Origin of the sequence: Rhizobium ruizarguesonis (assembly GCF_012349115.1) — a bacterium.
Taxonomy (GTDB): domain Bacteria; phylum Pseudomonadota; class Alphaproteobacteria; order Rhizobiales; family Rhizobiaceae; genus Rhizobium; species Rhizobium ruizarguesonis.
The window spans coordinates 1-55,976 of sequence record NZ_PQIG01000079.1 but is presented as its reverse complement, the minus strand read 5'-3'; the positions used below and the strand labels follow the sequence as shown (position 1 = coordinate 55,976).

At 62.5% G+C, this 55,976-nt stretch carries 54 protein-coding genes (1 of these 54 running past the window's edge); 34 read left to right on the top strand and 20 right to left on the bottom strand.

The features are described 5' to 3' along the window. The 3 genes from C3Y91_RS17820 to C3Y91_RS17810 all read left to right on the top strand — a co-directional run. Positions 1–2,737 carry the 3' portion of an efflux RND transporter permease subunit gene (locus C3Y91_RS17820; protein ID WP_018070865.1) on the top strand. It extends 314 nt beyond the left edge of the window, so only the last 2,737 of its 3,051 coding nucleotides appear in the window; the start codon falls outside the window, past its left edge; the stop codon is at positions 2,735–2,737. Position 2,738: 1 nt separating this feature from the next. Next, on the top strand, positions 2,739–4,028 hold the full coding sequence (locus C3Y91_RS17815) for an alpha/beta hydrolase (protein WP_168575644.1): 1,290 nt from the start codon (positions 2,739–2,741) through the stop codon (positions 4,026–4,028). A 67-nt stretch (positions 4,029–4,095) separates the two neighbouring features. After that, positions 4,096–4,734, top strand: a complete 639-nt coding sequence (locus C3Y91_RS17810) for a TetR family transcriptional regulator (protein WP_168575643.1) — start codon at positions 4,096–4,098, stop codon at positions 4,732–4,734. 18 nt (positions 4,735–4,752) lie between these two features. Here C3Y91_RS17810 and C3Y91_RS17805 read toward each other — a convergent pair whose 3' ends face one another. After that, positions 4,753–5,220, bottom strand: coding sequence for a cupin domain-containing protein (locus tag C3Y91_RS17805; RefSeq protein ID WP_024323938.1), 468 nt, complete (start codon positions 5,218–5,220; stop codon positions 4,753–4,755). A 444-nt stretch (positions 5,221–5,664) separates the two neighbouring features. Here C3Y91_RS17805 and C3Y91_RS17800 point away from each other — a divergent pair, with 444 nt between their 5' ends. Then, positions 5,665–6,483: a sugar phosphate isomerase/epimerase family protein gene (locus C3Y91_RS17800; protein ID WP_168575642.1), complete on the top strand. Its 819-nt coding sequence runs from the start codon at positions 5,665–5,667 to the stop codon at positions 6,481–6,483. Between the two features lie 312 nt (positions 6,484–6,795). Here the strand turns inward: C3Y91_RS17800 and C3Y91_RS17795 are convergent, their stop codons facing one another. Further along, positions 6,796–7,839 carry a zinc-dependent alcohol dehydrogenase family protein gene (locus C3Y91_RS17795; protein ID WP_168575641.1) on the bottom strand — a complete coding sequence of 348 codons (1,044 nt, stop codon included), beginning with the start codon at positions 7,837–7,839 and terminating at the stop codon, positions 6,796–6,798. A gap of 349 nt (positions 7,840–8,188) precedes the next feature. Between C3Y91_RS17795 and C3Y91_RS17790 the strand changes: the two genes are divergently transcribed. Further along, positions 8,189–9,076: a branched-chain amino acid aminotransferase gene (locus tag C3Y91_RS17790; RefSeq protein ID WP_130654998.1), complete on the top strand. Its 888-nt coding sequence runs from the start codon at positions 8,189–8,191 to the stop codon at positions 9,074–9,076. A gap of 153 nt (positions 9,077–9,229) precedes the next feature. Here the strand turns inward: C3Y91_RS17790 and speB are convergent, their stop codons facing one another. Beyond that, positions 9,230–10,276 (bottom strand): agmatinase, encoded by a 1,047-nt coding sequence (gene speB / locus C3Y91_RS17785; protein ID WP_168575640.1) that lies wholly within the window; start codon positions 10,274–10,276, stop codon positions 9,230–9,232. A gap of 136 nt (positions 10,277–10,412) precedes the next feature. Continuing rightward, complete coding sequence (locus C3Y91_RS17780; RefSeq protein ID WP_018070873.1) at positions 10,413–11,315, bottom strand: LysR family transcriptional regulator; 903 nt, start codon at positions 11,313–11,315, stop codon at positions 10,413–10,415. Between the two features lie 138 nt (positions 11,316–11,453). On the opposite strand from C3Y91_RS17780, the gene C3Y91_RS17775 reads away from it, so the two are divergent. The 4 genes from C3Y91_RS17775 (at position 11,454) to nadE (ending at position 16,774) form a co-directional block, all read left to right on the top strand. Continuing rightward, on the top strand, positions 11,454–12,710 hold the full coding sequence (locus tag C3Y91_RS17775) for an HlyD family secretion protein (RefSeq protein WP_168575639.1): 1,257 nt from the start codon (positions 11,454–11,456) through the stop codon (positions 12,708–12,710). A gap of 98 nt (positions 12,711–12,808) precedes the next feature. Further along, a complete protein-coding gene (locus C3Y91_RS17770; RefSeq protein ID WP_024323945.1) occupies positions 12,809–14,428 on the top strand; it encodes an MDR family MFS transporter in 1,620 nt (539 codons plus the stop codon). A gap of 30 nt (positions 14,429–14,458) precedes the next feature. Next, positions 14,459–15,664 carry an adenylate/guanylate cyclase domain-containing protein gene (locus C3Y91_RS17765; RefSeq protein WP_130674861.1) on the top strand — a complete coding sequence of 402 codons (1,206 nt, stop codon included), beginning with the start codon at positions 14,459–14,461 and terminating at the stop codon, positions 15,662–15,664. Positions 15,665–15,940: 276 nt separating this feature from the next. Next, a complete protein-coding gene (nadE, locus tag C3Y91_RS17760; protein ID WP_024323947.1) occupies positions 15,941–16,774 on the top strand; it encodes an NAD(+) synthase in 834 nt (277 codons plus the stop codon). Positions 16,775–16,810: 36 nt separating this feature from the next. Here the strand turns inward: nadE and gstA are convergent, their stop codons facing one another. After that, a complete protein-coding gene (gstA, locus tag C3Y91_RS17755; RefSeq protein WP_168575638.1) occupies positions 16,811–17,494 on the bottom strand; it encodes a glutathione transferase GstA in 684 nt (227 codons plus the stop codon). Positions 17,495–17,609: 115 nt separating this feature from the next. Here gstA and C3Y91_RS17750 point away from each other — a divergent pair, with 115 nt between their 5' ends. Next, the gene (locus C3Y91_RS17750) at positions 17,610–18,230 is read left to right on the top strand and encodes a TetR/AcrR family transcriptional regulator (RefSeq protein ID WP_024323949.1); all 621 of its coding nucleotides are present in this window, start codon (positions 17,610–17,612) and stop codon (positions 18,228–18,230) included. Here C3Y91_RS17750 and C3Y91_RS17745 read toward each other — a convergent pair. After that, positions 18,227–19,468 carry a multidrug efflux MFS transporter gene (locus tag C3Y91_RS17745; protein ID WP_168575637.1) on the bottom strand — a complete coding sequence of 414 codons (1,242 nt, stop codon included), beginning with the start codon at positions 19,466–19,468 and terminating at the stop codon, positions 18,227–18,229. The genes C3Y91_RS17750 and C3Y91_RS17745 overlap by 4 nt on opposite strands. Before the next feature lie 431 nt (positions 19,469–19,899). Here C3Y91_RS17745 and C3Y91_RS17740 point away from each other — a divergent pair, with 431 nt between their 5' ends. Then, the gene (locus C3Y91_RS17740) at positions 19,900–20,244 is read left to right on the top strand and encodes a nuclear transport factor 2 family protein (RefSeq protein WP_024323951.1); all 345 of its coding nucleotides are present in this window, start codon (positions 19,900–19,902) and stop codon (positions 20,242–20,244) included. A gap of 72 nt (positions 20,245–20,316) precedes the next feature. On the opposite strand, the gene C3Y91_RS17735 is transcribed toward C3Y91_RS17740, so the two are convergent. From C3Y91_RS17735 to C3Y91_RS17725, 3 genes are all read right to left on the bottom strand, one after another. Next, entirely contained in the window at positions 20,317–21,048 is a 732-nt protein-coding gene (locus C3Y91_RS17735; protein WP_018484352.1) for a sulfite exporter TauE/SafE family protein, read from the bottom strand. Between the two features lie 61 nt (positions 21,049–21,109). Further along, a complete protein-coding gene (locus tag C3Y91_RS17730) occupies positions 21,110–21,763 on the bottom strand; it encodes a class I SAM-dependent methyltransferase (RefSeq protein WP_018070884.1) in 654 nt (217 codons plus the stop codon). A gap of 108 nt (positions 21,764–21,871) precedes the next feature. Next, positions 21,872–22,198: a hypothetical protein gene (locus C3Y91_RS17725; RefSeq protein ID WP_024323952.1), complete on the bottom strand. Its 327-nt coding sequence runs from the start codon at positions 22,196–22,198 to the stop codon at positions 21,872–21,874. Between the two features lie 225 nt (positions 22,199–22,423). Between C3Y91_RS17725 and C3Y91_RS17720 the strand changes: the two genes are divergently transcribed. Together C3Y91_RS17720 and C3Y91_RS17715 are read left to right on the top strand one after the other, a co-directional pair. After that, positions 22,424–23,026 carry a superoxide dismutase gene (locus C3Y91_RS17720; RefSeq protein ID WP_003546549.1) on the top strand — a complete coding sequence of 201 codons (603 nt, stop codon included), beginning with the start codon at positions 22,424–22,426 and terminating at the stop codon, positions 23,024–23,026. A gap of 140 nt (positions 23,027–23,166) precedes the next feature. After that, positions 23,167–24,012: a metallophosphoesterase gene (locus tag C3Y91_RS17715; protein WP_168575636.1), complete on the top strand. Its 846-nt coding sequence runs from the start codon at positions 23,167–23,169 to the stop codon at positions 24,010–24,012. 410 nt (positions 24,013–24,422) lie between these two features. Here C3Y91_RS17715 and C3Y91_RS17710 read toward each other — a convergent pair whose 3' ends face one another. Beyond that, positions 24,423–25,115, bottom strand: coding sequence for a helix-turn-helix transcriptional regulator (locus C3Y91_RS17710; protein ID WP_130800664.1), 693 nt, complete (start codon positions 25,113–25,115; stop codon positions 24,423–24,425). Positions 25,116–25,243: 128 nt separating this feature from the next. On the opposite strand from C3Y91_RS17710, the gene C3Y91_RS17705 reads away from it, so the two are divergent. The 5 genes from C3Y91_RS17705 to C3Y91_RS17685 all read left to right on the top strand — a co-directional run bounded on the left by C3Y91_RS17705 (position 25,244) and on the right by C3Y91_RS17685 (position 28,716). Next, entirely contained in the window at positions 25,244–25,879 is a 636-nt protein-coding gene (locus tag C3Y91_RS17705) for a LysE family translocator (RefSeq protein ID WP_017963499.1), read from the top strand. Positions 25,880–26,010: 131 nt separating this feature from the next. After that, positions 26,011–26,451 carry a c-type cytochrome gene (locus C3Y91_RS17700; protein ID WP_018070889.1) on the top strand — a complete coding sequence of 147 codons (441 nt, stop codon included), beginning with the start codon at positions 26,011–26,013 and terminating at the stop codon, positions 26,449–26,451. A 161-nt stretch (positions 26,452–26,612) separates the two neighbouring features. Then, positions 26,613–27,527 (top strand): cytochrome c, encoded by a 915-nt coding sequence (locus tag C3Y91_RS17695; RefSeq protein ID WP_168575635.1) that lies wholly within the window; start codon positions 26,613–26,615, stop codon positions 27,525–27,527. 189 nt (positions 27,528–27,716) lie between these two features. Continuing rightward, on the top strand, positions 27,717–28,004 hold the full coding sequence (locus C3Y91_RS17690; RefSeq protein WP_168575634.1) for a hypothetical protein: 288 nt from the start codon (positions 27,717–27,719) through the stop codon (positions 28,002–28,004). Between the two features lie 31 nt (positions 28,005–28,035). Further along, positions 28,036–28,716, top strand: coding sequence for a cysteine hydrolase family protein (locus C3Y91_RS17685; RefSeq protein WP_210267744.1), 681 nt, complete (start codon positions 28,036–28,038; stop codon positions 28,714–28,716). 49 nt (positions 28,717–28,765) lie between these two features. Here the strand turns inward: C3Y91_RS17685 and C3Y91_RS17680 are convergent, their stop codons facing one another. Then, entirely contained in the window at positions 28,766–29,260 is a 495-nt protein-coding gene (locus C3Y91_RS17680; RefSeq protein ID WP_032982962.1) for a GNAT family N-acetyltransferase, read from the bottom strand. 269 nt (positions 29,261–29,529) lie between these two features. Here C3Y91_RS17680 and dmeR point away from each other — a divergent pair, with 269 nt between their 5' ends. From dmeR to bla, 3 genes are all read left to right on the top strand, one after another. Continuing rightward, positions 29,530–29,802 (top strand): Ni(II)/Co(II)-sensing transcriptional repressor DmeR, encoded by a 273-nt coding sequence (gene dmeR / locus C3Y91_RS17675; RefSeq protein ID WP_003546569.1) that lies wholly within the window; start codon positions 29,530–29,532, stop codon positions 29,800–29,802. Positions 29,803–29,925: 123 nt separating this feature from the next. Then, the gene (gene dmeF / locus C3Y91_RS17670) at positions 29,926–30,921 is read left to right on the top strand and encodes a CDF family Co(II)/Ni(II) efflux transporter DmeF (protein WP_130655008.1); all 996 of its coding nucleotides are present in this window, start codon (positions 29,926–29,928) and stop codon (positions 30,919–30,921) included. Positions 30,922–31,067: 146 nt separating this feature from the next. Then, on the top strand, positions 31,068–31,982 hold the full coding sequence (gene bla, locus C3Y91_RS17665) for a class A beta-lactamase (protein ID WP_130655009.1): 915 nt from the start codon (positions 31,068–31,070) through the stop codon (positions 31,980–31,982). 218 nt (positions 31,983–32,200) lie between these two features. Here the strand turns inward: bla and C3Y91_RS17660 are convergent, their stop codons facing one another. Both C3Y91_RS17660 and C3Y91_RS17655 read right to left on the bottom strand, forming a co-directional pair. Beyond that, positions 32,201–34,540, bottom strand: coding sequence for a glucose/quinate/shikimate family membrane-bound PQQ-dependent dehydrogenase (locus tag C3Y91_RS17660; RefSeq protein WP_075224822.1), 2,340 nt, complete (start codon positions 34,538–34,540; stop codon positions 32,201–32,203). A gap of 197 nt (positions 34,541–34,737) precedes the next feature. Continuing rightward, on the bottom strand, positions 34,738–36,240 hold the full coding sequence (locus C3Y91_RS17655) for a protein adenylyltransferase SelO (protein ID WP_130664325.1): 1,503 nt from the start codon (positions 36,238–36,240) through the stop codon (positions 34,738–34,740). Positions 36,241–36,486: 246 nt separating this feature from the next. On the opposite strand from C3Y91_RS17655, the gene C3Y91_RS17650 reads away from it, so the two are divergent. Further along, the gene (locus C3Y91_RS17650; protein WP_018070897.1) at positions 36,487–37,941 is read left to right on the top strand and encodes a DHA2 family efflux MFS transporter permease subunit; all 1,455 of its coding nucleotides are present in this window, start codon (positions 36,487–36,489) and stop codon (positions 37,939–37,941) included. Between the two features lie 46 nt (positions 37,942–37,987). On the opposite strand, the gene C3Y91_RS17645 is transcribed toward C3Y91_RS17650, so the two are convergent. Next, positions 37,988–38,935: a homocysteine S-methyltransferase family protein gene (locus C3Y91_RS17645; RefSeq protein ID WP_130661246.1), complete on the bottom strand. Its 948-nt coding sequence runs from the start codon at positions 38,933–38,935 to the stop codon at positions 37,988–37,990. Positions 38,936–39,153: 218 nt separating this feature from the next. On the opposite strand from C3Y91_RS17645, the gene C3Y91_RS17640 reads away from it, so the two are divergent. Continuing rightward, positions 39,154–39,783 carry a TetR/AcrR family transcriptional regulator gene (locus tag C3Y91_RS17640; RefSeq protein ID WP_024322814.1) on the top strand — a complete coding sequence of 210 codons (630 nt, stop codon included), beginning with the start codon at positions 39,154–39,156 and terminating at the stop codon, positions 39,781–39,783. A gap of 55 nt (positions 39,784–39,838) precedes the next feature. On the opposite strand, the gene C3Y91_RS17635 is transcribed toward C3Y91_RS17640, so the two are convergent. Next, positions 39,839–40,363, bottom strand: coding sequence for a DUF1697 domain-containing protein (locus C3Y91_RS17635; protein ID WP_024322815.1), 525 nt, complete (start codon positions 40,361–40,363; stop codon positions 39,839–39,841). A 229-nt stretch (positions 40,364–40,592) separates the two neighbouring features. Then, entirely contained in the window at positions 40,593–42,701 is a 2,109-nt protein-coding gene (locus C3Y91_RS17630; protein WP_130681401.1) for a S9 family peptidase, read from the bottom strand. 251 nt (positions 42,702–42,952) lie between these two features. On the opposite strand from C3Y91_RS17630, the gene C3Y91_RS17625 reads away from it, so the two are divergent. From C3Y91_RS17625 to C3Y91_RS17615, 3 genes are all read left to right on the top strand, one after another. Then, positions 42,953–43,342, top strand: coding sequence for a DUF930 domain-containing protein (locus C3Y91_RS17625; protein WP_018070902.1), 390 nt, complete (start codon positions 42,953–42,955; stop codon positions 43,340–43,342). A gap of 102 nt (positions 43,343–43,444) precedes the next feature. Continuing rightward, positions 43,445–44,236: a polysaccharide deacetylase family protein gene (locus C3Y91_RS17620; RefSeq protein WP_024322817.1), complete on the top strand. Its 792-nt coding sequence runs from the start codon at positions 43,445–43,447 to the stop codon at positions 44,234–44,236. An 85-nt stretch (positions 44,237–44,321) separates the two neighbouring features. Next, positions 44,322–44,876, top strand: coding sequence for a PH domain-containing protein (locus C3Y91_RS17615; protein WP_075224827.1), 555 nt, complete (start codon positions 44,322–44,324; stop codon positions 44,874–44,876). Positions 44,877–44,888: 12 nt separating this feature from the next. Here C3Y91_RS17615 and C3Y91_RS17610 read toward each other — a convergent pair whose 3' ends face one another. From C3Y91_RS17610 to C3Y91_RS17600, 3 genes are all read right to left on the bottom strand, one after another. Beyond that, positions 44,889–46,187: an NAD(P)/FAD-dependent oxidoreductase gene (locus C3Y91_RS17610; RefSeq protein ID WP_075224828.1), complete on the bottom strand. Its 1,299-nt coding sequence runs from the start codon at positions 46,185–46,187 to the stop codon at positions 44,889–44,891. 18 nt (positions 46,188–46,205) lie between these two features. Next, a complete protein-coding gene (locus C3Y91_RS17605; protein WP_018070905.1) occupies positions 46,206–47,372 on the bottom strand; it encodes an AI-2E family transporter in 1,167 nt (388 codons plus the stop codon). Between the two features lie 201 nt (positions 47,373–47,573). Continuing rightward, the gene (locus C3Y91_RS17600; protein WP_032989513.1) at positions 47,574–48,434 is read right to left on the bottom strand and encodes a VOC family protein; all 861 of its coding nucleotides are present in this window, start codon (positions 48,432–48,434) and stop codon (positions 47,574–47,576) included. A gap of 296 nt (positions 48,435–48,730) precedes the next feature. Between C3Y91_RS17600 and C3Y91_RS17595 the strand changes: the two genes are divergently transcribed. The 4 genes from C3Y91_RS17595 to C3Y91_RS17580 all read left to right on the top strand — a co-directional run bounded on the left by C3Y91_RS17595 (position 48,731) and on the right by C3Y91_RS17580 (position 51,463). Further along, the gene (locus C3Y91_RS17595; protein WP_018070907.1) at positions 48,731–49,150 is read left to right on the top strand and encodes a universal stress protein; all 420 of its coding nucleotides are present in this window, start codon (positions 48,731–48,733) and stop codon (positions 49,148–49,150) included. A gap of 115 nt (positions 49,151–49,265) precedes the next feature. After that, a complete protein-coding gene (gene trhA, locus C3Y91_RS17590; RefSeq protein WP_064245549.1) occupies positions 49,266–49,934 on the top strand; it encodes a PAQR family membrane homeostasis protein TrhA in 669 nt (222 codons plus the stop codon). Between the two features lie 66 nt (positions 49,935–50,000). Beyond that, positions 50,001–50,552, top strand: coding sequence for a GNAT family N-acetyltransferase (locus C3Y91_RS17585; protein ID WP_130681403.1), 552 nt, complete (start codon positions 50,001–50,003; stop codon positions 50,550–50,552). 209 nt (positions 50,553–50,761) lie between these two features. Beyond that, the gene (locus C3Y91_RS17580) at positions 50,762–51,463 is read left to right on the top strand and encodes a pentapeptide repeat-containing protein (RefSeq protein WP_130655019.1); all 702 of its coding nucleotides are present in this window, start codon (positions 50,762–50,764) and stop codon (positions 51,461–51,463) included. A gap of 278 nt (positions 51,464–51,741) precedes the next feature. Here C3Y91_RS17580 and msrB read toward each other — a convergent pair whose 3' ends face one another. After that, a complete protein-coding gene (gene msrB / locus C3Y91_RS17575) occupies positions 51,742–52,155 on the bottom strand; it encodes a peptide-methionine (R)-S-oxide reductase MsrB (RefSeq protein ID WP_017959622.1) in 414 nt (137 codons plus the stop codon). Positions 52,156–52,342: 187 nt separating this feature from the next. On the opposite strand from msrB, the gene C3Y91_RS17570 reads away from it, so the two are divergent. From C3Y91_RS17570 to C3Y91_RS17555, 4 genes are all read left to right on the top strand, one after another. Continuing rightward, positions 52,343–52,558, top strand: a complete 216-nt coding sequence (locus C3Y91_RS17570) for a hypothetical protein (protein ID WP_168575632.1) — start codon at positions 52,343–52,345, stop codon at positions 52,556–52,558. 188 nt (positions 52,559–52,746) lie between these two features. Continuing rightward, entirely contained in the window at positions 52,747–55,104 is a 2,358-nt protein-coding gene (locus tag C3Y91_RS17565; protein WP_024322823.1) for a putative monovalent cation/H+ antiporter subunit A, read from the top strand. Between the two features lie 5 nt (positions 55,105–55,109). Beyond that, on the top strand, positions 55,110–55,529 hold the full coding sequence (locus tag C3Y91_RS17560; RefSeq protein WP_024322824.1) for a Na(+)/H(+) antiporter subunit B: 420 nt from the start codon (positions 55,110–55,112) through the stop codon (positions 55,527–55,529). After that, a complete protein-coding gene (locus tag C3Y91_RS17555) occupies positions 55,529–55,906 on the top strand; it encodes a Na+/H+ antiporter subunit C (RefSeq protein ID WP_032989519.1) in 378 nt (125 codons plus the stop codon). The genes C3Y91_RS17560 and C3Y91_RS17555 overlap by 1 nt, the downstream gene beginning before the upstream one ends. Positions 55,907–55,976: the final 70 nt, after the last annotated feature.

Here is a 55,976-nt window from a genome sequence, read left to right as displayed (position 1 = left end):
GGACGTAAAGCCCACCTGGTCGCGCGTCCGCAACTTGATTGACGACATCAAGCACGAATTCCCCCAAGGCGTGGTCGGCCCCTTCTTCGATGACCAGTTCGGCGACGTCTATGGCAATATCTTTGCCTTCACGGCAGACGACCTCAGTCAGAGAGAACTGCGCGATTTCGCAGAGGGTGCCCGAACGCAGATCCTCAACATCCCCGACGTCGGCAAGGTCGACATCGTCGGCGCACAGGACGAGGTGATCTACCTCGAGTTCTCCACCCGCAAGATCGCCGCCCTCGGCATCGACCGTTCCGCCATCATTGCCACGCTCCAGGCGCAGAACGCAGTCACCCAGTCCGGCTTTGTCGAAACGGGGCCGGAGCGGGTCGCTTTGCGGGTCGGCGGGCGCTTTATTTCCGAAGACACCTTGCGCGGGATCAACCTTCGGGTAAACGACCGGTTCTTCCCGCTGACCGACGTCGCAACGATCACCCGTGGTTACGTCGACCCGCCGACGTCGCTCTTCCGCTTCAATGGAAAGCCGGCGATTGGACTGGCGATCGGCATGAAGACCGGCGGCAATGTGCTTGCCTTCGGCGAAGCGCTCGAAAAGACGATGACCCGGATCATTCAGGATCTGCCGGTCGGTGTCGCCGTCGAACAGGTCTCGGATCAGCCGAAAGTGGTTGAAGAGGCAGTCGGCGGCTTCACGAAAGCCCTGTTCGAGGCGGTCGCAATCGTGCTCGCAATCAGCTTCATCAGTCTGGGGATGAGGGCCGGCTTGGTGGTGGCAATCGCAATCCCGCTCGTTCTCGCCATAACCTTCATGGTCATGTTCTACACCGGCATATCGCTGCAGCGCATCTCGCTTGGAGCGCTGATCATCGCGCTCGGCCTCCTCGTCGACGACGCCATGATCGCCGTCGAGATGATGGTTGCACGGCTGGAAGCGGGCGACAATCTCACGAAGGCCGCCACCTACGTATACACATCGACGGCGTTTCCTATGTTGACCGGCACCCTGGTTACGGTCGCGGGCTTCATCCCCGTCGCTTTCAACAAGAGCAACGCGGGCGAGTTCACCTTCACCCTGTTCGTCGTCATCGCGGTTTCACTCGTCGTGTCGTGGGTGGTCGCCGTCGTGTTCACGCCGCTGATCGGCGTGACCATTCTACCGAAGACGATGAAGAAGCACGCCGAGCACAAGGGTCGGTTTGCCAAAGTTTTTTCCAGCCTTCTGCAATTCTGCCTGCGCTGGCGCTGGATGACGATCGTCGCAACGGTCCTTCTCTTCGCGGGATCGATCGCCGGCCTGTCGATGGTGCAGCAACAGTTCTTCCCGAGCTCCGATCGCCCGGAACTGATCGTCGACTGGAACCTGCCACAGAACAGCTCCATCGCCGAAACGAGCCGCCAGATGGGCCAGTTCGAGCGTGAGATGCTGGCCGGCAATCCTGGCGTCGAGCATTGGTCGACATATGTCGGGAGGGGTGCGCCGCGCTTCGTTCTTTCCTTCGACGTGCAGCCGGCCGACGTTTCCTTCGGCCAGACGGTCATTGTCACCAAAGGACTCGATGTCAGGGACAAGCTGAAGCAGCAGATGGAGACCTACCTTCGGAAGACGTTTCCGGGAACGGACGCCTACGTGAAGCTTCTGGACATCGGCCCTCCGGTTGGCAAGCCGATCCAGTACCGCGTGTCCGGCGAAAATCTGCAGACGGTGCGCGAGCTGGCACAGAAGCTGGGCTCGATCGTCGGCGCCCATCCATCCCTCAGGAACCTTGCCTTCAATTGGAACGAACCGGCCCGCGTCGTGAAAATCGACGTGCTGCAGGACAAGGCCCGACAGCTTGGCGTCTCGTCCCAGGACATCGCGATGGCGCTCAACACCGTCGTACAGGGGAATGCCGTGACGCAGGTCCGCGACGACATCTATCTGGTCGACGTCATCGGGCGTGCCGCGGAAAAGGAGCGCGGCTCGATCGACACCCTGCTTGACCTGCAACTGCAGAGCAGCAGCGGTCAATCCGTCCCGCTGTCATCGGTCGCAACCTTTCACTACGAGCTCGAACAGCCGACAATCTGGCGGCGTGACAGAATTCCGACCATCACGATCAAGGCCGGAATCGGCGATGCGACGCAGCCGGCGACCGTCGTGAAGGCGCTCTCCGACAAGGTTTCGGCATTTGAAAAGACACTACCGGCCGGGTATTCGGTCAAGATCGGCGGCGCGGTCGAGGAAAGCGCCAAGTCGCAAGGTCCGATTGCGAAGGTGGCGCCGGCTATGTTCGTCATCATGGCGACGCTCTTGATGATCCAGCTTCAGAGCTTCCACAGGCTATTCCTGGTCTTCTCGGTGGCTCCGCTGGCGCTCATCGGCGTCGTCGTGGCGCTGCTCGCCAGCAACTCGCCGCTCGGGTTCGTCGCACTGCTGGGCGTGCTCGCGCTGGTCGGAATCCTCATCCGCAACTCCGTGATCCTGATCGTGCAGATCGAGGAGCTGCGTGCAGAGGGAATGTCGGCATGGAAGGCGGTGGTGGAGGCGACCGAACACCGCATGCGACCGATCATGCTTACTGCCGCGGCGGCGACGCTGGCCCTGATCCCGATCTCGCATGAGATTTTCTGGGGTCCGATGGCTTACGCGATGATGGGTGGGATCGTCGTCGGAACGGCGCTGACACTTCTCTTCTTGCCGGCGCTCTACATCGCCTGGTTCCGGATTCCTCGCGAAGTCGAGCAGCACTGAGATGACCACATCCCTCTCACTCCCTGGGCACATTGCCCAGGGTCTCACCGGCTTTGGATTTGGGTTCGTCAAGGCGATCGCTGCCCGCGTGGGCCGCGCCGTCCCGGTCCTTGTGGCCCTGTCACTCGTTGCATCGGGTTGCGCCAACCGGGTGCAGGATGTTCTGCAGCCTCTCGCCGTGGCCCCGGCCGGCACGAGCCGGGTCACCATGCTCGTCGCCACAACACGCAAGCCTTCGGAGGATCCCGGCAAACTCTTTTCCGGCGACCGCGGGACGGCGATTTCCCTTAACAGCGTCGACGTATCCATCCCGCCCGATCGGGACCGCAAGATCGGGGAGGTGCAGTGGCCGTCCCGCATGCCGCCCAACCCGCAAAAGGAGTTTGCAGTCACGCAGGTTGCTAAGGTGCAATCCGAGGGCCAGGCGTTCGACTGGTACCGGAAGAATCGAAACACGAAGCATCAGGTCATCATTTTCGTGCATGGCTTCAACAACACCTACGCCGACGCTGTCTTCCGCTTCGCGCAGATCGTCCATGACTCGGGAACCGACGCCGCGCCGATCCTCTTCACCTGGCCGTCAAGGGGCCGTGTCTTCGATTACCTCTACGACAAGGAGAGCGCCAACTATTCGCGTCGGGCTCTGGAGGATCTGATCCTCCAGGCTGTGAAAAGTCCCGACGTCTCCGATGTGACGATCCTCGCCCATTCCATGGGCGGCTGGCTTGCGGCCGAGGCGTTACGCGGCGTCGCCATGCGCGAGAAATCAATCCCGACGAAGGTGAAGAACGTCGTTCTCGCATCGCCGGACATCGACATCGACGTGTTCCGTCGCCAGTTCACCGAGATGGGGCCGAAGCGGCCGCACTTTGTGATTTTGACATCGACACGCGACAAGGCGCTGGCGATGTCGAGCTGGCTATCGGGTGGCGTCAACCGCGTCGGCGGGTCCGATCTCAGACCTTATGCGCCTCTTCTCGACGAACTCGGCGTTTCCGTTATCGACACGAGCGCCATCGCGACGAACGATCCGCTCGGCCACAATGCCTTCGCAGACAGTCCTGAGATCGTGCGCCTGCTCGGGCGGCGGCTGGCAGGGCAGAGCCTCGAGGGCGGAAAGGCGAGCGTTGCCGATCAGATCGGGATGACAGCGGCCAATTTCGCCGGCTCGGCAGCGCGCGTAGCCGTTGCGGCTCCAGTCGCGGTCATCAGCCCGGAGGCGCGAGAAATCCTGAAGCGAGAGCTCTCCTCGAATGGGGGAAAGATGGTGGATGGCCAGATCGCGTACTGATCGTCAGCCGCCTCGATCAGACGCTGTCTGAGACCCGCCCAGCATGCGGACTAGATAGGATTGGCAAATGGAAATTGGCACGACTGTAAAAAACCAGCCGCAGACTGGCTATTGCTCCTCGATCATCGAAGCCGGCACGGCAGCGTGCCGGCTGTACGGGCTCTCGAAAACAAACGTCGTCGACATCGCTCGACTACTGGGGAAGTCGCCGGCCAGTGTGTACAAAATCTTCCCCTCCAAGGCGGCGATTTGGGATGCCATTGCCGGGAATTTCTTCGAAACTGACCTCTGCTTCACCCCGTCTGCTGGCGGCGAGCTCACCAGTGCGGCGAGCCGCCTGAAAGAAACCGCGCTCGGACAACACCGCTTGATGCTGCGAGCACGTCACGGCGATAGCCAGATGTTCGACCTCATTGTTCTCGCCGCAGAAGGCAATTGGCCATCATTCAGAGACCACCTGAAGCGACTTCAAGCGTATGTGGGAGAGCTCGTTGCTACCGGCATCGCGACTGAAGAGTTTGCTCCGAGGAATGTTGACACGGCCGCTGCCTGCTTTTGCGCATCCATCATCTCCTTATGGGACCCCAGAATTATTGGCGCCGTGCCTGTGAACCACAATGAGCTGTCACCTCATGAACTCGCTTCCTTCGCAGTTGCAGCTCTCCGGCCAAGCTCCCCGGGCGAGGAGAGCATGGCCGCGGAATGACGCCACCGGATGCGGCCGCTAGGCCGCGAGAATGGTGATCCCGTAGGCATTGGCGGCCGCCGTCATGCGGGCGATGGTGTCCGCCGAAGGGCTGGCCTTCGGCGGCTCGGTTGCGCCTTCCGCTTCGATGAACTCGGCCATGTCCCGATCGACGACCGCGGAAAAGACCACGGGGACGGTTCCGCGGTTGGAATAGCCGTGCACCATGAAGGGCGGGATGGTGACGATGTCGCCGGCGCTGGCCTCGATCTCTTCGGGGCCGCTGTCGCTCAGGCGCCAGATCGTCAGGTTTCCCTCGAGGATGCGGAACACTTCAGGGCTCGCATGCGCATGTTTCGGCGTCCGGCTGCCTGATGGCACGGTGACGTCGAAGATATTGAGCCAGGCTCCGCTGATTCTAAGCCGCCGCTCGACCCGGTCACCGAGGACGAAAAACCGCTTTGCCTCATCGCTCGCAGGCATTTTCACAAATGAGTTGGACATCATGTCTCTTTCTTTTTCTTACAGGGCTTCTTCTTATGGGCTTTTTCTTGCGGGCGCAGCCGTTAGACCTTTGCGACGCCTTTGACAACCCGCCCTGTTGTTGAGGGTAACATCGCCGAGCGCTTTCAAAGAACCGCGCTATATCAGCCGAAGCGCTGAACAAACGGCTCCGTTGCCAGGGGTTCAGAGCCGCTCGCGCGCCATTGCGTCACGAGACTGTCGGGGCCGATATCGGTACTTCGGGGCGTTTCCGCAAGGCCCGCCAATGCCACATCAGCTATGCGGAAATGACTGAGGCCCGAGGGTTGCGAAAGGTTCTGCGCCTGTAATACCGCCGACACAGAAGGGGTGCATAGAACGCGGCGGCTGTTCTTGGCCTTCCCTGGGGCCGTCCTTCCACGCCGTCCCGGCATTCACATTGATCATTCACATTGATGGAGCGCATCCATGTCCTCTCTTCCCGTCGTCGGCGCAGCCATGACGCTCGATGAAGTCGAACTTCACCGTGATTGGCTCTTCGAAAAGTCCCGCGATCTCGAATTGCAGAGCTTCGTCGATGCCGAGATTCTCAACGGCGACTGGGCGCCGCTTGCCGCCCGCGCCAGGCGTATTCTCGACGGTCATGGCGGCCGCCTCGGCATTCACGGCCCGTTCTGGGGCTTCACCATCGCCTCGGAAGATCCCGATATCCGCGCCATCGTCACCCGGCGCCTGCTGCAGGGCCTCGATGTCTGCGCCGCCATCGGCGCGACCCATATGGTCATCCACAGCCCTTATACGTCCTGGTCCTACAACAATCTCGACGACAATGCCGGCGCCCGCGAAGCTTTGGCCGAGCGCACGCACATGACCCTGCGCGACGCCGTCAGGCGCGCCGAGGATATCGGCTGCACCATGGTCATCGAGAACATCGAGGACAAGGATCCGCATATTCGCGTGGCGCTTGCCGAAAGCTTCAATTCGCCCGCCGTCGCCGTCTCGATCGATACCGGCCACGCCCATTATGCCCATGGCTATACCGGTGCGCCGCCGGTCGATTATTACGTCAAGGCCGCCGGCAATCGCCTTCAGCATGTCCACCTGCAGGATGCCGACGGATATGCCGACCGCCACTGGAGCCTCGGCGAAGGCACGATCCGCTGGCATGCCGTCTTCGCAGCCCTTGCCAAGCTCGAAAGCAACCCGCGCCTCATCATCGAGATCAAGGACAAGTCAAAGATCCCGGCTTCATCAGCTTTTCTCGCCTCGATCGGCGTGGCTGAATAGCGTCTGTTGCCCGCCTGCTAAGGTCGCGGCTTGCTCCCTCTTCTCCCCAGCGGGGAGAAGGTGGCCCGAAGGGTCGGATGAGGGGGCCACACGGCACGTCATTCATTATTGCTCTTCGCTCTCGCTCAGCGCATTCGCTCCTGCCGTCGCTCACCCCCTCATCTGCCTGCCGGCATCTTCTCCCCGCTGGGGAGAAGCGGAATCGTGGCAATGTCTCGGTCCCTTTCTTTTCAGCCGGAGCAAGACAATATCGGACGAAACCCGCTTGCTCTCCCACCTTTGCTCGCCACTCGAGGGGAGGGCGAAGCTCCCTCACGAAAACCGGGTAATCACGCTGATCCCCGTCGCCTCCGCCTTATCCAGCGCCATCAGCGCCGGGATGGCCTCCTCGAGGCTGATGCGGCGTCCGATCAGCTTCTGCGGCGCGATCTTTCCGGCCGAAACCATCGACAGCATGGCGTCGTATCGCCAGGCCTGCATGCCGTGGCTGCCGTAGATTTCCAGCTCGTGGCCGATCACCTGTGCCATCGGGATTTGCGGCGCCGCATGCTCGCCGAGCATCAACCCCACCTGAACATGCCGCCCGCGCCGGCGCAGGTTCTTTATCGAGTTGAAGCAGGTGACGGGATGGCCGAGCGCGTCGATCGAGACATGCGCGCCGCCCTTGGTGATTTCGCGCACCGCCTCCGCCACGTCGGCGACGCCGGATGCATTGACCGTCGCCACCGCCCCGCACTCCCGTGCAAAGGCAAGTTTCTCCTCGGAAATGTCTATGCCGATCGCATTCGCTCCGAGCGCCGTGGCGATCATGATCGCCGACAGCCCGACACCGCCGCAGCCATGCACGGCGATCCATTCGCCGGGCCTGGTGCGCGCCTGGTCGGCGACGGCGCGAAACGAGGTGGCGAAGCGGCAGCCGAGGCTTGCCGCCGTCGCATCGTCGATCGTATCGGGCAGGTGCACCAGATTGGTGTCGGCATAATCGATCGCCACATATTCGGCAAACGACCCCCAATGGGTGAAGCCCGGCTGGAACTGGTTCGGGCAGACCTGCTGGTTGCCGGAATGGCACTCTCCGCAATGGCCGCAGCCGGAAACGAAGGGCACAGTCACCCGGTCGCCCACCTTGAAACGCATGACACCGCGGCCGGTGGCGACGATCCTCCCGGCAAGCTCATGTCCCGGCACATGCGGCAGCCGGATATCCGGGTCGTGCCCCATCCAGCCGTGCCAGTCGCTGCGGCAGAGCCCGCTGGCCCCAACGGATATGACGACACCGTCCTCTGTCGCTGTCGGATCGGCAACGGTGCGGATTTCGGGCGCCTGTTCGAAGGCTTCGTAAAACATGGCTTTCATCGGCGTCTTCCCTTGCTGCCGAATGCATGTCGCCCGGAAGTGTGCAGCGGTTCCGGGATAATGACATGCATAAAAAAGAGCTTAAGAGCGTGGCATGGATAAAAGTCGATGCGACGCTCTTAAGCGGCGGTTCCACCCATCATCGCATGCGACAAGTAGCCATTCCAACCTTCCATTCCATCATTTTTGCTGATGCACCCATCGCTGAGGCCCGTGTGACTGCGCACGAATATTGCGGCTTCGCACCCGCTTCCGGCATTTTCTTGCTTCCGCGTTTCCTGCCCCGATTTGTCCTTGACCCGGCTAGCCGTGGCGGCTTTTCCTTCTCCGGCTTCAGGAGGAAACCATCATGGCCGTCGATACAACACCCCGTTCAACCACCTGGACACATGTCGACGGGGAATGGCTCCCCGGCAATCCGCCGCTGATCGGGCCGACCTCGCATGCCATGTGGCTCGGCTCCACGGTCTTCGACGGTGCTCGCTGGTTCGACGGCATCGCGCCGGATCTTGACCTGCACTGCCAGCGCATCAACCGCTCGGCGCTCGCCATGGGCCTGAAGCCGGTGAAAACAGCCGAGGAGATTGTGGCACTTGCCTGGGAAGGCGTCGCAAAATTCGATGGCGCGACACCGATCTACATCAAGCCGATGTATTGGGGCGAACATGGTTCGCCGGGCAGCGTCGTCTCCGTCGATGGGGACTCGACCCGCTTCGCGCTCTGCCTGTTCGAGGCGCCGATGGGCGGCCATGGCGGCACCAGCCTCACCGTCTCACCCTATCGCCGCCCGTCGCCGGAAACGGCGATGACCGAGGCGAAGACCGGCTCGCTCTATCCAAACAGCGGCCGCATGATCGCCGAAGCGCGCAGCCGCGGTTTTGACAATGCACTGGTGCGCGACCTGAACGGCAACGTCGTCGAGACCGCCTCTTCGAACGTCTTCATGGTCAGGGACGGCGTGGTGTTGACACCGGCCGCCAACCGCACCTTCCTCGCCGGCATTACGCGTTCCCGCGTCATCGGCCTGCTGCGCAAGGCCGGTTTCGACGTGCATGAAGCAACGCTCTCCGTCGAGGATTTCATGCAAGCCGACGAGATCTTCACCACCGGCAACTATTCCAAAGTCGTCGGCGTCATCCGTCTCGACGGCCGCGACCTCCAGGAAGGCCCAGTCACCCGCAAGGCGCTGGAACTCTACATGGACTGGGCCTTCGGCAGAAGCGAGAGTGAAGAGTGAGCCACGATCCCGCGAAGCGGGAGCAATCGATCCAGTGAATCGATTGCAGGGGCGAACGCCCGAAGCGCAAGCGCAGGGCTGGCGCGGGGCAAGTGCAAGCGCCGGCTGCTCGCGCCTACAGCGCCGCGCGTCTTGACGACAAAACAGGCAATGTCAGCGTCCCTGAACTGATGGACTGAACACCAGCAGGCTTAGAATTTCGAAGAGAACCTGAGCCCCCGCCTGGGCGGTGTTGGTGGTGCTGTCATATTGCGGCGCGACTTCGACCACGTCACCACCGACGAAATTGATCCCCTTGAGACCCCGGAGCAGCTCGAGTGCTTCCCGGGTGGTGAGACCGCCGGGCTCGGGTGTTCCGGTGCCGGGGGCAAAGGCCGGGTCCAGGCTGTCGATATCGAAGGACAGATAGGTCGGACCGTCGCCGACAATGCGTCGGGCTTTTTCGATGATGGCTGGAATGCCCATGCCGGAAATCTCCTCGGCATGAATGACGGTCATCCCGGATTCATAGGAGAATTCCCAGAGATATTCGGAGGGACCTCGGATGCCGATCTGCACGGTGCGGGTCGGATCGAGAACGCCGTCCAGCACGGCGTTGCGCATGGGGCCGCCATGGTGGAACTTGCTCTGGTCGAAAGGACCGCCGGTATCGCAATGCGCGTCGATATGGATAAGGCCGACCGGCTCCCGCGCCCCGACCGCTTTCAGGATTGGATGCGTGATGGAGTGATCACCGCCGACCGAGACTGGGATGACGCCCGCCGCGACGATCTTCGTGATGGCCGCCTCGATATTCTCATGGCATTGCTCCAGGCGATATCGGCTCGCAAACGGCACATCGCCGATATCGGCTGCACGCAGGTCATAGGCCGGGGCGCAATCCAGAACGTGGTGATAGGGTCCGATCCGCTCGATGCCGCGTACGGCCCGCGGTCCGAACCTTGATCCCGGCCGGTTGCTGACGCCGAGATCCATCGGGATGCCGACGACGGCGACTTGCAGATCACCAAAATCGGGAGCGGCGAAGTTCACCTCCTTGTAGGGTAGGCTCGCAAAGGTCGAGACGCCGGAATAGGGGGCCGCGCGCGTGCCGCCCCTGAAAATCTTCTCAGCCACCCGACGGAATCGCGGATCGAAAAATTCGGCGCTATCTGCGAATTTCCTGCGCAGATCGTCGAGATGCTTCTTCAAATCAACCATGGTCTTGTCCCTCGTTTCTGCATTCAGTCTGACGGCGCGCCGCCCGGTTCACAGCTTCAATGCCGATAATGGTTGCGGCTATGCCTGACAGCTCTATTGCGCGAAGGGCAGCCTGTTGCACCGAGGTTTGCCTCGCTCATGTCATCCACTTCCGATGCTCCGCAAATCTCTCCGCCAAGAGGTCGATGAACAGCCTCACCTTCGTCGGCAGATGGCTGCGGTTGGGATAGACGGCGTTGATATTGAATTCCACCGGCCGGTAGTCCGGCATGATCTTCACCAGCCGCCCTTCGGCGATGTCGTCGAACACGACGAAACTCGGCGCCAGGAAAATGCCGCGCCCGGTCAGCGTCAGGAAGCGCAGCATCTCGGCGCTGTTGGAAACGACGTTGCCGCTGATCTTGACGCTCTCCTTGTTGCCCTCGGCATCCTCGAAGCGCCATTCGTCGCCATAGGGGTAATAGGCATATTGCAGGCAATTGTGATCGGCGACCTCGGCCGGGACCTTCGGCATCGGATGGCTCTCGAAATAGGCCGGCGAGCAGACGAGCATATGGCGCCACGGCGTCAGCTTGCGGGCGACGAGCGATGAATCCGGCGGTGGTACCGTGCGCATCACCAGGTCGTATCCATCCTCGATCATGTCGACCATCCGCTCGCCGACGCTGAAATCGAGTGCGATCGACGGATAGAGCTCCATAAATTCGCTGACGACAGGCAGCAGGAAACGCACGATGGCGCTGCTGGTATAGACCTTCAGCGTGCCGCGCGGCGTCGTGCTCAGCGCGCCCGCCGTCCGGTCCGCCTCATCGAGTTCGGCCAGGATCTGCGACGAACGCTCATAATAATATTTGCCGGTTTCCGTCAGGCTGACCTTGCGCGTCGTGCGGTTGAGGAGCCGCACACCGAGCCGGTCCTCCAGCGATTGCACGTGGTTGCCGACCATTGTGACGGACATGTTGAGCCGGCGCGCGGCGGCGGAGAAACCGCCGCATTCGACCACGCGGCCAAAGACTGTGAGACTTGTCAGTCGATCCATATTGCCCTCGGATTATCCGCTGAGAGTTGATGATCCTTCCCGATTTAAGCAGATTATCAAAATAAATGTCAGGGTGCATTTTCCTTCGCATCGAACATGGCCTCTCACAGAGGAGGCTAGGAGTGAAGGAGAAGGACGATGGTCGAGTTACCCCACAGGCAAGTTTTCGAAAGTGCGAAGCAGGCCGAGCAGATCCTGGCCGAGGAAGCCGCCAGGGCACCTGCCGCTGAGGCGCCCCCCATGCCTGTCTCTGAAGCGCCGGTCACCGAAGCCCCGGTTGCGGAAACTCCCAGAAAGACCAGCCGTCGGATCGTCAAGCGCGCCGTCATCGCCGCCGTACTGCTTGCCGGCGTCGCTTTCGCCGGCGATTTCGGCTACCGCTATTGGACGGTCGGCCGCTTCATCGAATCCACCGACGACGCCTATGTGAAGGCCGATTACACCACCGTCGCCCCGAAGGTCGCCGGCTATATCAGCCAAGTGCTGGTCAACGACAATGATGCGGTCAAGGCCGGCCAGGTTCTCGCCCGCATCGACGACCGCGACTTCCAGGCAGCGCTGTCGCAGGCCAAGGCCGATGTGAAGGCGGCCGAAGCCGCCATCACCAATATCGACGCCCAGATCTCCCTGCAGCAATCGGTGATCGAGCAGGCGAGGGCGACGGTCGATGCCTCGCAGGCATCGCTGGATTTTGCCGTATCCGATGCCGCCCGCTCGGCCCGCCTGATCACCAACGGCGCCGGCACCCAGTCTCGTGCCGAACAGACCCAGTCGGCCCGTGAACAGGCCGCTGCCGCCGTCGAGCGCGATCGGGCAGCCCTCGTCACGGCTCAGAATAAGGTGCCGGTGCTGCAGACTGAGCGCGAACAGACGGTTGCCCAGCGTGACCGTGCGGCCGCCGCCGCCCACCAGGCAGAGCTCAATCTCTCCTATACCGATATCGTCGCCGCCGTCGACGGCACGGTCGGCGCCCGGTCGATCCGGGTCGGCCAGTATGTCACCTCGGGCACGCAACTGATGGCGGTCGTTCCGCTGCATGCGGTCTATGTCGTCGCCAATTTCAAGGAAACGCAGCTGACCTATATCAGCCCCGGCCAGTCGGTCGAGATCAAGGTCGACAGCTTTCCCGATATCTCGATCAAGGGTCATGTCGACAGCGTTTCGCCGGCAAGCGGGTTGGAATTCTCGCTGCTGCCACCGGACAATGCCACCGGCAATTTCACCAAGATTGTCCAGCGCATCCCGGTCAAGATCGTCATCGACGACGAGGCGCTGAGCGGCCTGTTGCGCTCGGGCATGTCGGTCGAGCCTGAAATCGATACCAAGGCTGCCCAAACCAAGGCTGTCCAGACCTCTGGGGCAGCTAAGGAGGGATCATCCAACCCTGCTGGATGATCCTTTCCCTTTTTCCCGAATGATCCCGATCGTTCCCGAATGGTCACCCGGACCCCGTCATGAGAGAATTTTCCGCAAGAGCCGGAAGGAGCTAAGCCATGGCCACTCTTCAGATCGCCGCCAACGGCAATGCGCTGGCGTCCCCCGTCGCCGCAGCGCCCGCGACACCTGCCGCCATGAGCCCGCTTCGCATGTGGGCAGCCGTTGTCGGTTCGACGCTCGGCGCCTTCATGGCTGTTCTCAACATCCAGATCGTCAATGCCTCGCTTGCCGATATCCAGGGCGCGATCGGCGCCGGCACGGATGACGGCGGCTGGATTTCGACCTCCTATCTGATCGCCGAGATCGTCGTCATTCCGCTCAGCGCCTGGCTGGCGCGCGTCTTCTCGCTCCGCAACTACCTGCTCACCAACGCCATCCTCTTCCTGGTCTTTTCCGTTGCCTGCGCCTTTGCGGCCAATCTGCAGCAGATGATCATCCTGCGCGCCATTCAGGGCTTTTCCGGCGGCGTGCTGATCCCGATGGCCTTCACCATCATCATCACGCTGCTGCCCAAGGCCAAGCAACCGGTCGGCCTTGCCCTCTTTGCCCTGTCTGCCACCTTCGCACCGGCGATCGGCCCGACGATCGGCGGTTATCTCACCGAGAACTGGGGCTGGGAATATATCTTCTACGTCAACCTGGTGCCCGGCGCGCTGATGGTCGGCCTGCTCTGGGCCTCGCTCGACCGCGCACCGATGGACCTGAAGCTGCTCGCCAAGGGCGACTGGCCTGGTATCGTCACCATGGCGATCGGCCTGGCGGCCCTGCAGACCGTGCTGGAAGAGGGCAACAAGGAAGACTGGTTCGGCTCCGATTTCATCGTCCGCCTGTCCGTTATCGCCGCCGTCTCGCTGACGCTGTTCCTGATCATCGAGCTGAAGACCGCCAATCCGCTGCTGAACCTGCGCCTGCTCGTGCGCCGCAACTTCGGCTTCGGCATCGTCGCCAATTTCCTGCTCGGCATTGCGCTTTATGGCTCTGTCTTCGTGCTGCCGATCTATCTGACCCGCATCCAGGGCTATAATTCCGAGCAGATCGGCATGGTTCTCGCCTGGACCGGCATCCCGCAGCTGCTGCTGATCCCGCTGGTGCCGCGGCTGATGAAGCGTTTCGATGTGCGCCTGCTGATCGTCGTCGGCTTTGCCCTCTTCGCCGCCTCGAACTTCATGAACGTGCACATGACCGGCGATTATGCGAGCGACCAGCTGTTCTGGCCGAACATCGTCCGCGCCATCGGCCAGGCGCTCGTCTTCACGCCCCTCTCGGCGATCGCCACCGCAGGCATCGAGCAGGAGAATGCCGGTTCGGCTTCGGCACTCTTCAACATGATGCGCAATCTCGGCGGCGCCGTCGGCATCGCTTCGCTGCAGACCTTCCTGTCGAAGCGCGAACAGTTCCACTCGAATATCCTGACCAACTCGGTCTCGGTCTTCGAGGAAGCCACCCGCGATCGCATTGCCAGGCTCACCGCCTACTTCATGAGCCACGGTGTCAGCGATCAGGCGCTCGCCAGCCACAAGGCCGTCGTCGCCATCGCGCTCAAAATACGCAAGCAGGCCAATATCATGGCCTTCAGCGACACCTTCTTCCTGCTCGGCGTCGCCCTCGTCGTCGCCCTGCTTGCAAGCCTGCTTCTCAGAAAACCCGGTCAACTCTCCGGCGGCGGCGCTCACTAGTGCCCCGCCTCCCTTAAGGAGGAGAAAGCCATGACAACTGCGATCTATGCCCCGGATACCGACAGACTCCAGCCCAAGGCAGCCGGCCATGCCGTCAGTGTCGGCGCACTGCTCTCCATCATCGAATGGCTCTCCGGCGATGAATGCCACGCGCTCGACGAAGCAGGCCTGGTTTCCGGGCTTGGCCGCCGGCTTCAGGCGCTCGGCCTGCCGGTCGACCGTCTGACCCTGCATCTGATGACCCTGCATCCCGAATTCATCGGCCGCACCATCGCCTGGGCGCCGGGCGAGCCGGTCGAGATCCACGATCGCGAACACGGCGCCCGGGTCGCCATATCAAATACGCCGCTGCGCAAGGTCATGGAAACCCGCGAACCGCTGGTCGTCGATACCGGCGAAAGCGTGCATGGCCGCTGGCAGCATATCGATGTCTTCGCCGATCGCGGCCTGATGCAGCTCGTCATCGCGCCGCTCTGCAATGTCGACGGTCCGGTCAGCGCCGCCGTCTTCGGCACGAAGCGGCCGGGCGGTTTCACCGCCTCCGAGCGTCAGGTGATCGAGCGCATCCTGCCGGCGCTGCGCAACACCAGCGAGTTGCGCATCCTTCGCCAGGTCGAGCTCAGCCTGCTCGATACCTATATCGGCCCGCTGACGGCAAGCCGCATCCTGGCCGGCCGCATCCGCCGCGACGAGATCGAATCGATGGAGGCGGCACTCCTGCTCTGCGATCTGCGCGGTTTTACCGAGCTGTCGAACCGGCTGCCCGGCGGCACCGTGCTCGGTCTGCTCAATGCCTATTTCGACAGGATCGTGCCGGCCATCACCCGCGAGGGCGGCGAGGTGCTGAAGTTCATGGGCGACGCCGTGCTCGCCTTCTTCCCGGGCTATGATGCCGCCCATTCCTGCGGCGCGGCCCTGGCATCGGCCCGCGCCATCCTCGATGAGATCGACCATTTCCAGTACGAGGGCATCGGAGTCAAAGCCGGCATCGCCCTGCACTACGGCGAGGTCAGCTACGGCAATGTCGGCTCCGGCCGCCGCCTCGATTTCACCCTGATTGGCGGCGACGTCAATCTGGTCAGCCGCATCCAGACCGCCTGCAGCGAACTCGGGGAGGCCCTGCTGATGTCGGCGCCGTTTCGCGACGAGGCCGGGGCAGGGGATGTGGTGTCGGTCGGGGCGCACAGGCTGAAGGGTTTTGCCGATCCTGTCGAGCTGTTCACGATTGTGCGGTAGGGGCAAGCCCATCCAGCTGGCAGAATCCAGATCTCCGGTCCGCCCCTCATCCGCCTGCCGGCACCTTCTGCCCGCCAGCGGGGAGAAGGGATATGCCGCAACGTCTCTACTGCCTTCCACCGTTGCTTGAGGCACGTCCCCTCAGGCAGTTCATTCCTAAGTCCCCGACGCCCACTTGCATAAAATGCATGGCAGGTCTGCCCGGAACGGTTTCGTCTTCCCTCATCTTTTCGCCATAGTGGCGCCGAAATTCCGTAAGCGGGGAGGAAAAGGCTTATGACGGTGCTGTTCGACGAACAAGGCGAGATCATCCGCGAACTGGGTGTCGCCGCCGATATCGACCCTGAGCGGGAGATCGAACGGCGAACTGCTTTCCTCAAGGATTATCTCGTCGCCTCGGGCATGCGCGGCTACGTCCTCGGCATCAGCGGCGGCGTCGATTCGCTGACGGCGGCGCTGCTGGCTCAAAAGGCGGTGCGCGAGCTGCGTGACAGCGGCCATGCGGCCGAATTCATTGCTGTGCGCCTTCCCTACGGTGTCCAGGCGGATGAGGCGGATGCGGGAAGGGCGCTGGAAACGATCGGCGCCGACCGCTCGATGGTGGTCAATATCAAGGCGCCGACGGATGCGATGCTTGCCGCCGCGCAGGACGGCGGCCTCGCCTTTGCCGATGCCGGCCGGCAGGATTTCATCCTCGGCAATATCAAGGCGCGCCAGCGCATGATCGCCCAGTTCGCCCTGGCCGGGGCGCTTGGCAGCCTCGTCATCGGCACCGATCATGCGGCCGAGGCGGTCATGGGTTTCTTCACCAAGTTCGGCGATGGCGCCGCCGATATCCTGCCGCTCGCCGGCCTCAACAAGCGCCGCGTCCGCCTGCTGGCAAAGCGGCTCGGCGCCCCGGACGAGCTGGTGTTCAAGGTGCCCACAGCCGATCTCGAGGACCAGCGGCCGTTGCGCCCCGACGAGGAGGCCTATGGCGTCAGCTATGACGAGATCGACGATTTCCTCGAAGGCAAGCCGGTCGGCGAGATCGCCCGCCGCCGCATCCTCGCCGCCTATCGGGCGACCACTCACAAGCGCGCTTTGCCGGTGGCTGTCAGCGCGCTCTGATGCCCATCCGTGTCGCGCGTGTGGGCGGCCTGGCGTTTACGGCCTGACCGGCGAGCCGGTCCGTCCCGATGAGGCGAGATAGGCATGCGGCGCAAAATAGACGCCGTCGGCATCGAAGGCCTCGAGCTCTTCGGCCTGCAGCGCCTCGCGCACCTTCGGTCGTGCCGCCACCCGGGCCATGAAGCCGTGCAGCGCCGGCCATTGGTTGAGATCGATGTCGGTCCAGGGCGACCAGTTCAGGCAGACGAAGAGATAGGCATCCGCCACCGTAAACGCATCGCCGGTGAGATAGGGTCCGGCAAGACGGCCGTTCAGCCAAGCGAGCCGCTTCGAGATCAGCGCGCGGACCTCGCCATGAACGCTGGAATAAATCGGATTGAAGAGCAACACCATCGGCTTGTGCAGCTCGGCGGTGATGAAGTTCAGATAGGATTCCACCTCGTTGCGGCGGATGTTGCCGACCTCAGGCAATAGGGCTGCCCCTTCGGGCACGCTGTCGGCGAGGAACTGCACGATCGCCGGCCCCTCGGTCAGCACCTTGCCGTCGTCGAGCATCAGCGCCGGCACATAGCCGTTGCCGTTGATGGCGAGATAATCCTCGCCGGTGCTCGTCCTGTGGGTCTGCCGGTCGACCTGGACGAGCTCGATATCGAGCCCCAGCTCCCGGCAGATGATGTGCGGCGAAAGCGAGCAGGCCGCGGCGTGCATGTAAAGTTTCATTGCGGTTTCCTCTCCTCGTGGGGGCGGTCGATGCCGCCCATCGATAGCATTGAACATCTGTACTGTTTCGCATAAAATAACTCTCGTCAAGAATTTAATGCGAAACAGTACAAATATGAAAGACGAGAAGAAGCGGGGCCGCCCGAGGGCCTTCGACGCCAAGGCGGCGCTTAGCAAGGCGCGGGATGTCTTCTGGGACAGGGGGTTTGCCGCCGCCTCGCTCGACAATCTGAGTGCTGCGACCAACCTCAACCGCCCGAGCCTCTACGGCGCCTTCGGCGACAAGGAGGATCTCTATCTCGATACGCTGGAGGGCTATCGGCAGGACGGCATGAATACGCTCGCCGAGGCGCTCGACCCGTCACTGCCGCTGCACGACAATATCGCCCGCGTCTATGCCGGTGCGCTGGCGATCTATCTGCACGGTGAAACCGCTGCCCGCGGCTGTCTGCTGATCGGCACGGCATCGGTCGAGGCGGTCCAGCATGAGCGCGTCCGCGAAGTGCTCGGCCGCAGCCTCAACGATTTCGACGACGAGATCGAAAAGCGCATGCGGCTTGGCGTGGAAAGAGGCGAGCTTCCCCAAAGCGCCGATCCGCAGATGCTCGCCAGGCTCGCCTCCGCCGTCATGCATTCGCTCGCCGTCCGCGCTCGCGCCGGCGACAGCCGCGAGACGCTGGAAGCGATCGCCCGGTCAGGCGTCGAGCTGATCTGCGGGAGTGCCAATAATCCTTAGGTCGAGTCCCGAGTCTCCCCATCCCTCGGCCGCACGATCCAGGCATAGGCCGCACCGGCGAGAAGCAGCACGGAGGTGCCGAGGAAAACCGCCCGCATGCCGATATGGCCGCCGACAAAGCCGCCAAGGATGGGGCCGGCCACCTGGCCGACATATTGCGAGGAAATCGAAAGCCCGAGAATGCTGCCGGCCGCACTATCCGGCACGCTGTGGCGGATGACCGCGGCGATGCAGGGCAGCAGCCCGCCGAGCGCCACACCCATCAGGAAACGCAGGATGATCAGCTGCCAGGAACTGGTGACGAAGGCCTGCGGGATCAGCAGCAGCCCGGCGACGGCGAGCGCGCCTGCAATAACCGGCCAATGGCCGATCCTGTCGGCGAGCTTGCCGAGCCATGAGGCCGAGAGAATGCTGCCGAGGGCAGCCGCCGACATGACGATGCCCGATGTCATCGTCACCTGGGATTCGACGGGCACGAGCTGCGCGACATAGACGGTGATCATCGGCTCGATCGACATATTGGCAAACATCAAGAGCATGCCCGTTGCCAGCATCGCGATGACGGGCCGCTTGTCGGCAATGGATTTCCAGCCGCCGCTTGCCTTGGCCGCCTGCTTGCGAGCCGGCGATTTCTCTTCCTTGATCAGCAAGGTCGTGGCGAGGAAGGCGAGGAAGATCATGCCGCCGGCAGCGAGAAACGTGCCGCGGATGCCGATGATCGGCGGCAGCGCCCCGCCGATCAGCGGCCCGACGAGATTGCCGGCCATGATGCCGGAGGAGAGCACGCCGAGCGCCCAGGCCGAACGGTCCTTCGGCGTCTGCGTCGCCACCAGCACCATCGAGCCGGAGGCATACCCGCCGGCAAGCCCGACGAAGAGGCGCAGCGCCACCAACTGCCAGACATTGCCGGCCATGCCCATCAGCGAGATCGCCAGCGTCATGCCGAGGCTGGCGCGCACCAGCATCAGCTTGCGGCCGTAAATATCGCCGAGCCGGCCCCAGAGCGGCGCGACGAGAGCCGCGGCGAAGAAGGTGGCGCCATAGGCAATGCCCGACCATTGCACGATCGCCGCATGGTCGCTGACGCCGAGTTCTTCGACATAAAGCGGCAGGAAGGGAAGCAGCAGCGTCATCGCCACGATCGTGGTGAAGGAGCCGATGAGCGAGATGGTAAGGTTGCGCTTCCAGTAGACCGAGCCCGGCCTGGCGCTGGCGGCGTCCAATTGCGTATCGGTCATTCTCTCGGCCCCGGCATTGATTCTACAGCGCCGCGCGTCTTTTAAGGCGCGCAAAGGACGCTGTAGCACTTTGAATTCTGCATATTTCCTTAAATCGGTTCCGATTCGAGGAAATATGCGGCAAGCGCGGGTTCCACCGCGCCTGATGAAACGATGTGCCCTTTGCCGCGACGAGGAGATCGGCGCGGGTAAATCTGTCCTGAAGATCGAGCTTTTCGAGGTCGAGCGCATAGGCCATAGCGGCGGATGCGCCCGTCGTTCCAGGGCGGGCACGCGCTGATATAACCGCGCTATGGCCCGTCCTTCAAGACGGCGCTTCCGCATTGGTGGCCTGTCTTTGGAAATTGCCGCTGCAACCTGGACCCTCCCAGGTAAAAGTGCTAGAACAAGACCGATTGCATCATGCAATCGGTTAATCCGAGGACATTGCCATGAGCGACATGCGCACATCCCGAGAGCAGACTATCCGTCATCTCTACGCCGCCTATCTTGACGACCGCAAGGATATCGTCGGCGTCATGTTGACGGAGGATTTCACCTTCTCCAGTCCGCGTGACGACCACATCGACCGGGCGACCTATTTCGAGCGCTGCTGGCCGAAGGAGCCGGTCTTCCGCGGATTCGACATCGAATTCCTGGCGATCGACGGCGACGAGGCGGTCATCCGTTACCGCGCCGAAAAACGGGACGGCGGCAGCTTCCGCAACATCGAGAGCCTTCGCTTCCGCGGCGACAAGATCGCCTCCGTAGATGTCTATTTCGGCCGGAATCTGTAACCCTACAGCGCCGCGCGTCTTTTCAGACGCGCGCAAAGGACGCTGTTCCACTATGCGCTAGCGCAGCGATCTTCACAGGATCCGCATCGCCGAAGTGCCGATGATGATCATCGAGACCGCCACCATCAGCGGCCGCACCGGCAGCCGCTTGACGAGGATCGCGCCGAAGGGGGCAGCGATGACGCCGCCGATGATCAGGCCGATCGCCGAATTGAGCTCCGACCAGCCAAGCGTCAGCATGAAGGTCAGGGAAATCGTCAGTGTCACGGCGAATTCGGTGAAGTTGGTCGAGCCGATCACCCGCTTCAGGTCATGGCCGCGGCTGACGAGCGAACTGGTGACGATCGGCCCCCATCCGCCGCCGCCGATCGCATCGAGCACGCCGCCGCAGAACCCGACGGGCGGCACCATCCAGTCGCGGACATCCCGCTTCGGCGGCGGCCGAAAGGCCTTGTAGAGGATCACCAGTCCGATCGCGATCAGATAGGCCGACACGAAGGGCTCGATCACCTTGCCGTCGATATTGGCAAGCAGATAGGCGCCGATCGCACCGCCGATCATGCCGGCCGGTGCAAGCCGCGCGACCAGGCGCCAGTCGACGTTGCGATGATAGGCATGCGAAAGGCCCGACGCGGCGGTCGTGAACATTTCTGCCACATGCGTCATGGCGCTGGCATTGGCGGCCGGCACCCCGAAGGCGAGAAGGCTCGTCGTCGACAGCACGCCGAAGGCCATGCCGAGTGCGCCGTCGACGATCTGTGCGCAGAAACCCACGACGATGAAGACGAAGAAATCCGATGTCATGTAGTCCCCTCAGACAAACGGTAGCATCAGAAGAAGCGACGCGGGGAAAAAGTTTCCGGTCTCAGGCGGCAAGTCCGTGCTGCTTCAGCCGGATAATCTTGAAGAAGCCATTCGGAAAGACCGGCAGGATATCGGCAGGAGCGAAATCACCGCGGCGCTCGGCCCAGGCGACGATGCGGTGAATACGGAAGGCGGAGGACCAGCCGATGTGACGCACCAGCGGCGCCACCGCCGTTTCGATCGCGCCCTGCAGACCGGCGCCGTCGCCAAGCTTGCTGGCAAGGATGATCTCGCCGCCCGGCCTGAGCACTCTCGCGCATTCGTCGAGCGCGCGTTCGGGCTCGGGGATCAGCGTGATGACGAAGGGCAGGCAGACCGCATCGAAAGACCGGTCGGCAAAGGTGAGCGCATGGGCATCCATCACATCAAGCGCCTGCACATGCTGCAGCTTCTCGCGTCTCGCCTTTTCGCGCGCCCGCGCGATCATGTGTTCTGAAATGTCGATGCCGCTTACCCGGCAGTGGCGCGGGTAATGCCCGAGCGTCAGGCCGGTGCCGACGCCGATCTCCAGGATATCGGTGCCGGCCGCGGCGGCGAGGGCTGCAAGCTTGCGGTGGCCATCACGCAGGATGCCGCGATACACCCGGTCATAGACCGGTGCCCAACGCTGATAGATTTTCTGCTGATCTTCCGCCCTGCTGCGAAGCTCTGACATGCCGGCACCTCCCTAAAGCCCAGGCTTTCAACTCCTGAGCGTAGGCTTCGGTTCCCCAGAAATGTGACGCAAGGCACAAACCAGCACGGTAAGTAACCTCATAGCGGCCTATTTTGCCGGCATGAGACCAAGCGTCTTGGCGTCCAGCTCGCTGCCGATCTCGACGGTCTTCTTTTGCTTGTCGTAGACGCAGATCTGGGCAATCAGCCCCTTGGCGCCTTTCGGCTTGCCTGTCACCAGGGCGAGCCCGTAATGCGAGCTGCCGAAGGGATCGACGGTGGCGCTGGGCTTCTCGATCGTGACCGCTGCCTTCTTGCATTTGGCCTCGACGTCAGCGGCGAGCTGCTTCCAGGCGTCATCGGAGGAGGCATGCGCCGCACCTGCCAGGCAAAGCAGTACGGCGGCAGTGAGAAGCTGGATTATATTCCTGTTCATATCGGGTCTCCGTTGATCTCCATAACAGGCAAAGTGGTTTTCGGGGCGGGTATTCCCATTGATTTGCCCAGGCGATTTCTACGCACGACTCCAACCGTGCAACTGAGGCAAATTTTCCTCCGGCCGGTCATTTTTTGATAATTCGCCGGTTGCCTCTCCCCCTTTCCCCTCCTATGTTCCGCCTCACCTGCCGAGACGCAATCTATTGCCAAGAGGAGATCTGACATGGCTTTCGAATTGCCTGAACTTCCCTATGATTACGAAGCGCTTGCTCCCTTCATGTCGAAGGAAACGCTGGAGTTCCACCACGACAAGCACCACAAGGCCTATGTCGACAACGGCAACAAGCTCGCCGCCGAAGCCGGTCTTTCGGACCTCTCGCTCGAAGACGTCGTCAAGAAGTCCTTCGGCACCAATGCCGGCCTCTTCAACAACGCCGCCCAGCACTACAACCACATCCATTTTTGGAAGTGGATGAAGAAGGGCGGCGGCGGCAACAAGCTGCCGGGCAAGCTCGAAGCGGCCTTTACCTCCGATCTCGGCGGCTACGACAAGTTCAAGGCCGATTTCGCCACTGCCGGCGCCACCCAGTTCGGCTCCGGCTGGGCCTGGGTTTCCGTCAAGAACGGCAAGCTCGAAATCTCCAAGACCCCGAACGGCGAAAACCCGCTCGTTCACGGCGCCACCCCGATCCTCGGCGTCGACGTCTGGGAACACTCCTACTACATCGACTATCGCAACGCCCGCCCGAAATATCTCGAGGCCTTCGTCGATAGCCTGATCAACTGGGACTACGTCCTGGAACGCTACGAAGCAGCCACGAAGTAAGCGGTACCAGACTCGCCGCCATGGCGGACGATGTCGTCCGCATCTTCGAACTCGGCACCCGGCGCGCCCAAAGCGCCGGGTGTTTTGTTTTCACGCGAAGTCGTCACAGCCCTGTCATCGGCCGCTCCTAATCACGCCCCATGTCTTCCTCTGCTTCTCCCCTGTTCCGCTTCGGCATCATCGCCGACCCGCAATATGCGGCGATCGCGCCGCACGTGGCGATGGACCGCTATTACGCCAACAGCCTCGCCAAGGTCGCCGAGGCGATCGAGGTCTTCAATGGCGAGGAGCTGAGCTTCGTGATGACGCTCGGCGATGTCATCGACCGCAGCTTTTCAAGCTTCGACGATATCCTGCCGGTCTATGAGAAGCTCAGGCACGAGACGCTCTTCCTGCTCGGCAATCATGATTTCTCGGTCTCTCCGGGCCATCTCTCCGACGTCGCCGCGCGTCTCGGCATGCCGGCGCCCTATTACAGCTTCTCGCGCCACGGCTGGCGCTTCATCGTGCTCGACGGCAATGAGGTCAGCATCTTCGCGCCGCCCGAAGGCCATCCTCATCGCGCGCTGGCCGGAGAGATGCTGGCGGAGCTGCAGGCCAAGGGTGCCAGGAACGCCCATCGCTGGAATGCCGCGCTGAGCGACGAACAATTCGCCTGGCTTGGCGATGAAATCGCAAAAGCGGCCGAGGCCGGCGAGAAGGTGATCGTCATGAATCACTATCCGGTGCATCCGCCCAGCGAGCACGGCATGTGGGACAGCGAGCGCATCGTCGAGTTGCTCGCCTCCAGCAGCAATGTCGTCGCCTATCTCAACGGCCACGACCACGTCGGCAACTACGGCTTGGTCAGCGCCTGTCACTTCGTCAATTTCAAGGGCGTGGTCGACACGGAGACGAAAAACGCCTTCGCGATCGTCGAGGTCCAAGCCGACCGCATCGAAATCCGCGGCTTCGGCCGCGAGGTGAGCCGCACGCTGCTTTATTAGGTTGTGACAGGTGGCTGACAGAGTCGCCAACCTCACCATGCTCGGGCTTGTTCTTCGGATCCCCGCTTGCGGGAAAGGGGGACGCGCCTTGCAAGAGGGCGCGAGGAACGGAGAGGTCACGCCATATCCTCTTCTCCCCTCGGGGAGAAGGTGCCGGCAGGCGGATGAGGGGCTGCACGGCACATCCTTCACGTAAAACCTATTCCGCCACGCCGACGGTAACGCCGTTCCCCCGCGTCCTGAACACGGTTGAGACGACGCCAGCGCGGTCGAAATCCGCATGGGCGTTGTTGGAAAGACCGGCTTCGCCGGCCCCCTCATCCGCCCTACGGGCACCTTCTCCCCGCTGGGGAGAAGAGGGAGTCGAGACGTTGCGGCATTCTCCGGATAGCTGTGCTGCAAACCACGCATCAAGCCGGCACAGCCTTCTCCGTCCACCCGCTGGTCCACAGTTCCCGCAGCCGGTCGCCGTCGCCCTTGAAGAAATCGTCGCTCGTCGCGCAACGCTCCACCCGGTCGCTGCGGAAATTGCGGATCGCCTGGCGCAGCTCGCACCAGGCGACGATATTGGCGGTCTGCGAATAATAGATCAGCGCGACTGGCCGGATCGTCCGCTCGCTGGCACGGCCGAGTTCGTCGCGGTAGCCGAGCATCAGCTTGCGTTCGTCGCGGATCGCGCGGCGGACGATCGCAAGGTCGAAGCCTGCCGGCTGCGCAATCGAGCCCCAGGCATAAAGCGCCTTGTTGTCCATCGCCTGGCGCAGCGGCGCCGGCACGGCGCCTGATATCTTCCGGTTGACCCGGCGCGCGGCCTGTTTCAGCTCCTCGTCCGCCGTCCGTTCGAGCAGCGCCAGCGACAGCACGATCGCCTCCATCTCCTCGATCGAAAACATCAGCGGCGGCAGGTCGAAGCCCGGCCGCATGATGTAGCCGATGCCGCGCCCGCCTTCGATCGGCACCCGCATCGCCTGAAGCGCCGCGATGTCGCGATAGATCGAGCGCACGGTCACCTCGAGGGTCTCGGCCATGACAGCCGCCGTCATCGGCTTTCTTGCCAGCCTGAGGATCTGAATGATCTCGAAAAGCCGCGAGGCCTTGCGCATTTAACCTCTCCCATCCCAACGCTCCTGACAATACACTGTCAGTTGGGTTCTCGTATAGAGCCGCCTATCGGATTGAAATCAATCAGGGTCTTTCAAAACGGCCCGCAAAACTCAAGGCGGTAACTGACATGAACTACCATGAAAACCTCTGGCTCTTCTTCACCCTTCTCTTCGGCATCATCATCGTGCCTGGTATGGACATGCTCTTCGTGCTCGCCAATTCGCTGACCGGCGGCGTCAAGCGCGGGCTGGCGGCGACCGGCGGCATCATGGCCGGCGGCGCCGTGCATTCGGCCTATGGCGCCGCGGGCGTCGGCGTGCTCGTCACCATGCTGCCGCAGCTCTTCAACGTGCTGCTCTTTGCCGGCGTCGCCTACATGATCTGGATCGGTATTTCGCTAATCCGCAGTTCGATCACCGTCGAGGCGGTTGGCCCGGGAACGGCCCGCTCCGGCTGGCGGGCTTTTCGCCAGGGAGCTGTCACCTGTCTCGTCAATCCGAAGGCCTATATCTTCATGTTTGCAGTCTATCCGCAGTTCCTCAGACCGGAATACGGCCCGATCTGGATGCAGGGGCTGATCATGGGCGTCATGACTGTCGTCACCCAGTTTGCCATCTACGGCACGTTGGCGATGACGGCTGGCCGCAGCCGCGACCTGCTCGTCGCCAACCCTGACGTCACGGCCTTTGTCGGCCGCTTCGCCGGACTGCTGCTGGTTGCGGTCTCCGCCTTCAGCCTCTGGCAGGGGTGGAAAAGCGCCTGAACCACCACGGCCTATCACATTGTTTTTATGATGATCCGGCAAAACGTGACTGCCCGGACGCATGGATTTTGTCATGCTGCCAGTGCAGATTGGCCATCGGCCACCTTGGCCGAGGAGAAATGGAGAGGAATATGAATTGGAAAGCAGTAGCTGCGGCCGCAGCGATGGCAGGAATAGCCGCCGGTTCGGTGACCGCCGCCGACGGCACCCATGATTCGCGCATTGCGCTGATGAAGCAGATCGGCGGTTCGGCCGGGGCCTTGGCAGCCATCGCCAAGGGCACCAAACCCTATGACGCCGAGGCGGTGAAGACGGCGCTGACGACGATTGCCACGACTGCCAAGGTCTTCCCCGATCAGTTCAAGCCGGGCAGCGATATGAACGATCCCGAGGTCAGCCCGAAGGTCTGGGAAAACATGGATGACTTCAAGGCGCGCGCCGGAAAGCTATCCACTGACGCCGAAACTGCGCTCGCTCAGCTTCCGGCCGATGCTGCAGCCGTCGGCGCCACGGTCAATACGCTGGGCGCCAATTGCGGCGGCTGTCACAAGGCCTATCGTATCAAGGAGTGATAGACCGACTGAGCAATTCCAGCAAAGGTGGGCGGCTTGCCTCCGCCTGACGCGCGGAAAATGGAATGCTCCGGATCCGCGATCCGCGCCCGCCTTGCCGCCGGCGCGGGTCGCCTTATGTGGGTCGACGGCGCAAATGTCGACAACAGGGGAGGCGGCGCATGGTCCGCAGGTTCATCCGGTTACTGCTCTGTCTGATCGGCGTCGCCGTCCTCGGCGGGGGCGCCTTCTATCTCGTCACCGCACCCGATCCGCTGCCGGAGAGCCATTGGGCGGGTCTCGGCGCGCCCGACCCGGCAAACGGCCAGATGGTCTTCTGGGCGGGCGGCTGCGTCAGTTGTCATGCCGCACCCGGTTCCGAAGGCGATGCAAAGCTGACACTTGCAGGCGGCCTGGCACTGAAGAGCCCTTTCGGGACCTTCCATGTGCCGAACATCTCACCCGATGAAAAGTCCGGCATCGGCGGCTGGACGCTTGCCGAGTTCGGCAATGCGATGAAGCGCGGCGTCGGCCCGGGCGGGCAGCATCTCTACCCGTCCTTTCCCTATGGCTCCTATTCCCGCATGAGCGACAAGGACGTCAACGATCTCTTCGCCTTCCTGAAGACCCTGCCGAAGAGCGCAAACGTCGCGCCGCCGCATGAACTGCCGTTCCCCTTCAACATCCGGCTTGCGCTCGGCGGCTGGAAATTCCTCTATTTCAGCGACCAGCCGCGCGTCGCTCTGGCAAAGAGCGACGACAAGATCAAGCGCGGGCAGTATCTCGTCGAAGGTCCCGGCCATTGCGGCGAATGCCACACGCCGCGCGATGCGCTCGGCGGCTTCCAGGCCGATATGTGGCTCGCCGGCGCGCCCAATCCTGAAGGCAAGGGCCGCATACCCGATATCACCCCGGCCTCCAAGAGCATCGGCGGCTGGAGCGAGGCCGATATCGTGAGCTACCTCGAAACCGGCTTCACCCCCGATTTCGATTCCGTCGGCGGTTCGATGGTCGATGTGCAGCAGAACATCGTCCATCTGCCGGCTTCCGACCGCGAGGCGATCGCCGCCTATCTGAAGGCGGTGCCGGCCCGTTAGGACCAGCCGGAAAGAGCCTCGATCGCCGGGTAGGACTTGTGCCCGAAGGCGCTACGTCGAGACTTCTCCGCCGCTCGCCGTCTTCGCCCGCTTCCTCGCCGGGCACGGTGTTACGATTACCTGAGTCCCGCCTCGGGCAAGCGCTGCGATCCAAAGATCATCAGCCGACAGAGATGACCGAGCGACAATATGAAGAACCAGCCGACCCTTGAAGAACTTGATGTGATCATCGCCCGCATCCGCGCTCGTCTTGCGGCCCGTAACGAGCTGCTCGGGCGCTGGTTCACCGAAACCCTAGCGGCGATGGAAGCGAAGATCGTCGTGCGGCTCGATGATCCGAATGATGTTGCGCAGGCCCGTGCGTCAGCGCTCATCTTTGTTAAGGCAGCCCTGCATCAATGGGCAATCCGGCCGCCGCGCGAAATGCCGGCAAAACCTCAGCGTTCAGACGTCCGATGGCGCAGCGACTCGGTATAGACTGGACCGCAGCCTGATGGGGGACTTGGTCTTGAAGCAACACGATTGGCACATCGAGCCGCGCGAATATGCCCGCCAGGAAGAACGCCGTGGCCGTCGCTTTGCCTATGAACGTCTGACGCCCACCCGCACGGCGCTCGTCGTCATCGACATGATCCCGTTTTTCGTCACGCCCGGCAGCTATGCGGCCGGCATCGTTCCCAATATTCTGGCGCTCGTGGAAACCGTCCGCAACAGCGGAGGCCTCGTCGTTTGGGTCGTTCCGGCGCCGCGCCAGACCTATCCAGGGCTTGCCCGTGAATTCTACGGCGAGACGGTTGCCGAGGTCTTTCGCACATCAGGCGGGGAAGGGCCTATCGTCGCTCGGCTCTATCGAGAGTTCTTGCCGGAGCCGCAGGATCTGATGATCGAGAAGACCTCCTACAGCGCCTTTCATCCGGAAAGCGCGCCGCTCGCCCCGCTGTTGAAATCACGCGGTATCGATACCGCGCTCGTCGTCGGCACTCTTACTAATGTCTGCTGTGAATCCTCGATCCGCGACGCCTTCGCCAGCGGTTTCCGCACCGTCATGCTCGCCGATGCCAACGCCGCGCGCCGCGATATTGATCACAATGCTTCGCTTCACACGATTTATCGCAGCTTCGGCGACGTGCGCGCCACGGAAGAGGTGATCGCGATGTTGCTGCATGGGGACGAGCCGGTCTTCAGCTGATGCCCCTCGCGGATCATCAGAGCTTACCGGCTAAAATCCCTGCTGCCCCTCAAGCGATCGACTGCATGTAGCGCATGCCGGTCACCGGACGGGCGGTGAAATCCAGCTGTTCGTAGAAGCGGTGCGCCAGCACGTTTCCGGTCGCGGCGCTGACGGAGAGGTAGCCACAGCCGGCATTGCGGGCGGTCTCGCGCGCCCGGTCGACGAGCAACTGGCCGGTGCCGTGGCCGCGATGGCCGTCGCGCACGAAGAGGTGGTGCAGGTCCATGCCGCGCTTGCCTTCCTGCGCCCTGTAGAGCGGTACGAGAATGGCGTAGCCGATCAGCCCTTCGCTGGTCTCGGCGACGAGCGCATTGATCCAGGGCAGCGGGCCGAAGAGGTCGCGCTCCAGCTGCTCCGCCGTCGTCCCTGCCGCATCGCCGTGATGGGCGGCAAGCAGGGTGATCATCTCGTTGAGTTCGGGCAGGTCGCGCGGCTTGGCGGTGCGGATCGTCACCACCGATGGGCGCATCAGTGAAATTTCGCTGTCTTCGATTTCGGTCATGGTCTTCGCGTCCTTTGATATTCTGCCGTCAGGACGCTGCTGATACAACAAAGCCGCCTGACGGCGGCTTGTTGACAATATGATCTTGTCCAGCCGCCCTTTACAGGTACAGCCAAAAATACGAGCGGCTCTGGTGCGCGTTCTTGATCATGGATCATAGATCGTCGGAAACGCGGGCTTTGTCAATGGCGGATCGGAGTCCATCACCGGCATTGAGTTCCGGCCGCGCTCTTGATAATATACCCCCCTATATTATATGTGAATCCATCATGTCCCACACCACCCTGCAGAAAAAGAAGCTCGTCGCCCGCATTAGCCGCCTGAAGGGGCAGATGGAGGCGGTCGAGCGCGCGCTCGAGGCTGAGCGCCCCTGCGGCGAGATCCTGCAACTGCTCGCCTCGATCCGCGGCGCGCTGACCGGGCTGACCGGCGAGGTTCTCGACGATCACCTGCGTGAGCATGTGCTGAATGCGGCCGACGATGCAGCAAGGGCGGAGGCGGTCGAGGAAATATCGGAAGTCTTGAGAACCTATATGCGCTAGAGCAATTCCAGCAAAAGTGTGAAGCGGTTTTGCCGAGAATTGCGTAAAAACAAAAGCTTAGAGTGGTTCTGCGTTTTCATGAAACGCTGAACCGCTCTAAGCGCGGCGACGAAGGAGCCTGTCATGAGTGCCGGAATCGAGAAGGCTGGAATCAATGCCTTGGAACATGATCATGTCTTCCTCGGCGCCGATCATACGCGCAACGAGCGGCGCATCTGGCTGGTGATTGCGCTGACGGCAGTGATGATGGTGGCGGAAATCGCCGCCGGCACCGTCTACGGCTCCATGGCCCTGGTCGCCGATGGCTGGCACATGTCGACCCACGCCAGTGCTCTGCTGATTTCCGCACTCGCCTATCTCTTCGCCCGTCGGCAGGCGCGCAATCCGCGTTTCACCTTCGGCACCGGCAAGCTCGGCGATCTCGCCGGCTTCGCCAGCGCCATCATCCTTGCCCTGATCGCCCTGCTCATGGCCTGGGAAAGCATGCTGCGCCTTTCCAATCCCGTGCCGATCGGTTTTGCCCAGGCGATCGCCGTGGCGGTCATCGGCCTTGCCGTCAATCTGGTCAGCGCCTGGCTGCTGGCTGGCGGCGGCCATGTCGCGCATGGCGATCATGCGCACCATCACCATGGCCATCACGGGCATGGCCACCATGCGCATCACAGTCATGGCGACGGTGCCCACCACGCAAAGACTGGCGACAACAATATCCGCTCCGCCTATCTGCATGTCATCGCCGATGCCCTGACCTCGGTACTCGCCATCGCGGCGCTGACGCTCGGCAGCCTCTATGGCTGGCTCTGGCTCGATCCCCTGATGGGCATCGTCGGCGGGCTGGTGATCGCCAATTGGTCCTGGAGCCTGATGAAATCTTCCGGCGGCGTCCTGCTCGACGTCATTTCCGAAGGCGAGACGCTGCCGGCCGAAATCCGCGGCGCCATCGAGACGGAGGACGACCGGATCACCGATCTGCATGTCTGGCAGGTCGGCCCCGGCCATCATGCCGCAATCGTCGCCGTCCTCACCTCGCAGCCGCGCGATCCGGCTTTCTACAAGGGCAGGCTCTCGGCGCTGGAGGAATTGTCGCATGTGACGGTCGAGGTCACGCGTGCCGCATGATCGGGGCGGGCGGAGACGCTCGGCGGACGACAAGATCGCCCGACGGACGATTAACATCGCTCGGCGGACGATTAACATCGCCGCGGGGACGACAAGTCGCCGCAATCGCTGCTTAGCTCTGTCCTCCTGATTCGCCGGAGGATTTCATGGATCTCAGTCTGACCCGCCGCATGCTGATAGGCTCGGCATTGTGCCTGCCCGTGCTGACGCTTCGAGCCAATGCCGAGGAGGGGGCCAAGGAGAGTGCCAAAGAGAGTGCCGGCGAGGGCGACGACAATATCGAACACCGCCTTGCCGCATTGGAAAAACGCACCGGCGGCCGCCTCGGCGTCTCGGTGCTGGACACCGATACGAGCATCTCTTTCGGCTATCGCGGCAGCGAGGCCTTTCCGATGTGCAGCACTTTCAAGGCGCTGGCCGCCGCTTTCGCGCTTGCCCGGGCCGACAAGGGTGAAGAGAACCTCGACCGGCGGGTAAGCTATGGCAAGGACAAGCTCGTCGACTATTCGCCGATCAGCGAAAAACACGCCGGAACCGATGGCATGACCGTTGCCGAACTCTGCGAGGCGGCGGTGACCGTCAGCGACAATACGGCCGGCAATCTGCTGCTCGAAAGTTTTGGCGGGCCCGCGGGCCTGACCGACTGGCTGCGCTCGATCGGCGACGGCACGACCCGTCTCGACCGTACCGAACCGACGCTGAACGAGGGCCGGAAGGGCGATCCGCGCGACACGACGACCCCGGATGCGATGCTCGACACGCTCGGCAATCTGACGCTCGGCTCGGTCCTCACTGAGGCCTCCTCAGACAGGCTGATCGCCTGGTTGGTGGCGAGCACCACAGGCAAGGAACGGCTGCGGGCCGGCTTGCCTGCGGATTGGAAGGTCGGAGACAAGACCGGCACCGGCCCGAACGGCTCGCTCGGCGATATCGCGGTAATCTGGCCGCCGGATCGCGGCCCGATCGTCGCTGCCGTCTATATCAGCGAGACGACCGTGCCGGTGAAGGAGCTCAACCCGATCTTTGCCGAAGTCGGCCGCATGGTCGTCGAGATGGTGTGAGTGGGAAAATGCGAAGGGGGTGATCGACAGTTGTCGCGTGTGAAAACCCCTCCCCACGAGGGGGAGGGGCTGCTGTGTGGCACCCATCGCATTTGATTCCTGACGATGCAGCATGTGGCGACGTATTTTGGTGGCAGGGACCCGCCACGGGTTAGTCCCTCCCCCTTGTGGGGAGGGGTTGGGGAGGGGCCTTTGACCCGCTAGAGGAGGGCTCCCCATCAAGGCAGTGTATAGGCGATCACGTAATCGCCGGGCTTGGTGCCGACCGAGCCGTGGCCGCCGGCGACCATGACGACATATTGCTTGTTGTCATCAGCCGTATAAGTCATCGGCGTCGCCTGGCCGCCGGCGGGAAGCCGCGCCTGCCAGAGCTCTCGCCCGTTTGTCACGTCATAGGCGCGCAGGTAGTCGTCGACCGCAGCCCCCAGGAAGGCGACGCCGCCCTTGGTCAGCATCGGCCCGCCGATCCCCGGCACGCCCACCTTGAAGGGCAGCGGCAATGGCGTCATGTCACGCACGGTGCCGTTCTTATGCATATAGGCGATCTTGCCGGTGCGCAGGTCGACGCCCGCAACATAGCCCCACGGCGGCGCCTGGCAGGGGATTTTGAGCAGTCCGAGGAAGGGGCCCATGAAGACGCCGTAGGGCGCGCCGTCATTGCGGTTGAGCCCCTGTTCGCTGCCCTTCTCGTCCTGGCCCCGCGGCGGAATGTCGGCGGCCGGCACCAGCCGCGAGGTGAAGGAGAGATAAGTCGGCATGCCGAACATGATCTGCCGCTCAGGGTCCACCGCCACCGAGCCCCAGTTGAAGGTGCCGAAATTGCCGGGATAGACGATCGTCCCTTTAAGCGAAGGCGGCGTGTAGCGGCCCTCATAGTGGTAGCGGTGGAAGTCGATGCGGCAGGCCATCTGATCGAACAGCGACACGCCCCACATGTCCTTTTCCTGGAGAGGCTCGGGCGAGAAGGTGAGGTCCGAGAGCGGCTGCGTCGGCGAGGTATGATCGCCCGAAACCGCGCCGCCTGGCGCCGGTATTTCCTTGACCGGGATGATCGGTTCGCCGCTGCGCCGGTCGAGCACATAGATATCGCCCTGCTTGGTCGGGCCGACGAGGGCGGGAACCACGGTTCCGTCCTGCTTCGTCAGGTCGATCAGCGCCGGCTGGGCGGGCACGTCCATGTCCCAGAGATCGTGATGCACCGTCTGGCGCACCCAGCGCATCTGGCCGGTAGCGATATCGAGCGCGACGATCGAGGAGGAGAATTTCTCGACATTGTCGCTGCGGTTGATGCCGATCTGGTCGGGCACCTGGTTGCCGAGCGGGATGTAGACCATGCCGAGCGCCTCGTCGACGCTGAAGACCGACCAGCTGTTCGGCGAGTTGGTCGTATAGGTCTGGTCCCCGGTGATCGGCGTCGTCACATCGGGATTGCCGGAATCCCAGTTCCAGACCAGCGCGCCGGTGTTGATATCGAACGCGCGGATGACGCCGGATTGTTCCTCGGTCGAATAATTGTCGTTCACCGCCCCGCCAACGATGATCTTGCCCGCCACCGCGACCGGCGGCGAGGTGGAATAATAATAGCCGGCCGGGTTGTAGCGCATGCCGGTTTCCAAATGCAGCACGCCCTGGTCGGCAAAGCTGGTGCAGACCTTCCCGTCCGCCGCATCGAGCGCAATCAGCCGGGCATCGGAGGTCGGCAGGTAGACGCGCTCGGCGCAGGGCTGGCCGGCCGCAACGGCAGGATCGGCATAATAGGTGACGCCGCGGCAGGTCTGATGCTGCCGGTCGGGGTTCATGCCGGAGTTGGCGTCGTATTTCCATTTCTCCTTGCCGGTCTTGGCGTCGAGTGCGATCGCCCAGTTATGCGGCGTGCAGAGATAGAGCGTGTCCTTCACCTTGAGCGGCGTCACCTGATAGGTCGTCTCGCCGACATCGTCCGGCCGCTTGACGTCGCCGGTCTGGTATCGCCATGCTTCCTTGAGGGTGGAGACGTTCTCGGCGGTGATCTGGTCGAGCGGCGAATAGCGCTGGCCGAAGGCCGTGCGGCCATATTGATGCCATTCGCCATCCGGCACGCTGCCGCCGAAGGCGGGATTGGCGGCGACCGTATCCCTAGGCAGCTCGCCGGCAAGGTCATGCGGGTCGGTCGTCATCGAATAGAGGGCGACGAGGATGGCGAGGATGACAGGCACGGCGAGCGGCCAGGGGTTCGCGGCGTAGGTGATGCCCGTCGGGCTGCGCAGGCCGAGTGGCCGGCGGATCCATGGCGTCAGCAGCCAGAGCCCGAGCAGGATGATCATGCCGCCGCGCGGGCCGAGCTGCCACCAGTCGAAGCCAACCTCCCAGATCGCCCAGGCGAGCGCCGCAACGACGAGCACCGCATAGACCCAGAGCGCCACCGTCTTGCGCATCAGAAGCAGCCCGGCGGTGATCAGGAACATCAACCCGGCGAACAGATAGAAGACGCTACCGCCGAGCGTGACGAGCCACAGCCCGCCGCCGCCAAGAGCCAGCCCGATGATGATGAAGAAAATGGAGGTGATGACGATCGCCATAAGGCTGTCTCCCGCTGAGGTTAGCCGGGGTGGAGGATCGGCGGAAAAGTCCCGCCGATCAGGCAGATAGCGCGAAGGAGATGCCTTTCAACGGCCACAATTGCCGCAGGGTGCCGATGCACCGAACGGGGCGTCGGGCCGGATGGAAGCGGATCGCTATGGCGTAACTGCGCCACCAAAACGGGCGAGAGCGCCCGTCACGTTCCGCAGAAGGTCGCAAGCACCCGTTCGTCGGGCTTCGGCGGTTCCCGATAGGCGGCAAAGCCAGGCTGATCCTCATAGGGTTTCGAAAGCACGCTCAGCAGCGCCTCGAACAGGGAAAAATCGCCGTTCTCGACGGCGGCCTCGATCGCCTGTTCGACCCGGTGATTGCGCGGGATAAAGGCCGGATTGACGCTGCGCATGGCAATGGCGCGCTCAGTGGCCGTCTGTGGATCGCGTGACAGCCGCTCGCGCCACTGCGTCAGCCAGGTGCTGCAGGCGTCCGGCTCGCGGAAACTCGCCGCAAATTCGGGCTCTGCGGCGTCATCGCCGGCAAGATCCGACAGCCGCCGGAAGGCCAGGGTAAAATCGGCGCCCTGCGCCTGCATCAGTGACAGCAGCGCCTGCACCAGGTCGAGATCGCCGTCCTCTTCGCCGGCAAGGCCGATCTTTTCGCACATGCCGGCCAGCCAATGCGCCTGGAACCGTTCGCCGTAACTCTTGATCACCGTATTCGCCTTGTCGACGGCGCTGTCGGGCTCGGCGTCAATCAGCGGCAGCAGCGTTTCGCCGAGCCTTGCGAGGTTCCATTGGCCGATGCCGGGCTGGTTGGCATAGGCGTAACGGCCATGCTGATCGATTGATGAAAAGACGGTTGCCGGATCATAGGCATCCATGAAGGCGCAGGGGCCGAAATCGATCGTCTCGCCGGAGACGGTCATATTGTCCGTGTTCATCACGCCATGGATGAAACCGACATGCAGCCAGCGGGCAATCAGCGCCGCTTGGCGCTCGCAGACCGCATCGAAAAGCGCGAGATACGGGTTCTCGGCCTCTTTCAATGCCGGATAGTGCCGGTCGATCACATAGTCGGCCAGAGCCCGCACGCCGTCGGTGTCGCCCCTGGCCGCGAAGTACTGGAACGTGCCGACCCTGACATGGCTGGCCGCGACGCGGGTGAAGACCGCGCCCGGCAGCACTTCTTCGCGATAGACCGGCTCGCCTGTCGTCACCGCCGCCAGCGCCCGCGTGGCCGGAATGCCGAGCGCAAACATTGCCTCGCTGATGATATATTCGCGCAATACCGGCCCGATTGCCGCCCGCCCATCGCCGCGGCGCGAAAAAGGCGTTGGCCCGGCGCCCTTCAGCTGGATATCGTAGCGCTTGCCGTTGCGGTCGATCACTTCGCCGAGCAGGATCGCCCGCCCGTCACCGAGCTGCGGCGAGAAGCCGCCGAACTGATGCCCCGCATAGGCCATCGCCAGCGGCTCGGCCCCTTCGGGAAGGAGATTGCCGGAAAAGATCGCCGCGCCGTCGCGGCGCAAGGCCTCGACGTCGAGCCCGAGTTCGGCGGCGAGCGGCTCGTTGAGCTTGATCAACCAGGGCTCCGCCACCGCAGTCGGCACTTGCGCCGCAAAGAAGTGCGGCGGCAAACCGACATAGCTGTTGTCGAACGGAAAGGCCGCACCGGGCCGGTTTTTCTGCAGGGCGGAGGTCATGGTTCATAGGTAGGGCTAGGATGCATGCCGCGCAAGCCGGGGAAGACCTTCACGAAGATCAGACCCATGCAAGGAATCGTGATCTGCCTTTACCTCTCGTCAAAGCAGCTTTGCCATAAACGACATAGCGCCGCCATGATCGCGGGCGTATAGCAAATCGTCTCCCCTTGGCTTTGCGCCATGTCATCCCCCCGCGGCCTTGCTGCCTTGTGTGCTCCGCCGCGCCACCGCGAGTGATCCCGGACGATGTCGGATCAGATTTACCAGGCGCCGATGGTTCGGCGCGCCACGCCCAATTTCCGGGTGATCGCGATGATTGTCGCGAGTGCGATGCTGATGGAAAACATCGATGCGACCGTGCTTGCGACTGCGCTGCCCACCATGGCGCGCGATTTCGGCGTCAGTGCCCCGGCCATGTCGATCGCCCTGACCTCCTATCTCTTGAGCCTTGCGATCTTCATTCCGGCAAGCGGCCGGATGGCCGACAGTTTCGGCTCCCGCACCGTTTTCCGCTCGGCCATATCAGTCTTCGTCGTCGGCTCCATCCTCTGCGCGCTGGCGCCGACGCTGTCCTTCCTGGTGCTGGCGCGGCTGCTTCAGGGCATCGGCGGCGCGATGATGATGCCGGTCGGGCGCTTGGTGCTGATGCGCAGCGTCGACCGCAAGGATATGGTCAGCGCCATGTCCTGGCTGCTCGTGCCGGCGCTGATCGGCCCGATCGTCGGCCCGCCGCTCGGCGGCTTCATCGTCACCTATCTCGACTGGCGCTGGATCTTTTACATCAACGTGCCGATCGGCATCATCGGCATGATCTTCGTCTCGATCTACATCGACGAGGTGAAGGGCAAGGCGAACGGTCGCTTCGATACGATCGGCTTCGTCCTCTCGGGCATCTCGCTCGGCTCGCTGCTCTTCGGCTTCGAAATGTCGAGCCATGAAGGGGAGGGCGCCTTCTCGATCTTCCTGATCGCCATCGGCCTGCTCTTCGGCATCGCCTATCTCAGACATGCCCGCAAGCACCCGTCACCGATCATGGATTTCTCGCTGATGAAGGTGCCGAGCTTCGGCACGTCGGTCATCGCCGGTTCGCTGACGCGTATCACCCAGGGCGCGCAGCCCTTCCTGCTGCCGCTGCTCTTCCAGATCGGCTTCGGCCTGTCTGCCGCCGCGGCCGGCCAGATCATCATCGCGACCGCGCTTGGCGCTCTCGCCATGAAGCCGATGGCGAAGTTTGTCTTCCGCCGGCTGGGCTTCCGCAGGAGCCTCATCCTCAACGGCATCCTCGGGACGATCGGCTATGGCCTCTGTGCCGCCTTCCGGCCGGACTGGCCGATGCCGCTGGTCTTTATCGTCCTGGTGCTCAGCGCCTTCTTCCTGTCGTTCCAGTTCACCGCCTATAACACCATTGCCTATGACGAGATCAGCAAGGAGCGGATGAGCTCGGCCACCAGCTTCTACACCACCTTCCAGCAACTCATGCTGTCGCTTGGCATCTGCATCGGCGCCTTGGCGCTGCACGGCTCCATGGCCTTGTCAGGCACTGAGACGCCGGCTCTTGGCGATTTCTCGGCAGCCTTCATCGTCGTCACGATCATCTCGATCACCGCCACCTTCTGGAACCTGCGCTTCTCGCCGACCGCCGGCGAGGAGATCACCGGCTACAAGGCCAAACAGAGGAAAGGCGCCGCCGCCAAAGGCTGACACGGCATACCCTAGCCGGATACAACGTCTCCTCCCTCTCAGATCGTTACGCCGCCTGCGGCAGGCATGCCTCGCAGATCGCCGCGACGTGGCGGTGGTCGGTGCCGCAGCAGCCACCAAGCACACGCACCGCAGGCATGCGGTCGATGAGCTTGCGGTAGCGGCGGCCGAGATCTTCGGGATCGCCCGCATCGAGCGTTTCGCTATTGTCCAACTGCTCATGGCTCATGGTCGAGGCATTGGCGCGGATGCCGGAAATGCGCGTCACCCAGGCGCTTCCAGGATCGAGCGCTGTTTCGAAATGCGTCGGATGGGCACAGTTGATCATGTAATAGGCCGGCGCTCCGCCGGTCGCCGCATCCGTCGTCTCGATGGCGTCCTGAAGGCTGCGGCCCGTCACCAGCCGACCATCCGTCTCCAGCGTGAAGGAGATGACCGAGGGCATGCCGAGCGACTGTGCTGCCCGCGCCACGCCGATCGCCTCGTCGATATTGGTCAGCGTGAAGGCGCTCACCATGTCGGCTTCCGTGCCGGCAAAAGCCCCGATCTGAAAGGCGTGGTAGTCTTCCGCTTCGGCCGCATCCATGAAGCCTGCCTTGTAACCGTCGCCGCGCGGGCCGATCGCGCCGCTAATGACGATCGGCTGCTCCGGCCGCTCATAGGCGCTGCGTAAGTCGACGAGCAGGTCGACGGCTTTCTCGTTGACCGCCTTCAGGGCCTGGCTGGTATAGCCGAGCTTCTGCCCCCAGTCCGGATTGGCCCGCCATGTGGCGGTATCGAGCACGAAGCCCGTGCCGTGCCGCCGTGCGATATCGAGATAACGGCGATAGTAATTCCGCATGCGTTGCCGCCCGTCTTCGGAAGATAGCAATATGAAGGCGGCGAAATGCGGTAGCTCGATCCCTTCCTGGAAGATCATCGTCGTTTCCATGCCGCCGTCGGTAATGAAGGTGCCGCCATTGAGCTGCGGCAAACCGTTTCTGTACTTTGCCATTGTTGAAGCCTCTCCCTCGCGGCCCCCGATTGGCTGCCGTCGATGAATTATGTTCTGGCGCTTAATCGGCTGTCAAACTAGGCGACTTGCGGTATACTCCAGGCGGTTTTGGCTTTTGCCGATTGATATCAATCGCTTGCTTCAGCCGAAGCCGTCGGGGGCGTAAGAAAGCTTGAACGAGTGGCGCTGAAAACTGTACCGGCGGTACAGGAGGGGACATGCGAAAGGGCGAGGAAACGCGGACCCGCATCCTCGATGTGGCCGAAGCGGCAGTCTTGCAGAAGGGTTTCGGCGGCACCTCCATCGAGGAGCTGATCGCCGAGACCGGCATTACCAAGAGCGGCTTCTTCTATCATTTCAGGGACAAGAACGAACTCGCCAAGGCGTTGCTCAACCGCTACATCGAAAATGACGAGCGCATCTATGATGAGATCTTCAGCCGCGCGCGCGATCTGACCGACGATCCGCTTCAATCCTTCCTGCTCGGCCTGAAGCTGCTTTCCGAACTGCTCTCCGACCTGCCGAACGGCCATCCCGGCTGCCTCGTGGCGGGCATCTGCTATTACGAACGGCTGTTCGACCGGGAGATACAGGAGACCAACCGGAATGCAGTGCTTGCCTGGCGGCGCCGTTTCGGCCGCATGCTCCGGGACATCGTGGCTGTCTATCCGCTGCGCGAACCCGTCGACGTCGACCAGCTCGCCGACATGGTGTCCTCCGTCCTGGAAGGCGGCATCGTTCTGTCGAAGACGCTGAAAGAGCCGAACACACTGGCCGAGCAGGTGCTGATGCTCCGCACCTTCGTGAAGATGCTCTTTCTGCCGGTGGCAGCGATGCCGAGGGGCTAAAGCAATTGCAGCAAAGGTGCGAAGCGGTTTTGCGTCCGGAATTGCACTAACATCCTCAGTCCCCGTCCTCCAGTGCCGCCGCCATGTCCGCGAGCTTCCGCACAGTGTTGAGATTGCGCGACGTCCCCGGCTTCAACGCCGGCAGCTTCAGCTTCGAGCGGCCGGAACCATTGGGATAATGCACATAGATTTCCCGGCCGGCGAGCTTGGCCTCCTCGCCGTCGGGCGCCACCATCGTCTCCAGTGCATCGCCGGGCGCCTTTTCAGGCAGGAAATAGACGAGCAGGAAGTTCGGCTTGGCATCGGGAAAGGGCGCGTCGGCAACGATCCCATCGAGTTCCTTGCGGCGGCGCACCATCACGCCCGGCCGCTTGCCCATCGTCTTGCCGAGCGCCTCGTCGAGCCGCTCCTCCACCGTCTCTTCCGCTTCATCCGAACGGAAAAGCACGTTGCCGCTCTGGATGTAGGTCTTGACGTCGGAAAAACCGAGGCCTTCGCAGATCGTCTTCAACTCGGCCATCGGCAAAGAGCCGGTGCCGCCGACATTGACGGCGCGGAGGAGGGCGATATAGACGGGCATTTCTCTCTCCCTTGGGCTTGTGCCGAGCCCGCCCCCCTCTGCCCTGCCGGGCATCTCCCCCACAGGTGGGGAGATTGGCTGGGCGCATCGGCTTCCCCAAACAATCAGCGTCCAGCACGGCGAACGGTAGATGGGCAGGACGGTCAAGCCACTTGTGATCTCCCCCCTTGTGGGGGAGATGCCCGGCAGGGCAGAGGGGGGTGCCACACAGCACACCCCATCCAACCCTTCACATCTTGCCGGCAACCTTGATCGCAAACGCATATTCAAAGGCGATCTCTTCCAGCCGCTGGAAGCGGCCGGAGGCGCCGCCATGGCCGGCGTCCATATTGGTCTTGAGCAGGATCGGCGCGTCGCCGGTCGTCTTGTCGCGCAGCTTCGCCACCCACTTGGCCGGCTCCCAATAGGTGACGCGCGGGTCCGTCAGGCCGCCGAGCGCCAGGATCGGCGGATAGGCTTTTGCGCCGACATTGTCATAGGGCGAGTAGGATGCGATCTGCTCGTATTCTTCCTTGCTGTCGATCGGGTTGCCCCATTCTGGCCATTCCGGCGGGGTCAGCGGCAAAGTGTCGTCGAGCATGGTGTTGAGCACGTCGACGAAGGGAACGGCGGCAATGAGGCCGGCGAACTTCTCCGGCGCCATGTTGGCAACCGCACCCATCAGCATACCGCCGGCCGATCCGCCCTCGGCGATGATCTTCGCGTAAGAGGTGAACTTCTGTTGATTCAGATAATCGGCCGCTGCGACGAAGTCCTTGAAGGTATTCGTCTTCTTGTCCATCTTGCCGTCTTCGTACCAGGAAAATCCCTTGTCCTTGCCGCCGCGGATATGGGCAATCGCATAGACGAAGCCGCGATCGGCGAGCGACAGGCAGTTGGTATTGAAGCCGGCCGGAATGGTGATGCCGTAGGCGCCGTAGCCATAGAGCAGGCAGGGCGCGCTGCCGTCGAGTGGGGTATCTCTGCGATAGAGCAGGGTGACCGGCACTTTCTCGCCATCCCATGCCGGGGCAAAGGCGCGGCGGGTGACGTAGTCGTCGGGATTGTGGCCGGACGGCACTTCCTGCGTCTTCAACAGCGTGCGCTCGCGCGTCACCATGTTGTAGTCATAGAGCTGCGATGGTGTCGTCATCGACGAATAGGAGAAGCGGATGATATCCGTGTCGTATTCCGCCGCACCCTGCAGTCCCAGCGAATAGGCTTCCTCGGCAAAGGCGATCGCATGTTCCTCGCCGGTCGCCCGATCGCGGATCATGATCTGCGGCAGCCCGTCCTTGCGCTCCAGCCACAGAAGATGGCGGGCATAGGCCATGTGGCTGATAACAAGCGTGCCGGGCTTGTGGGCGACCACTTCGCGCCAGTTCTCTTTCACCGGATTGTCGACCGGCGCTTCCATGATCTTGAAATCCTTGGCGCCGCCGTCATTGGTGAGGATGTAGAAGACGTCGCCGCCCTCGGTCAGCGAATATTCGATGCCCTCCTCGCGCGCCGCCACCAGCTTCGGCTCGGCTGTGAGGTCCTTGGTCGATAGCAGCCGGTATTCGCTGGTCTCGTGGTCGTGAATGTCGATATAGATGAAATCATCGAGCAGCGAGCCGCCGACGCCCATGAAGAAGCCGGCATCCGCTTCCTCATAGACCAGCCGGTCTTCCGACTGCGGCTGGCCGAGAATATGGTGGAACACCTTCGACGGCCGGTGGTTTTCGTCGAGCGCCGAATAGAAGAAGCTCTTGCCGTCGGGCGCCCAGACGCCGCCGCCGCCGGTATTCTCGATCCGGTCGGCAAGGTCTTGCCCGGTCTCGAGGTCGCGCACCTGCAGCGTGAAGAACTCCGAGCCCTTGTCGTCATAGCCCCAGATGCCGCGGCTGTGGTCGCTCGTATGGTCGAGGCCGGCGAGGCGGAAATAGGCCTTGCCGGCCGCCTCCTTGTCGCCGTCGAGCAGCACCGTGCGGATCGCCTCGTCGGCGACATTGCCGTCGCGGGCGATGCGGAAATAACGCGGCTGTTCGCCGCCGGTGACATAGAAGGTGCCGTAGGCATAGGCGCCGTCTTTCATCGGAACCGAGCTGTCGTCTTCCTTGATGCGGCCGCGCATTTCGGCAAACAGCACCTTCTGCAGCGGCTTGGTGTCCTCCATCGCCGCGTTCATATAGGTGTTTTCGGCTTCGAGATGCCGGCGGATCTCAGGGTCGAGTATCGACGGATCCTTGAACATCGCCTGCCAGTTGTCGGCGCGCAGCCAGGCATAGTCGTCCGTGCGGGTAATGCCGTGGCGCGTATCGGAGACGGGCTTCTTCGGTGCGGCAGGCGGTGTCGGCAGGCTCTTGAAAACGGACAAGGAATGGCTCCGGGTCGGAATGTCGGGTTGGCAAGAGATAGAGGCGCGCCGCCGCCGGATCAAGCGGCAAGGGTGCGGCAAGGGCGCAGATGACCTTCCACAGACAAGGAGGACGCCCAGCCCACCTTGCCTTGATGTCACCACAATATTTAAGAAAGTCCGCTATCTCAGTGAATTTGCACGTGCCAAGCTCCCGGCAAGCTGTCGGCGGTAGGGTAGAAATTGCAGAACAGTAAGGGATTCTCTCCGCAATGCCGAAACGTCTGATCCTGTTTGTATCCCTCGCAAGCCTTGCTGCCCCCGCCTTTGCCGTCGATCCCGCCATCAAGAAGCAGCTGGAAAAACTCGATCCCTCGACCCGCCTGGAACAGAGCTGCGACACCGAGGCGATGAGCCGCATCAACAAGGACAGCACTGGCTTCAAGCCCGACAAGGTGATCGCCTACACCTTCAAGGACCCGATCCCCGGCGACAATTCGCTGGACGCGCCGGGTGCTGTCTTCCGCAGCAAGGGCGACTGGTACCATCTCTCCTACAATTGCATCACCGGTCCGCAGCATATCAACGTGCGCGAACTCAACTACGAGATCGGCGAGAAGGTGCCGCGCGAGAAGTGGGACAAGTATTATCTCTATGATTGATGCTGCCCTGTCCGTCCAAGCCGCTGCGGTGACAACCGGCCGCATGGCGCCGGGGGAGAGCTGTCGCTAAAATCGGCAGCTCGAATCATAGAAATCCGTCGTATGAACCGCATCCTGCTCGCTTCGGCGTTCCTTCTCGTCAGTATCTCCGCTGCATTCGCGGACGGAATTCCGTCAGCCGTGCCGACGGCGGTTAGTCCGGCCCCGAAGGCGCCGGCGCCAAAGCTCGTCGAGCCGCATCTGCACATCGCCCGTTCCAATATCGCAGGCCATGCCCGCATTGCGCTGACCTTCGATGCCTGCATGGGGCAGGCGGACGAGCGCATCCTTTCGACGCTGGTGCGTGAACGCATCCCGGCAACGATCTTCGTCACTGCCCGCTGGCTGAAGCGCAATCCCGAAGCACTTGGCGTGTTTCTGCAAAATCCCGATCTCTTCGAACTCGAAAACCACGGCCAGAACCATATTCCGGCCGTCGACACGCCAACGCTGATCTATGGCATCGCGTCGGCCGGCTCGCGGCAAGCGGTGCGGCAGGAAGTCGAAGGCGGCGCTGCCGCCATGGTCGCGGCCGGCATTCCGGCGCCGCACTGGTTCAGGGGCTCGACTGCCAAATATGATCTTTCCGCCATCGGCGAGATCCGCGCCATGGGCTATCGCATTGCCGGTTATTCGGTGAACGGCGACGGCGGCTCGCTGCTCGGGGCTGTCATCACCGAAAAACGCATCGCCTCGGCCAAGGACGGCGATGTCGTGATCTCCCACGTCAACCAGCCGACCCATGCGGCCGGCGAGGGCGTGGCCAAGGCGCTGGTCGATCTCAAGGCCAAGGGCACGGAGTTCGTCCGCCTCGAGGATGTCGAGGACACCGGCGACGACAAGACGACCGAGTAGGGTTTCGGATCTCTTCGCTTGCTCACCCCTGGAAAACGAATAATGCTGTTTTTGTTTTTTCGGTTGAGGGGACGTAGGGGAGCGCATGCCTCGTGCGATTTGGAATGTCGAAGGCGAAATTCAAAATGAGCTTCATCCCTCCGAAACTGTTGTTTGGACAGGGCAACCAAGTGCTTGGGAAACTTTCATTTTTAGGCGCCCTGATTTTATTTTCGGCGTGATTTGGGTGATCTTCAGTTGCGAGTTATTATCGAGGATTGCTAACGGACCTGCCATCGAAAAACCGGACGGAATTTGGGGCATCATTTTGCTCGGAGCCTTCCCGCTCGTCGGTGTCGCATTCGTTGCAAGCGTGTTTTTCGATATGATCGCCACGCGTCGAACTGCTTACGCCGCCACTGATCGCAGGCTTCTCATCGTTCGAAATCTGATCAGGCGACGAGCGACGACGATAGCGCCGACAGCCATCAACGTTTTGGAGGTCAAGGAAAAATGGGACTACTCGGGAACCCTGATTTTTCGCCGGGAGGAAGAGGGGGATAGTGTCAAAAAAATCGCCTTCATTGGCATCCCGAATGTTCGTGAAGTGGCTAAGCACGTTAAAGAGCTGCGAATGAGTGCCAAAGAACAGGCAAGCTAGACGACGGAAATTTCAGCGCCTTTGGCTTTCCGTCTCGCTTCTATGCATTCCCGAATGAAAGCGCGCCAAACCCGGCCCATCCCTGTCGACCGCAAAATCCTCGAACCAATCCCGTTGCATGCCGGCGAGCATGGCGCCGATCATCTGTGCGGCGAGATAGGAAAAGGTGATGCCGTTGCCGCCGTAGCCATAGGCTGCGAACACATGCGGTATCTCCGGCACCGGACCGATCAGCGGCAGACCGTCGGTCGTCTCGCCGAAGGTGCCGCACCAGGCATGGGCGACGCGTGTATCCGCCTTCGGCCACAGCCGCTTCATCTTCTCCTGGATTGCGATGATCTTGGCCGGCAACTTGCGGTCGCGCGTTTGCGCGTCGCTCGTCTCGTCATCCTCGCCGCCGGCGACGATGCGATTGTCCGGCGTCGTACGCATGTAGAGATAGGGGTGGCTGTCCTCCCAGATCAGCGCTCTGTCGCGCCAGAAATTCGCCGGATCCTGCGCCACGGTGGCGAGCGCCCAGCTCGAACTCGACCGGTGCAGCTTCGGCATGTCGAGGCCCGGCATCGAATAGCCGGTCGCAAGCACCGCATGCCGCGCCTCGATGACGTGCCCTCCATCCGTTTCCGCCAAGACGCGGCCACCTTCGCTGTGAAGCGCAGCCACGGAAGCGCTCACCAGCCGCGCACCGCGCCGCAACGCCATCTCGATCAAGGCCCAGGTCAGAAGCAGCGGATCGCACTCCGCCGAACCCGGCGAATAGATCGCACCATCGCGGTCGAGCTCGAATTGTGTGAAGAGATCGGGATGTTCGAGATAGACGCCGGGCAGACCCGCCCGGCGACGAAGCTGGCGCTCCTCCAAGAGGTCGCGCGCGCCTTCGCGATTGGCGGCGAGATAGAGCGTGTTGCGCGGCCGGAAGCCGCAGGCGATCCCGTTTGCTGCGATCAGTTTGGAAAGGCCGGCGACCGCGGCACCACTGCGGCGGTAGATGCCGGCCGCGCGCTCGAAGCCGTAATAATCCTCAAGCTCGGTGAGCGTACTGTCGATTTCCCATTGCAGCATCGCCGTGCTCGCCGCGGTGCTGCCGAAACCGGGCTCCTCCCGGTCGATGACCGCTACGGAAAAACCGCGCGCCGTCAAATGTTCGGCAACCAATGCGCCGGTGATGCCGCCGCCGATCACGGCGACGTCGGTGGAAAAGCTCTCCTCGGTTGGCCGCCATTCCGGCCGTATGCCGCTCTTCCCCCAGAGAGAACGGCCGCTCACCATCTGGTCGTGATCGGATTCGGCAAGATCGAGATCAGATGCCACTGACGTCCCCCCGGTTGATCATTTCGGCAACTGCGGCTGCGGCTTTTCCTCGATCAGCAGTTCGTCAATGACAGTCATGACGATCAGCGAGAGCGGTAGCGCCAGCATGGCGCCGACGGCGCCCCACATCCACGTCCAGAACAGGATGGCGAGGAAGACGACGAAGGGATTGATTTCCAGCCGCCGTCCCATCACTGCGGGGAAGATCAGGTTCTCCATGAGCAGATGCACGGTGAAGAAGGCTGCGGCCGGCATCAGGCCGATAAGGAGGCCGTCATGGGTCAGGATGCCGGCGACCGCGACGGCAAACGTCATCAGCGTGATGCCGAGATAGGGGATGAAGCTCGACAGGAAGGCAAAGAAGCCCCAGAGCACCGGGGCAGACAGCCCGCCGGCATAGGCAATGACAGTCATGACCACGCCGAGCCCGACATAGATCAGCGAGGCCGTGGCGAAATAGAAGCCGAGCACCTGCTCGACGGCATTGATGACACGGATCGCCGCCAGGCGCTGCGTGCGGGTGCGGAAGGTCATGATGATCGTCTTGCGCAGGTTGACCCGACCAGCGAGGAAGAACAGCAGCGCCGCAAAGAAGATCATCCCCTGCACCAGAGCCGGCGTCAGGCTACTTGTCACCACGTGCAGCACGTTGCCAGTGTTTTCGAGCAGCGCACCGATCGACATCGACCCGCTTTCGAATGTCGCCGGCGTGATATGCAGCCATCTGATGCGCTCCAGATAAGGCATGACGCGGTTTATGGTCCGCTCGGCGAAGGCCGGACCCTCATTGGCAAGCGTCATCAGCGGGTCGGCGAGCGAGTTGATCAACAGGAAGATCACCAGCGCCACGCTGGTTGACAGGATGAAGGCGTTGGCAAGCCGCGGCACCCCCATCCTGCTGAGCTTTTCTGCCGCCATGCCGAGGATCATGCCGACGACGACCGCAAGCGTGATCGGGATGAGGATCAGCGACATCAGATAGACGGCGGCAAGGAAAAGAATGCCGAAGATGCCGATGATCGCCCAGGCCATGCTGACGTCGAGCCCGTCCTTTTCCAGCCGGTGCAGCGGTGGCGGCGGCAACTCTTCGGCCGCCTCCTTCAGCGACTGCGCCCAGGCGCTGGTGTGGCGTTCGCCGATGGCGATCTTCTTTGCTTGTTTGCGGATGCCATTGGCGATGCCCATGCGGTGAGGTCCCCGAAGCCCCATTGCTTCCTCACGGAAACGCGCCGATAGGGTTCCGGTTCCTCAAGGGTGTGACAATGTGGCGCGGTGCACGTGAAGGCGCACAGCATTGGCGCCCTTTGCCGTCCGCCGTGCAACCGAAGCAGGCCGATTTCCGTCGTTATTCCTTCAACCGATAGGGCTGACCCGTTGTTGCAGGAGTTACGCCGAAAGCGTCAGGCCGATGCCCCAGGGATCCCTCAGGAACACGCCGCCGTCGCGCTTCTCGCTGTTGATCTCCAGCGCATCGAGCTTGGAGACCGCCGCATCCAGCGTCGCCTTGTCGTTGAAACGGACCTTGTAGTCCGAAAGCCCGGTCATGTTGCCGGCGCGTGCCGTGGCGCCGCGGCTGTTCCAGATATTGGCGGCGAGATGGTGATGGTAGCCGCCGGTCGCAAAGAAGCTCGCGCCGGGATAGCGCGCCATCAGCTTGAGGCCGAGGACGTCGTGGTAAAAGGCGTCGGCCTGCGGGATATCGCCGACCTGCAGATGCAGGTGGCCGATCGCCGTCCCCACAGCCATGCCGTCCCAGCGCTCATCAGGCGCGCTGTTGTAGAGCGCCTGCAGGTCGAGGCGCAGCGTCGCCATCTCCACCATGCCGTCCTGGTGGAATTTCCATTGTTCGTGCGGCCGGTCGGCATAAATCTCGATGCCGTTGCCTTCGGGGTCGGATAGATAGATCGCCTCGCTGACGAGATGGTCCGAGGCGCCGTCGAGAACGACATTGTTCTGTGCCGCATGGCGCAGCCAGCGTGCGAGTTCTGCCCTGTCAGGCATCAGGAAGGCGGTATGGAAAAGGCCGGCGGCATTGCGCGGCGCAATGGTCGCATTCTTTGCGGTCGTCAGCGTCAGCAGCGGCAGATCGCCGACACCCAGCACTTCGCCGCTCGCCGTCTTCTCGATCACCTTCAGGCCGAGCATCGATTGATAGAAGCCGGAAACGAGACCGAGGTCGGTGACGACGAGATGCGACTGGTCGATATAGGCGGGCCGCGTCAGCGCATAGGAAGTTTCGGTCGTCATGGATTGTTCTCCTGCCTCTGAATTGGCCTGTAAGATAGAAGGCGTACCGGCGGTGGCGGCAAACATGCCGCCTGTGGCAAGCCCGAGGAAGTTTCGCCGGTTCATTCGCCTCTGATCTCCCCTCGGCTGCCGTACTTGATCCCTATATGGCGCATTCCGATTGTTCACAGAAGATCCGTTTTTGAGGATGAAGCGTTGAGCAGGTGTTGACGATGACTTGTGTCCACTTGATCGCGATCAATGCGTCCATATCTTCTTTAGAGGAAACTTATGCATCTCAGTCATGGAGGGAAGCCATGTACAGGAAGATCATCGTAGCGATCGCGCTCGGCGGCATCGACAAGGGAGAAAAAATCCTCCGCAAGGCGGCGTCCCTGCTCGACGCAGGCGGCGAGATCGTCGCGCTCAACGTCGTCGAGGATGTGCCGAGCTATGTCGCGATCGAACTGCCAGCCAATATGGTCGAGGACGCCATGAAGGACGGCCGCGAGAAGCTGGAAGCGCTGATCGCCGCAGCCGGCGTCACCGCAACCGTCGAAATTGCCAACGGCCCGCCCGCCAAAGCCATCATCTCGACCGCCGAAAGCCGTGGCGCCGACCTGATTATCGTCGCATCGCACGTTCCCGACTTTTCCAACTACTTCATCGGCGCCACTGCCGACCGGGTCGTGCGCCATGCCAAATGCTCGGTGCTGGTCGACCGGCAGAAGGTTTGATCTTGCGCAACTGCAGCCTGTCACGAAGATTTACCGCCCGTGTGCTTTGCTGCAGTTGCGCGCCCGTCCGTTCGATGCGACGATTGCAATCGGGGTATGAAACGGATTGGCGTGCATGGCCGAGTTCAACGGCATTCGCTGGGCTTATGACAGATACGAATTGATCGCCGACGGTATCGTCCATGGCGTCGGTCTCGTGCTGGCGCTGATCGGCGCCACTGTGCTGATCTTCTACGCCACCGTCTGGAGTTCCTACGGCGCGCTCGCCGCCGCCTGGATCTACGGCGTCGGGCTGGTGCTGACGCTTGCCATTTCCTTTTCCTACAACGCCTGGCCGGTCTCGCGCACGAAATGGTATCTGCGCCGCTTCGATCATTCGGCGATCTTCCTGCTGATCGCCGCCACCTACACGCCGTTCCTCGAACGTGGCGCCGACGATCCGCTGCTCTTGTTCATGCTGGTGGCGATCTGGCTGTTCGCCGCCGTCGGCATTATCCTGAAATGCGTCTTTCCTGGGCGTTTCGACCGTCTTGCCATCCTGCTTTATCTCGCCATGGGCTGGAGCGGCGTTCTGGTGGCCGAGCCCGTCGCCTCGCGCATTCCCGCCGCCTCGATGCTGCTGATCGTCATCGGCGGCGTCATCTATTCACTCGGCGTCATCTTCCATGTCTGGGAGAAGCTGCGCTTCCAGAACGCCATCTGGCACGGCTTCGTCGTCACCGCGGCGGCCGTGCATTATTCGGCCGTCTTCACCTGTTTCAGCCTGTCGCCACCAGGCCTCTGAACGGCTGATGTGCCCGAAGCCGTTCCTGTTTTGCGTCCGCCGTTTACATCTCTCGAGGCGGGGCGTATGCCCGCCTTCGCAAACAATATGAACCCGAGCATCATGACAGACGCTGTCCTCCTCCGCGACGCCACCGAAGCCGATCTTTCCGCCATCCGCGATATCTACAATCACGCCGTCGAGCACACGACCGCGATCTGGAACGACACGCTGGTCGATCTCGAAAATCGGCTGGAATGGTTCAAGGCGCGCAAGGCGCGCGGCTTTCCCGTCGTCGTCGCCGAAATGTCGGGCAAGGTCGCGGGTTACGCCTCCTATGGTGATTGGCGCGCCTTCGACGGCTACCGCCACACGGTCGAGCATTCCGTCTATGTCGACAAGGATTGCCGCGGTGGCGGCATCGGTGAGCGGCTGATGCGGGAGCTGATCGCGCGTGCTGCCGCCGGCAATATCCATGTGATGATTGCCGGCATCGAGGCTGAGAACACCGCCTCGATCAGGCTGCACGAAAAGCTCGGTTTCCGCATCGCCGGCAGATTTTCCGAGGTCGGCACCAAGTTCGGCCGCTGGCTGGACCTCACCTGCATGGAACTTCGCCTGCCCGGCAAGGTGGATTGATCCACCTGCCCGGCAAGGCGGATTGACCTGCCTGCCTGGCAAAGCCCTCGACGCATCAGGCAAAGCCCCAGACCCATCAAGCAAAGCCATTGTGAACGGCGCGCGCCATCTTTTTATTGTAGTCTGAGCTGTGTAAGAATGTGGAAGCGGCCTGCTTCGCGGAAAGCGGCCTGAAGCGTATTGTAAGCGTCATGGGGGTGAATAGTTCAATGGCAATGCAAAGATCGTCGCTCGGTCTCCTTGCCCTCGTCCTTCTGGCATTTCCGCCGGTTGTCACCCGGGCCGCCGATTGCGGCAGCATGGCCTCGCCGCAGCTCGACTGGCAGGATTGCACCAAGAAGAACCTGATGTTGCAGGGCAGTGATCTCGAAGGCGCCAACCTCGTCGGCACCGATTTCTCGCTGACCGACCTTGCCGGGGCCAACGTCAAATCCGCCAATCTGGAGAAAGCGACGCTGGTGCGTGCCTCATTGGAGGGCGCGCACGCTGAAGGCGCCAACTTCGCCAAGATCGAGGCCTATCGCTCCAGTTTCGCCAATATCGCCGCCGATGGCGCTTCCTTTGCCGGCGCCGAGCTGCAGCGCGCCAATTTCGCCGGCGCCCGGCTCGCCGGCGCGAGCTTCGAAAAGGCCGAGCTCGGCCGCGCCGATTTCGACAAGGCGGTGCTGACGGGGGCGAAATTCTCGTTCGCCAATCTCTCCCGTGCCGATCTCTCCGGCGCGACCTTCGAAACCACGCCGATGTTCGATCGCGCCTTCATGTTCCTGACCCACATCGAAGGCCTTGACCTCTCTGCCGCAGCCGGGCTCGAACAGGCGCAGATCGACCTTGCCTGCGGCGATGCCTCGACCAAGCTGCCGGCCGGCCTCTCCGCACCGACAACCTGGCCCTGTCCCGCTGAGCACGAATGATCGGGGGCTCGCCGGCCGTATGGTCGAGCTACGCAGGCGTCTTTCAGTGTTGATGATTGCCCCTCACCCTAACCTTACCGGGGTCGAGCCACTCGTCTCGACCCGTCCTTCGGACCCCCGTAAACGGGGCGAGGGGACGTGCCACAAGAGAGGTGAGCGAGGGACCGAGAGGTTGCTGCTACCCCCCTTCGCCCCGCGAGCGGGGAGAAGGTAGCGGCAGGCGGATGAGGGGCTCGTCGCCTCCGAATGAACCGCTTGCCGCTTGCTCGGCCGGGCGATTACTTCCCAGGCTCGAACACCATGGAGTGACCGTTGATGCAGTAGCGCAGGCCGGTCGGCGGTGGGCCGTCCGGAAAGACGTGGCCGAGATGGGCGTCGCAGCTGCCGCAACGGATTTCGGTGCGCACCATGCCGTGGGTCGTGTCGCGATGCTCGATCACCGCTTCGGGCGACACTGCTTCGAAATAGCTCGGCCAGCCGCAGCCGGCATCGAATTTCGTGTCGGAGCGGAAAAGCGGGGCATTACAGCCGACGCAGCGGTAAAGCCCCGTCTCGAAGGAGTCCCAGTAGGGGCCGGTAAAAGCGCGTTCGGTGCCGTGCTGGCGCGTGATGCGGTATTGCTCGGGGGTGAGCTGCTCTTTCCATTCGGCATCGGTCTTGTGGATCTTGGCGGTGGTCGCAGTTTCGGACATGAGGTGCTCCTTTCGCCGAGGGGCGTTTCCGTTTGCGCAAAATGTGGTGCGCCGCGTTCACTTCATCAAGTCTCCAGCGCCGCGCCATGAGATTGGCGACATACCGCAATTGGAGTAAGACGCTTGCTTTTACATCCGTTAGGGGTTTCCTGTTAGGGTTAATGTTACGTGCATTGGAGAATCACTGGTGTTTGAGGCAGCAATCGTCCTGCTCTACGGCCTGGTGGCCGTGGCCGCCATGGCGGTCACGCTGTTGGAAGGCTGGGCCGACCATGACGGCTTGACGCTCCATCGTCTCGCCGGGCTCTTCGCCTGCCTGCTCTGGCCGCTGACGCTTCTGGTCTTCATCCTGCACGGTTGCATCACCCGCCTGCTGACGCGCCTTTCCCGACCGATGGCCTGATCGGCTTCGAACATCGCCATGCAGTGCGGCTTGCGGCCGAAATCGCTTGAGACGCTCCCCCGTTTCGCCTAAGCCAGAAGACAGGCCGGTTTTCGCTGGCTTTTCGTCTGTTGCCTTTACAGCGCCGCGCGTCTTGTCGGACGTGCAAGGGACTGTAATATTTTGATTCATGCAGTAGAGGAGGAGACATGGCCGATGTCACGGCTCTGACATTTCTGGCCCTGTGTCTGCCGCTCGTCGGCGCTCTTGCCGCTCCCCTCGTCATTCGCATCTTCGGCGCAAACGGTGCCTGGCTCCTGGCGATCGCTCCCTTGCTCGCCTTCCTGCATTTTCTGCGTTTCATTCCCAAGATCGCGCGCGGCGAGGTCGTCACCGGCGGGTATTCCTGGGTGCCGAGTTTTCATCTCTCCTTCTCCTGGTTCCTCGATGGCCTGTCGCTGGCCTTCGCGCTGCTGATCACCGGTATCGGCACCCTGATCGTGCTTTATGCCGGCGGCTATCTCAAGGGACACAAGGATCAGGGCCGCTTCTTCTCCTTCATCTTCCTCTTCATGGGCGCGATGCTCGGCGTCGTCGTTTCCGACAGTTTCCTGATGCTCTTCGTCTTCTGGGAACTGACGTCGATCACGTCCTTCCTGCTGATCGGCTTCGATCACGAACGTGCGGCGGCTCGCCGCGCTGCCCTGCAGGCGCTTGTTGTGACCGGCGGGGGAGGGCTTTGCCTGTTGGCCGGCCTGCTGCTCCTCTGGGACATCTCAGGCGTCACTGAGATGTCGCGGCTCATCGGAACGGGCGATGTCGTGCGCGAAAGCCCGTTCTATCTCGCGGCCCTCCTTCTGGTCCTGGGCGGCGCCTTCACCAAGTCGGCGCAATTTCCCTTTCATTTCTGGCTGCCGAACGCCATGGAGGCGCCGACGCCGGTTTCGGCCTATCTGCATTCGGCGACGATGGTGAAAGCAGGCGTCTATCTGCTGATGCGGCTCAATCCCGTCATGGGGGCAACCCCTGCCTGGGAAATCCTTCTGCCCTTCTTCGGCGGGCTGACGCTGGTGGTCGGCACCGCACTCGCCATCCGCCAGACCGACCTGAAGCTCAAGCTTGCCTATACCACCGTCTCCTCGCTCGGCTTGCTCGTCATGCTGATCGGCTTCGGCTCGGACCATGCGGTCGAGGCGGCGGCGCTTTATCTGGTGGCGCATTCCCTCTTCAAGGGCGCGCTCTTCATGGTCGCCGGCATCATCGATCACGAGACCGGCACGCGCGATATCACCAGGCTCAGTGGCCTGATGCGGGCGATGCCGCTCACCTGGATGATCGCGCTTGCGGCGGCCTTCTCGATGGCCGGCCTGCCGCCCTTCTTCGGCTTCCTCGCCAAGGAGGAGATCTACACGGCACTCGTCGGTGCCGATGTCCGCGCGATCACGTTTACCGCGATAACCGTCTTCGGCAATGCGCTGATGTTCGCCGTCGCCTTCGCCGTGGCGCTGAAACCCTTCCTCGGCCGGCCGGTGGAGACGCCGAAACCTCCGCACGAAGCACCTGTCCTGCTTTGGCTCGGACCGGCTGTTCTCGCCGTCCTCGGCCTGCTCGCGGCGATCTTTTCGACCTTCACCCATACCGTCCTGTCCTCGCCGATCGCATCCGCCATCCGCCAGACACCCGTCGACATCGATATTTCGCTGACGCCGCATATCGGCCTGCCCTTGGCGCTTTCTGCCCTGACCGTGCTGCTCGGTATCGGCGTTTACTGGCAGCTCGCGCGCGCCCGTGTCCTGATGGCCGTCTTCTTGCGCGCGGCAGGCCGTGGGCCGGACCATGGCTTTGATGTCGCTATATCGGGCCTTGTCCGCTTCGCCGGCCGCCTCATGCGTGTGCTCCAACCGGGGCGGCTGGAGATCTATGTCACCTGCAGCTTCCTTTGCGTTGCCGCCATCCTCATCATCCCCCCAGTCGTCTATGGCGAACTGCCGCGCCTTCCGGCCTGGCCGGCCGATGTCAGGCTCTATGAATGGGCGGTCTTCCTGATCGCCGCCTTCGGCCTTGCCGCCGTGCTGGTTGCCCGCGACCGGCTGACGGCGATCGTCTCGCTCGGCATCCAGGGTTTCGCCGTTGCCATCATCTTCCTGCTGTTCGGCGCGCCGGATCTGTCGTTTACCCAGTTCATGGTCGAAACGCTCTCGGTGGTCATCCTCGCGCTGGTCATGACCAGGCTTCGCCTATCTCCCGCCGATCGGCGGCCGCTCGGCCGCAAGCTCTTCGACGGAGCGCTGGCGCTTGTCTGCGGCCTCGGCTTCACGCTTGTGCTGATGCGGGCGACCGAGGCGCCGTTCAACGATGCGCTGACGGCCTTCTTCAACGCCTATTCCAAATCGATCGCTCACGGCGCCAACGTCGTCAACGTCATCATCGTCGATTTCCGCGGCACCGACACGCTCGGCGAAATCGCCGTTGTCGCGGTCACCGGCCTTGCCATCCTGGCGCTGATCCGCATCCGCGCCGGCAGCGAGCGCAAGCTTGCCGCCAATGATCCCGCGGCGGAGGGCTGAGTGCCGTGAACACCCTCATCTTCCGCACCGTCGCCCCGTTTCTCACCGCGCTGATGCTGCTTTTTTCCGTCTTCGTGCTGCTGCGCGGCCATAACGAGCCGGGCGGCGGCTTCATCGGCGGGCTGATCGCTGCCTCGGGACTGGCGATTTACGGCATTGCCCGCGGCGTTGGCGCCGTTCGCCGCGCACTGTACTTCCATCCGCTGTCGATTGCCGGCTTCGGCCTGCTCCTGTCGACAGCGGCCGGTCTTCTCTCCATCCTGTTTGACGTTCCCTTCATGACCGGCCTCTGGATCTATCCGACGCTTTTCGGCGCCGAGGTGCCGCTGTCGAGCGTCATGCTCTTCGATGTCGGCGTCTATCTCGTCGTGCTCGGCGCCATCATCTCGATCGCACTGGCGCTCGAGGAAAAGGAGGTGGAATGATGGAGCCGCTTCTCGCGATCCTCGTCGGCCTGTTCTTTGCCGCCGCCATCTATCTGATGCTGTCGAAATTCTCGATCCGGATCATGCTCGGCATCGCCATCCTCGGCAATGCCGTCAACCTGCTGCTCTTTACCGGCGGTCGGCTGACGCGCGAGGTGCCGCCGATCATCCCGCTGGGTCTCGACAGTTTGCCCGCAGGCACCGCCAACCCGTTGCCGCAGGCCCTCATCCTGACGGCGATCGTCATCTCCTTCTCCTTCCTTGCCTTCCTGCTGGTGCTGACCTACCGCGCCTATCAGGACCTCGGCACCGACAACACCAGCGATATGCGCGCCGCCGAGCCCGACGACCGGCCGCTGCCGCCATTGGGGTATTGAGAATGGCTATGCGAATTTGGGCTGAAGCGCTGCCGGCAATCTCCCTCTTCTCCCCAGCGGGGAGAAGGTG

Coding starts and splice junctions, on each gene's coding strand:
- C3Y91_RS17730 (WP_018070884.1), bottom strand. CDS start 21,763: ATGTCAGAGCTTCGCAGCAGGGCGGAAGATCAGCAGAAAATCTATCAG.
- C3Y91_RS17660 (WP_075224822.1), bottom strand. CDS start 34,540: ATGGCGATCGTCATCACCTCCATTTTCTTCATCATCATCGGGCTGGCT.
- C3Y91_RS17600 (WP_032989513.1), bottom strand. CDS start 48,434: ATGACGACCGAAACTTCCTATGCGCTGACGCGGCCCGCCTATATCGAC.
- C3Y91_RS17780 (WP_018070873.1), bottom strand. CDS start 11,315: ATGGATCGACTGACAAGTCTCACAGTCTTTGGCCGCGTGGTCGAATGC.
- C3Y91_RS17620 (WP_024322817.1), top strand. CDS start 43,445: ATGAACCGCATCCTGCTCGCTTCGGCGTTCCTTCTCGTCAGTATCTCC.
- C3Y91_RS17775 (WP_168575639.1), top strand. CDS start 11,454: ATGGTCGAGTTACCCCACAGGCAAGTTTTCGAAAGTGCGAAGCAGGCC.
- C3Y91_RS17625 (WP_018070902.1), top strand. CDS start 42,953: ATGCCGAAACGTCTGATCCTGTTTGTATCCCTCGCAAGCCTTGCTGCC.
- C3Y91_RS17805 (WP_024323938.1), bottom strand. CDS start 5,220: ATGATGTCCAACTCATTTGTGAAAATGCCTGCGAGCGATGAGGCAAAG.
- C3Y91_RS17715 (WP_168575636.1), top strand. CDS start 23,167: ATGTCTTCCTCTGCTTCTCCCCTGTTCCGCTTCGGCATCATCGCCGAC.
- C3Y91_RS17580 (WP_130655019.1), top strand. CDS start 50,762: ATGGCAATGCAAAGATCGTCGCTCGGTCTCCTTGCCCTCGTCCTTCTG.
- gstA (WP_168575638.1), bottom strand. CDS start 17,494: ATGAAACTTTACATGCACGCCGCGGCCTGCTCGCTTTCGCCGCACATC.
- C3Y91_RS17555 (WP_032989519.1), top strand. CDS start 55,529: ATGGAGCCGCTTCTCGCGATCCTCGTCGGCCTGTTCTTTGCCGCCGCC.
- C3Y91_RS17705 (WP_017963499.1), top strand. CDS start 25,244: ATGAACTACCATGAAAACCTCTGGCTCTTCTTCACCCTTCTCTTCGGC.
- C3Y91_RS17645 (WP_130661246.1), bottom strand. CDS start 38,935: ATGGCAAAGTACAGAAACGGTTTGCCGCAGCTCAATGGCGGCACCTTC.
- C3Y91_RS17655 (WP_130664325.1), bottom strand. CDS start 36,240: ATGACCTCCGCCCTGCAGAAAAACCGGCCCGGTGCGGCCTTTCCGTTC.
- speB (WP_168575640.1), bottom strand. CDS start 10,276: ATGGTTGATTTGAAGAAGCATCTCGACGATCTGCGCAGGAAATTCGCA.
- dmeF (WP_130655008.1), top strand. CDS start 29,926: ATGAGTGCCGGAATCGAGAAGGCTGGAATCAATGCCTTGGAACATGAT.
- C3Y91_RS17765 (WP_130674861.1), top strand. CDS start 14,459: ATGACAACTGCGATCTATGCCCCGGATACCGACAGACTCCAGCCCAAG.
- C3Y91_RS17700 (WP_018070889.1), top strand. CDS start 26,011: ATGAATTGGAAAGCAGTAGCTGCGGCCGCAGCGATGGCAGGAATAGCC.
- bla (WP_130655009.1), top strand. CDS start 31,068: ATGGATCTCAGTCTGACCCGCCGCATGCTGATAGGCTCGGCATTGTGC.
- dmeR (WP_003546569.1), top strand. CDS start 29,530: ATGTCCCACACCACCCTGCAGAAAAAGAAGCTCGTCGCCCGCATTAGC.
- C3Y91_RS17750 (WP_024323949.1), top strand. CDS start 17,610: ATGAAAGACGAGAAGAAGCGGGGCCGCCCGAGGGCCTTCGACGCCAAG.
- C3Y91_RS17680 (WP_032982962.1), bottom strand. CDS start 29,260: ATGACCGAAATCGAAGACAGCGAAATTTCACTGATGCGCCCATCGGTG.
- msrB (WP_017959622.1), bottom strand. CDS start 52,155: ATGTCCGAAACTGCGACCACCGCCAAGATCCACAAGACCGATGCCGAA.
- C3Y91_RS17815 (WP_168575644.1), top strand. CDS start 2,739: ATGACCACATCCCTCTCACTCCCTGGGCACATTGCCCAGGGTCTCACC.
- C3Y91_RS17640 (WP_024322814.1), top strand. CDS start 39,154: ATGCGAAAGGGCGAGGAAACGCGGACCCGCATCCTCGATGTGGCCGAA.
- C3Y91_RS17695 (WP_168575635.1), top strand. CDS start 26,613: ATGGTCCGCAGGTTCATCCGGTTACTGCTCTGTCTGATCGGCGTCGCC.
- C3Y91_RS17725 (WP_024323952.1), bottom strand. CDS start 22,198: ATGAACAGGAATATAATCCAGCTTCTCACTGCCGCCGTACTGCTTTGC.
- C3Y91_RS17735 (WP_018484352.1), bottom strand. CDS start 21,048: ATGACATCGGATTTCTTCGTCTTCATCGTCGTGGGTTTCTGCGCACAG.
- C3Y91_RS17605 (WP_018070905.1), bottom strand. CDS start 47,372: ATGGGCATCGCCAATGGCATCCGCAAACAAGCAAAGAAGATCGCCATC.
- C3Y91_RS17770 (WP_024323945.1), top strand. CDS start 12,809: ATGGCCACTCTTCAGATCGCCGCCAACGGCAATGCGCTGGCGTCCCCC.
- C3Y91_RS17650 (WP_018070897.1), top strand. CDS start 36,487: ATGTCGGATCAGATTTACCAGGCGCCGATGGTTCGGCGCGCCACGCCC.
- C3Y91_RS17745 (WP_168575637.1), bottom strand. CDS start 19,468: ATGACCGATACGCAATTGGACGCCGCCAGCGCCAGGCCGGGCTCGGTC.
- C3Y91_RS17615 (WP_075224827.1), top strand. CDS start 44,322: ATGCCTCGTGCGATTTGGAATGTCGAAGGCGAAATTCAAAATGAGCTT.
- C3Y91_RS17790 (WP_130654998.1), top strand. CDS start 8,189: ATGGCCGTCGATACAACACCCCGTTCAACCACCTGGACACATGTCGAC.
- C3Y91_RS17585 (WP_130681403.1), top strand. CDS start 50,001: ATGCCCGCCTTCGCAAACAATATGAACCCGAGCATCATGACAGACGCT.
- C3Y91_RS17740 (WP_024323951.1), top strand. CDS start 19,900: ATGAGCGACATGCGCACATCCCGAGAGCAGACTATCCGTCATCTCTAC.
- C3Y91_RS17720 (WP_003546549.1), top strand. CDS start 22,424: ATGGCTTTCGAATTGCCTGAACTTCCCTATGATTACGAAGCGCTTGCT.
- C3Y91_RS17810 (WP_168575643.1), top strand. CDS start 4,096: ATGGAAATTGGCACGACTGTAAAAAACCAGCCGCAGACTGGCTATTGC.
- trhA (WP_064245549.1), top strand. CDS start 49,266: ATGGCCGAGTTCAACGGCATTCGCTGGGCTTATGACAGATACGAATTG.
- C3Y91_RS17710 (WP_130800664.1), bottom strand. CDS start 25,115: ATGCGCAAGGCCTCGCGGCTTTTCGAGATCATTCAGATCCTCAGGCTG.
- nadE (WP_024323947.1), top strand. CDS start 15,941: ATGACGGTGCTGTTCGACGAACAAGGCGAGATCATCCGCGAACTGGGT.
- C3Y91_RS17690 (WP_168575634.1), top strand. CDS start 27,717: ATGAAGAACCAGCCGACCCTTGAAGAACTTGATGTGATCATCGCCCGC.
- C3Y91_RS17795 (WP_168575641.1), bottom strand. CDS start 7,839: ATGAAAGCCATGTTTTACGAAGCCTTCGAACAGGCGCCCGAAATCCGC.
- C3Y91_RS17800 (WP_168575642.1), top strand. CDS start 5,665: ATGTCCTCTCTTCCCGTCGTCGGCGCAGCCATGACGCTCGATGAAGTC.
- C3Y91_RS17595 (WP_018070907.1), top strand. CDS start 48,731: ATGTACAGGAAGATCATCGTAGCGATCGCGCTCGGCGGCATCGACAAG.
- C3Y91_RS17635 (WP_024322815.1), bottom strand. CDS start 40,363: ATGCCCGTCTATATCGCCCTCCTCCGCGCCGTCAATGTCGGCGGCACC.
- C3Y91_RS17565 (WP_024322823.1), top strand. CDS start 52,747: ATGGCCGATGTCACGGCTCTGACATTTCTGGCCCTGTGTCTGCCGCTC.